A 55,455-nucleotide genomic window follows, 5' to 3' on the forward strand; every position below is an offset into this window, starting at 1 on the left:
CGCCGGCATTGACCCGCTTGACTGCCAGTTCCCTGAATTCCGCCGTGTATGAACTTCTTGAAATCTTCATTTCTTGCCTTCCCAAAGTAACGTCAATTTTACGTCACCTGTGGAAGACGAAATTTCAGGGGAAGCTCAATCCGCAGATCGATATATGCCTACAATCAGATCTATCGGACCGAAGGGGACATAAACACCTATACCTATGTCGTGGGAAACCCGATCCGCGTAACTGATACAGAATGCGTCATTTTGCGTCAAACCGTTGCAGCCGATTTTGCCGCGAACCCCGCGCAACCTGGGGGCTTAGCGTTTTTGTACACTGCGTTAGAAGCAGTGCATTTAACGAAGCCGGCAGGCGTGGGGGGGGACTGCGAATTAAAGGCCGCTGCCGGCGTCTTTTTCATGATAAGACGGCATTGTCAGACGTTAAAAAAGCCGCACAAGGCGGCTCAGATCGATGCAGGCGCCGCCGTTACGACATGGCGGCGGGGCAGGTATACCGTTAGCGTCCGGCGCGCCTCTTCGCCTCCTGTTCCTTCTGGTAGTCGTCCCGGCAATCCGTATTGCAGAACAGCGCCCCATGGGCGACATCGTCATCACAGTAATGGCAATGCCCGTCCGCCACCAGCTGGGGCGTGCGGCGCGCATGCGCCATGGCTGCTTCGATGTCCTTTGCGATGCGCCACTCGGCGCGGTCTGCTACGTCGCTCATGCTGCCTTGCCCAGGACTTACGCCGCAGCCAGGCGCAACGCATCGCCAGCCAGCAGGCGCCGGACGGCACGCCCTACGCGGCACGCAAGCAGCGCAAGAACCTGCGCGGTAAAAAGGGAAGGATCAAGCGGCAGAAAGCTGCGATGTTTCAGAAGATCCGGACACAGAAAAATCTCAAGATCGAGCAGGATGAAAACCAGCTATCGGTAGGCTTCTTTGGGCGCGTGGCGCGGATTGCCCGCGTACACCAGGAGGGATTAACGGACAAGGTCGCAAAAAAAGGGCCGGCCTATCACTATCCAGCCCGGCCTTTACTTGGTTTCAGTGCGGCCGATCAAGTACTGATTCGCGACTTACTATTTCTCCACTTAGGATAATTCAGTCTGTAAGTTGATTGTTGTAGTTGAACTATCGGTTCGATCTTTAGATAAACGACGACTAAGAGTTGAGAATCAAAGTCTCGCATCGTTGACAATGCCCGGCAGCAAGACGTACTCTGCGAGAGTTTCATTGAATATCTTTATTGCAATTCAATCGTTAAATTTAGATCAATTTTTTACTGTGATTTGTATTCTCTTATAGACGGAGTTAGATTGAAAAACCTCATTATTCTAAGCGCGTTACTCGTCTCTACAGCCGCGTTATCCGCGAATCCGGTTGTCCCACATGGCACCCAAAGTTACGCTGTTACGACTCAAAATGAGCTCCCTAGATATGTTCAACCAATGGTGGCACAAGATCTATCGATTGCCAGATCTGATCCGACTAACGATTTTTCGGTATACAAAGCGGCCGTTTTTCAACAATGGACGTCGAAACACGGTAGAACGCCGACGGGCGATTTTGAAATCGCACAAGCGGTCGTTGATTGGATAGCAAGCAATCTTCGACATCCAGCGTTTTGGCCGGAAGATCCATCACTACCTCGTTTTTATGCTCAGTACACTGGAGATCCCATGTACGCAACCTTAGCTGACGAACCGCTAAGAATTCTGAACTATACAATGTCACACGACCCCAATAACGCCAAAACTTGGCCAAGTCCGCTTTGCACATATCAAAACGAGGCTGCTGCGGGGATATTGAATTATTTGGGACTGCACGCTCGATTGGTCGATGTCGAAGGTCATACGGGCCTTGAATATTTCTCGCCTACTTTCCACAAATGGATTTGGATGGACTCTACGTTCAACGAACACTATCTCCAAACACTATCAAATGGGACCACGGTGCCATTGGGCGTACGAGAATTGAATGCACTCACTCTGGCAGGGCAATTGTCAACCGTATCAGCAGTGAAGCATGGCGTTCCAAGTGCGAAATTCCCTGTCAACACTTACATCATTGCTCATCCACATGGATTTCGGGAATATGCGGTAACTACGAATATGAATCTATTCGCAGGCGCGGGAAAGAATCGCCAAAGATGGGACACATTTGTCTTTTCGCCGGAACCACCTGCTACTTACGTACGCCTGCCGGGGGAAGTCATTCACTTTGACCAACAGGCCAGTTCGAACGGTTTTTACTACTGGCCAATAGTCGACTCTTCACGCTTACTCGACTACCCTCTCGATTCAATCGCCATTGCGACGCCACCTGTTGCCAATGGAGCAAACGGACTGACGGTAAAGATCATTTCCTTCCTTCCGTACACCACTTCTTTCGACGTAAGTAGAACAGTATCCGGTGGTGCCTGGACTCAACAACAACAAATTTCACAGCCGAGCAATCTTCCAGCAACCTCTCAAGAGATACGTTTAGACTGGGGTAGCGGTACTTGGCAGCTTCGTGGACGCGATGCGGTTGGAAACACTACACAGGTGTTGCGCATCGACATGTACTAGCCTGGTTAGTTTTTTGAGATAGGTTCAACAGCACCAACGGGATCAAACACACTTCTCATTGATGCTACCGATAGGAGGTCTACAATATACGCGGCAGCGTGGTTGATTAGTCACCACGCTGCAACGTTTTTAGGTCGGCACTTTGGAATGCCGCCTCGCAGTAAAACATCCCTTGGCAGTTAGTAACGGGGATATCAACCCGCTACCAGGTGCGCCGATTCCGGCAACCCGGCAACATGCAACGCATGACTGCTGACTACTCCGACCTGCTGCGTTTAATCCTGAATTTGATTCGATTAGGCACCATTGCCGATATCAATCACGACACCCAGCGCGTGCGCGTCAAGGTCGGCGAGAACGTCACCACATGGCGCCCCTGGATCACTTTCCGCGCCGGCGATGCGCAGACCTGGTTTCCGCCCTCCATGGGTGAACAGGTCATTGTACTGTCGCCTGAGGGGGATTTCGCCAACGCCGCTATCTTGCCGGCGATCTATTCCGATAAATACAAATCGCCGTCCACTAACCCGGCACACCACACAACCCGCTATGAGGATGGGACGGTCGTCCAGTACGACAGCGCCGCGCACACCCTGACGGCCACGCTGTCGGACGGCACCAGCGTCACCCTGGCGCCGAGCAAAGTCACCTCGAATGCCGAAGATACGGAATGCACCGGCAACCTGCTGGTGCAAAAGAATCTGGTCGTCAACCAGAACTTGATCGTCAGCCGCGCAAACATTGGCCGAGCAGGACAGGCCCAATAAACTTAAAAATCCCGACCCTGATATAGTGTCAGGTTGATCCGTTTGATATGGCATTGCCGCGCCGGGCTGACAGCGGGCTAACCAGCCCCGCCAGCGGCACCAGCAGGCCTTTCAGACGTGAAAATTGCAATTCCAACAAGCCAACACGGCCTTAAACTCACGCTGAAAGCTGTAAATGGAAGAGATCCGCATCCGAGGCGCGCGCACGCATAACCTCAAGAACATCAATCTGGATTTACCTCGCAACAAACTGATCGTGATCACCGGCTTGTCGGGTTCCGGCAAATCGTCGCTGGCGTTCGACACGCTGTATGCGGAAGGCCAGCGGCGCTATGTCGAATCGCTGTCGTCCTATGCGCGCCAGTTCCTGCAGCTGATGGAGAAGCCTGACGTCGATCTGATCGAAGGTTTGTCGCCGGCGATTTCGATCGAGCAGAAAGCCACTTCGCACAATCCGCGTTCCACCGTCGGCACCGTGACCGAGATCCACGATTACCTGCGCCTGCTGTATGCGCGCGTCGGCACGCCGTATTGCCCGGACCATCCGGAAAAGCCGCTGGCGGCACAATCGGTGTCGCAGATGGTGGACGCAGTGCTGGCCATGCCGGAAGACACCAAGCTGATGATCCTGGCGCCGGTGGTGGCCAATCGCAAGGGCGAGCACGTCGACCTGTTTGAGCAGATGCAAGCCCAGGGCTTCGTGCGCTTCCGCATCCAGAGCGGCACCGGCACCGCCAAGATCTATGAAGTCGACGATCTGCCGAAGCTGAAGAAGACCGAGAAGCACACCATCGACGTCGTAATCGACCGCCTGAAGGTCAAGGCCGACGTCAAGCAGCGCCTGGCGGAAAGTTTCGAGACCGCGCTGCGGCTGGCGGAAGGCCGTGCGGTTGCGCTGGAAATGGACAGCGGCGCCGAGCATGTGTACTCCAACAAGTTCGCCTGCCCGATCTGCGGTTATTCGCTGCAGGAACTGGAGCCGCGCCTGTTCTCTTTCAACAATCCGATGGGCGCCTGTCCGGAATGCGATGGTCTCGGCCATATCGAATTCTTCGATCCCAAACGCATCGTCGCCTTCCCTAACCTGTCGCTGGCCAGCGGTGCAGTCAAGGGCTGGGACCGCCGCAACCAGTTCTATTTCCAGATGCTGACCAGCATCGCCGCACACTACGATTTCGATATCGACGTGCCGTTTGAAAAGCTGCCGGAAAAAGCCCAGCAGGCCGTGCTGTACGGCTCTGGCAAGGAAACCATTCCGTTCAGCTACGTCAACGAACGCGGCCGCACGGTGATCAAGGAACACACCTTCGAAGGCGTGGTCAACAATCTGCAGCGCCGCTATCGCGAAACCGATTCGATGGCGGTCAAGGAAGAGCTGGCCAAGTTCATCAATGAAAAGGAATGCCCGTCCTGCCACGGCGCCCGGCTGCGCGTCGAAGCGCGCTTCGTCAAGGTCGGCAACGGCAAGCAGGAACGCGCCATTTACGAAGTCGCGGCGACACCCTTGCGCGAAACGCTGACCTTCTTTGAAAAGCTGAAGCTGACTGGCGCCAAGAAGGAAATCGCCGACCGCATCATCAAGGAAATCGTCTCGCGCCTGACCTTCCTCAACAATGTCGGCCTCGACTACCTGTCGCTGGAACGCAGCGCCGATACTTTGTCCGGCGGCGAAGCGCAGCGCATCCGCCTGGCGTCGCAAATCGGTTCCGGCCTGACCGGCGTCATGTATGTGCTGGACGAACCGTCGATCGGCTTGCATCAGCGCGACAACGACCGTCTGATTGAAACCTTGCGCCATCTGCGCGACATCGGCAACAGCGTGCTGGTGGTGGAGCATGACGAAGATGCGATCCGCACCGCCGACTATGTAGTCGACATGGGCCTGGGTGCTGGCGTGCATGGCGGCGAAGTGATCGCCGAAGGCACGCTGGAGCAGATCCTCAAAAGCAAGAAATCGCTGACCGCGAAGTACCTCAACGGCACCTTGAAAATCGCCGTGCCGGAGAAGCGCACGCCGGCCGATCCGGACCGTCAGTTCATCATTACCGGCGCCACCGGCAACAACCTGAAGAACGTCACCATGAACCTGCCGGTCGGCTTGCTGACCTGCGTCACCGGCGTGTCCGGTTCCGGCAAGTCGACGCTGGTCAACGACACCCTGTACCACGCCGCCGCGCGCCATCTGTACGGTTCGCAGGCGGAACCTGCGGCGCATGAATCGATCGGCGGGCTGGAGCATTTCGACAAGGTGATCTCGGTCGACCAGGCCCCTATCGGCCGCACGCCGCGCTCCAACCCGGCAACTTACACCGGCTTGTTCACGCCGATCCGCGATCTGTTCTCGACCGTGCCGATGGCCAAGGAACGCGGCTACAACGCCGGCCGTTTCTCGTTCAACGTCAAGGGCGGCCGCTGCGAAGCCTGCCAGGGCGACGGCGTGATAAAGGTCGAAATGCACTTCCTGCCGGATGTCTACGTGCCTTGCGACGTCTGCCACGGCAAGCGCTACAACCGCGAAACGCTGGAAGTGCACTACAAGGGCAAGAGCATCACCGAAGTGCTTGGCATGACGGTGGAAGAAGCCTATGAATTCTTCAAGCCGGTGCCGGTGATTGCGCGCAAGCTGCATACGCTGCTGGATGTCGGCCTCGGCTATATCCGCCTCGGCCAGAGCGCCACCACGCTGTCCGGCGGCGAGGCGCAGCGCGTCAAGCTGTCGCTGGAACTGTCCAAGCGCGATACCGGGCGCACCCTGTATATCCTGGATGAGCCAACCACCGGCTTGCACTTCCACGACATCGATCTACTATTAAAAGTGATCCACCGCCTGCGCAACCAGGGCAATACCGTGGTCATCATCGAACACAACCTGGATGTCATCAAGACCGCGGACTGGCTGATCGATCTTGGCCCTGAAGGCGGCGCCGGCGGCGGCCGTATCATCGCTACCGGCACGCCGGAACAGGTGGCGGCCAATCCGGCCAGCGTCACAGGCAAGTACCTGGGTCCCTTGCTGGAAAAACCTAAGAAAAAATAAAACAGGCATTCCCGGCCCGCGAAGCCGGGAGTGCAATAACGAGATAACGATGTCTACCAACACTACCCCGGCGCTGACCGCAGCGCAAATCGACGCTTTCGAAAAAGATGGTTATCTGATTTTGCCGCGCCTGGTCGCGGCTGCCGATTGCGAATTGATGGCGGCCACCACCAACGCCCACCTGGCGCAGGCAGTGGCGCCGCTGGAATACGAATCCGAAGTCGGCTATGCCGGTGCGCCGAAGTCGCTCGACAGCGTCGGCGGCCGCACCGCGCGCCGCTTGCGCAATGCCTACCAGCGCGACGACAGCTATCGCGCCTGGGCTCGCAATCCGCAGCTGGTGGCGATGCTGGAATTGCTGCTGGGCGAAGCGGTCTGCCTGACCTTGTCGCATCATAATTGCGTGATGACCAAGCATCCGCACTTCGGCACCGCCACCGGCTGGCATCGCGATATCCGCTACTGGTCGTTCCCGCGCAACGAATTGATTTCGGTCTGGCTGGCGCTGGATAGCGAAAACGCCAACAATGGCGGCCTGCGCTTCATCCCGGGTTCTCACCGTTTCGACATCAAGCCCGAGCAGATGGACGAGCTGGATTTCCTGCGCCCGGAAGTGGCGGCCAACCAGGCCTTGTTTGCACAGGGAAAATCGGTTGAACTGCAACAGGGCGACGTGGTGTTTTTCCATAGCGGCCTGTTCCACGCCGCCGGCCGCAACAATACCGAAAGCGTCAAAGAATCGGTGGTATTTGCCTATCATGGGAAAAGCAATCCGCCCGTGCCCGGCAGCCGTTCCGCCGCCTCAGAAGATATCCTGCTGAGCAGCTAATTCACTTCCGGAAATTTCCAGCATGCAGCGTATAGCCATCATCGGCGGCGGCACCGCGGGCGCCGCCAGTGCGCTGTTCCTGGCGCGCGCCGGCCATCAGGTCACGCTGTTCGAGCGCGTGGCGCAACCGAGCGCGGTCGGCGCCGGCATCCTGCTGCAGCCTACCGGCATGCATGTGCTGGATGCGCTCGGACTGCTGCAGCCTATCCTCGCGCACGGCGCCCGCAACGATCGCCTGTTCGGCACCACGGCCGGCGGCCGCACGGTGCTGGATGTGCGCTATCGCCACCATGATGCACAGTCGTTCGGCCTCGGCCTGCATCGCGGCGCCTTGTTCTCCGTATTGTGGGAAGCGCTGAAGACGGCCGCCATCAAGGTATGCAGCGGCATCAATATCGCGCGTGTCGAGCAGCGCGGCGGCCAGGTCTTGCTGTTTTCACGCGACATGGCACCCGGCGGCAGCGAGACCGCCGCCGGTGAATTCGATTGCGCCGTGATTGCCGATGGCACCCGCTCCGACTTGCGGGCGGCGCTGGCGATTCCGCACAAGGTGACGCCCTACCCCTGGGGCGCATTGTGGGCGCTGGTGCCGGACGACGGCCTGACGCAAGGCGGCTTGCGCCAGTGGTTCCATCATGCGCAGCAGATGCTGGGATTGATGCCGACCGGATTCGCCTACCAGGAAATGACGCAACCGATTCTCAGCCTGTTCTGGAGCTTGCGCGCGGACCGCCTGTCGCATTGGCAGGAACAGGGTCTGGCGGCCTGGAAGAAAACCGTGCTGACGCTGGCGCCGGCGGTAGCGCCGATTCTGGAACATATACACAGGCCTGAGCAGCTCACCTTCGCACGCTACGCCGATGTGCAGATGCGTCACTGGCACGACGGCCGCGTGGTCTGTATCGGCGACTGCGCCCATGCCACCAGCCCGCAACTGGGGCAAGGCGCCAACCTGGCGCTGGTCGACGCCATGACGCTGGCGCAATGTTTTGCCGACAGCTCGCAGGTAGAGCCGGCGCTGGCGCTGTACTCGCAGCGGCGCCGTCCCCATTTACGTTACTACCAGGGTGCCAGCAAGCTGCTGACGCCCTTCTTTCAATCCGACTCGCGCATCGCCAGCAGCTTGCGCGACATCGCCCTCGGTCCGGTCTGCCGCCTGCCTGTGGCGCGCCAGCAGATGGCGCTGACGCTCAGCGGCAGCAAGACTGGCTGGCTCTATGGCCGGCTGCGGCAAAAAAAATAGTTCGGCGCCGCTCAGGCCTTGTGCAAATGGCGGGCGCGCACAATCGTTTCCGATTTGCGTTTTTTCAGCCAGATGGCGATGCCGGTAATCGTAAACAACAGCGGCAGCAAACCCAGGAAAGCAACCAGTATCTTGCCCGGCAAGCCTAGCAGCTGGCCGGTATGCAAACCGTACTGGACGCCGATGAAGGCGTCGCCGGCCGAGCCCTTGAGAGGATCAAGCGCGCGCAGCACCTGGCCGTCGACGGCGTCGACGAAGACCCGCACGCTGCCGCTGTCCTGGATATCGTCGCGCTTGAGCATGCGGATCTGATACAGGCTGTGCTTGTCATCGCGCGCAATGCGCACCGGCACCGCCAGCGGCATGCTGGCCTGGGCCGAGGCCAGCGCCTGCTGCCAGCTGATCTGCGGCTTGCCTTCATGCGCCGAGGATTTCGGCGGTTTGGTCAGCGGCGACAGGCTGGAAACCATGGGTCGCGCCACATCCGGCAGATTCATCACGGCGCCGGTAAACGCGGTTATCACCAGCAGCACGCCGGCCACCAGGCCGACCGAGCGGTGCAAGTCATACATCAGGCGGAAACCGCCGGCGCCGCGCTTGATCGAGAGCGCCTTGCGCCAGCCGCTGCGGTGCTTGGGCCAGGCCAGCGCAAAGCCGATCAGCAGCGTCGCCAGCCACAGCAGGCCGAGGCTGCCGGAAATGATGGCGCCGGGCTTGTCCAGCAACAGATAGCGATGCAGGCGGAACAGGAAGGGCATCAGGTTTTGCGGCCCCAGGCCGACTGCCTTGGTATTGCGCTCGCCAATCACCGCGGCGGTGACCGGATCGATGAACACCGTGTCGACTGCCAGTGCCTCATCTTCATGGCGCGCGCGCAGCCTTGCTTGCAGCGGGGCGTCGGCATCCGCCTCCATTGAAAAGAAGGCCAGACGGGCCTGCGGATAATCCTGCGCGACCTTGGCCGCCAGCGCATCGATAGGCTGGTGCGGTCCGCTAGCTGCAAGGTGGTAGAACTGGGGATTGAGCCAGGCGTCGATTTCATCGTTGAAAGCCAGCGCAGCGCCGGTCAGGCCGGCCATGACGATGAACAGGGATAGCAGCAAGCCGCTGTAGCGGTGCAATTTGACCAACCAGTGACGTAGCGCCTTTTTCACAATCCCACACCTGCCCTTAAAAGATGGGTATTGTAATTGCCGATTGAATGAGAATGGGTATTATTTAAAATATTTTACAAAGGCGCAAACCAGACTGGCATTTTGTGTTGTCTTCCCGGAAATTCCGGCAATCTCGGATTTCCCGGCTTATTTCAAAGATCTTCGTCGCTGTGCTGGCTGGCGCTGCTCCACGCCTGCAGCAAACGTCCCTCGGCGCGTGAGATCGCTTCCGCAGCGCCGCGCAGGACAACAATGTCTCCAGCCTGCAACACCGCCTCCGGCGTAATGGCGATGCCGCTGCGTCCGCGCCGCAATGCGGTAATTTCCGCCCCCATTTCCGGCAACCCCAGCCAGGCCAGGCTACGGCCGATCGCCCGGGCGCCGTCCGGCAGCGCCACCGTATGCAGGCGCACCTGCAAGTGATCGGCAGCGTCGGGGGCATCGTCGACACCGTGGAAAAAGCCGCGCAGGGAGGCATAGCGCTCATCGCGCGAGGCTTGCACCCGGTGCACCACTCGCCGCAGCGGCACGCCCAGCATGACCAGCGCATGCGAGGCCAGCATCAGGCTGCCTTCCAGCGCTTCCGGCACCACTTCGGTGGCGCCGGCGGCGCGCAGCTTGTCGAGATCGGTATCGTCATAGCTGCGCACGATCACCGGCAAAGTCGGCGCCAGTTCGCTGACGTGATGCAGTACCTTCAAGGCCGACGGCGTACTGGCGTAAGTGATGACCAGGGCGGCGGCGCGGTGCACCCCGGCCGCTACCAGGCTTTCGCGGCGCGAGGCGTCGCCGTAGGAAACGTGGGCGCCGGCGGCACGCGCATCGCGCACGCGGTCCGGATCCAGATCGAGGGCGTGATAACCGATGCCCTCCTCTTCCAGCAGCTTGGCCAGGCTCTGCCCGCTGCGGCCGAAGCCGGCGATGATCACATGCTTCTTGGTCGACATGGTGCGGGTGGCGATCTGGGTCAGCGCCAGCGACTGCATCATCCATTCATTGGCAGACAGCTTCATGACGATGACGTCGGACTTGGCCAGGATAAAGGGCGCGGCCAGCATCGACAGCACCATCGACGCCAGGATCAGCTGCACCAGCAAAGGATCGACCAGCTGCAGGCCGCCGGCCTGGTTCAGCAGCACGAAGCCGAATTCGCCCGCCTGCGCCAGCGCCAGCCCGGTGCGCAGGGCCACGCCGGTGGACGAACGGAACAGCTTGGCAAGGCCGGCGATCAGCGCGAACTTAAGCAATACCGGGCCGATCAGCAGCAGCAATACCAGCCACCAGTGTTCCATCACCAGGCGCAGGTTGAGCAGCATGCCGATGGTGATGAAGAACAAGCCCAGCAGCACGTCGCGGAAGGATTTGATGTCTTCTTCCACCTGATGCTTGTATTCGGTTTCCGAGATCAGCATGCCGGCGATGAAGGCGCCCAGCGCCAGCGACAGGCCAGCGCGCTCGGTAATCCAGGCGGCGGCCAGGGTGATCAGCAGCAGGTTCAGCATGAACAGTTCCTGCGAGCGGCGCCGCACCACGATCTGGAACCAGCGCCGCATCAGCTTCTGGCCGAAGAACAGCAGCAGGGCCAGCACCAGCACCGCCTTGCCGCTGGCCCAGGCCAGCGTCGCCAGCAGGTTGCCGCTATGCTCGGCCAGCGCCGGCACCACAATCAGCAACGGCACCAGCGCCAAGTCCTGGAACAGCAGGATGCCGATGATGCGGCGTCCATGTTCGCTCTCCAGCTCCATTCTTTCCGTCAGCAGCTTGGAGACGATGGCGGTGGACGACATGGTGAGTGCGCCACCCAGGGCGAACGCCCCCTGCCAACTGATATTGACATATTGCGGCAGGATCAGCGCCGTCATCCAGCTGAACAGCATGGTGGCGCCGATGGTCAGCAGCACCTGCGCCATGCCGAGGCCAAACACGATGTGGCGCATCGCCGTCAGTTTCGGCAGGGAAAATTCAAGGCCGATCGAGAACATCAGGAACACGACGCCGAATTCCGCCAGCGCGTGGGTGGTGGCGTTGTCTTCGGCAAACCCGAGCGCGTGCGGACCGATCAGGATCCCCACCACCAGATAGCCTAGCATCGGCGGCAAGTGGAAACTGCGGAAAGCCACTACGCCCAGCACTGCCGAGCCTAGCAGCAAAATTGTCAGTTCAAGTCCGGAAAGCATGCGCGCCTAAATTTTAAATTAACTTAATGCCAATATTATGTTGCAGCAAGAGCGAAAAGGGAAAGGCTGAACACAGATTAATTGAAGCCGAACAAGACTGGCAAGTTTTTTGCTTTAGGATTTCGTTTATACTTTCGGGATGACTCTACCCGACACCCCAAATTCACCCAAAAGCTTGCCCGCGGCATTCGATGCCGGACGTGCGCTGGAGCTTGCCCGCAGCACCCTGCAAATCGAAGCCGATGCCATCATTGCATTGAAAAACCGGATTTCCGACGCCCACGACGATCCTTTCGCCCAGACCATCGCCCTGCTGCTCGGCTGCAGCGGCCGGGTGGTGGTGTCCGGCATAGGAAAATCCGGCCACATCGCGCGCAAGATCGCCGCCACGCTGTCGTCCACCGGCACGCCGGCCCTGTTCATCCATCCGGCCGAAGCGGCCCATGGCGACCTCGGCATGGTGACCGAGCACGATACCTTCATCGCCATTTCCAATTCCGGCGAAACCGCCGAGCTGATGGCCATTGTCCCTATCATCAAGCGCATGGGCGCCACCCTGATCGCCATGACCGGCAAGCCGGAGTCGGCGCTGGCGCAACTCGCCAATGTGCACCTGAACGTGGCAGTGGCGCAGGAAGCCTGTCCTTTGAACCTGGCGCCGACCGCCAGCACTACCGCCACCCTGGCCATGGGCGACGCCCTGGCGGTGGCGCTGCTGGACGCGCGCGGCTTCCGCGAAGAAGACTTCGCCCGCTCGCATCCGGGCGGCGCGCTGGGACGGCGCCTGCTGACCCATGTGCGCGACGTCATGCGCAGCGGCGATGCGATTCCTGCGGTGACGGCGGAGGTCTCGCTATCAGTGGCGCTGCTGGAAATCACCCGCAAGGGTATCGCCATGACTGCCGTGGTCGACGAGAACTTCCATGCCGTCGGCGTGTTTACCGACGGCGACCTGCGGCGCCTGATCGAGCAGGTGCAAGACTTCACCAAGCTCACCATCGCCGACGTCATGCACGCCAATCCGCGCACCATAGGCGCCGATCAGCTGGCGGTGGACGCCGTGCAAATGATGGAGCAGTACCGCATCAACCAGCTGCTGGTGACCGACGCCGGCGGCAAGCTGGTCGGCGCATTGCATATCCACGACCTGACCCGCGCCAAGGTGATCTGATGACAGCCGACTTGCCGCGCAACGGCGCCGACGTGACTGCCGATTTGTTGAGCGCCGATGTGAAAGCGCGCGCGGCGCGCGTGCGCCTGATGATTTTCGATGTCGACGGCATCCTGACCGACGGCGGCCTGCTGTACGGCGCCGACGGCGAGCAGCTCAAGCGCTTCAATGCGCTGGACGGCCACGGCATCAAGCAGTTGCAGCAAAGCGGCGTCGCCACCGCTATCATCAGCGCACGGCAGTCGGCCATCGTCAGCCGCCGCGCCAGCGACCTCGGCATCGCCCATGTCCAGCAAGGCGTGCACGACAAGTACGCCGCGTTTGTCAAACTGCTGGAACAACTGCAGCTGAGCGCCGCCGATTGCGGCTTCATCGGCGACGATGTGATCGACTTGCCTATCCTGTCGCAGGCCGGCTTCGCGGTCAGCGTGCCGAACGGCCATCGCGACGTCCGCTCACGCGTGCATTACGTGACGCAGGCCAGCGGCGGCCACGGCGCGGCGCGCGAGATCTGCGACCTGATCATGCAGGTGCAGAATACCTACGACGCCACGCTGGCAGCCTATCTGCGCAACAACCGGACGGGCGAAACCCAGGCATGAAAAATCTCCGCACCACTTACCGCTTTCGCTTCATGCTGCTGCTGGTATTGTTCATCCTGCTGGCCCTGGGCAGCTTCTGGCTGCTGCAAGTCATGCACAAGAATACCGAAGACTCGCTGCCGAAACCGGCGCGCACCGAACCCGACTATTACGTCGAGCATTTCAACTATGTGCAGATGGCGCCCAATGGCCAGCCGCGCTACAACATCTCGGGCGACCTGCTGACGCACAATCCGGTCAACGATTCCTTCGATGTGCAAAAGCCGGTGATCCACAGCCTGGACAAGGAAAAGCCGCCAATGAACCTGGTCGCCAACCGCGCCATGATCGAAGACAATAACAGCAAGGTGCATCTGTACGAGAATGTCAACGCCGACCGGCCGAAGACGCCGCTGGCCGACAATTTTCATCTGAAATCCGAATATCTGCTGCTGTTGCCGGACGACGACATCATGGAAACCGACAAGCCGGTGGAACTCACCTTGGGCTTGTCGACCCTGAACGGCACCGGCATGCATTTCAATAACTCCACACGCGAACTGAAGCTATTCAGCAAGGTGCACGGCGTCTTGCGCAGTGCACCGCGTGCAGCAGCAAAATAGCAGGCAGGCAAGACCATGCAGTTCCCGATTCATTACCCAGGATTTTTCATGAAACGAATATTTTTTCTCTCTCTGTTGCTGCTTGGCGCCATCGGCGTCGCCCGTGCAGAAAAAGCCGATTCCGAGAAGCCGACGCTGATTGACTCCGATACCCTGACCTACGACGACGTCAAGCAAGTCAACGTCGCTACCGGCAATGTCGTGCTGACCCGCGGCACGCTGATCATGAAAGCCGACCGCGTGGTGGTGACCACCGATCCTTCCGGCTATCAGTTCGCCACCTTGTATGCGGATCCGGGCAAGCTAGCCACTTTCAAGCAAAAGCGCGACGGCGGCCCGGACCTGTGGATCGACGGCCACGCCGAACGCATCGAATACGATGGCAAGACTGAAATCACCAAGCTGTTCTCCAAGGCGCAGATGCGCCGCCTGCAAGGCGACAAGCCGACCGACGAAGTCAACGGCGAGTTCATTTCCTACGACAGCCGCACCGAATTCTATTCCGTCAACAACACCGTCAACGGCGTCAGCCAGCCCGGCGCCGGCCGCATTCGCGCCGTCATCCAGCCACGGCCAAAGGCGCCGCAATGAGCGCCCCTAGCACGCTGATTGTCAGGGGCTTGCAGAAGAGCTATGGCGCGCGCCAGGTAGTCCATGACGTCTCGCTCGAAGTGCATTGCGGCGAAGTGGTTGGTCTGCTGGGGCCGAACGGCGCCGGCAAGACCACCTCGTTCTACATGATCGTCGGCCTGGTGCCTTCGGATGGCGGCGAGATCGACCTCGACGGCGTCGATATTTCACGCCTGCCGATCCATCGCCGCGCGGTGCTGGGCTTGTCCTACCTGCCGCAGGAAGCATCGGTGTTCCGCAAGCTGACGGTGGAAGACAATATCCGCGCCGTGCTGGAACTGCAGCGTCCCAATGGCAAGGCGCTCAGCAAGGCAGAGATCGAAGAACAGCTCAACAAGCTGCTGCACGAACTGCAGATCGAAAAGCTGCGCGAAAACCAGGCCTTGTCGCTCTCCGGCGGCGAACGGCGGCGCGTCGAAATCGCCCGCGCGCTCGCCACCAATCCGCGCTTCGTGCTGCTGGACGAACCGTTCGCCGGCATCGATCCGATCGCCGTGATCGAGATCCAGCGCATCGTCCGCTTCCTCAAGGAACGCGGCATCGGCGTCCTGATCACCGATCACAATGTGCGCGAAACGCTGGGCATCTGCGACCGCGCCTATATCATCAACCAGGGCGCCGTGCTGGCCAGCGGCAGTCCGGACGACATCATCGCCGACGAATCGGTGCGGCGGGTTTACCTGGGCGAGCATTTCCGCATGTAATTCCATGGCTTGAGAACGATGTCATTGCAGGCAGATTAATTCGCCGCGCCAGCGCGGCTCTTAAACTCCGTACAACAAATAACAGAAGTGAATTGTCCGCACGGAAGCCATGAAACAATCACTCCAGCTACGCACCTCTCAACATCTTGCGCTGACGCCCCAGCTGCAGCAGTCGATCCGTCTGCTGCAGCTGTCCACGCTTGAGTTGCATCAGGAACTGGAACAGATCCTGTCGGACAATCCGATGCTGGAACGGGTCGACGATCCGCTCGACAACTCGGTGCGGCTGCTGGCCGACGGCGCCATCAGCGGCACGGCCTCGACCATGGAGGCGCCGACCGGCGACAGCGAAGTCAGCAGCTCGCCGACCGAAAGCGAAGCCAGCCTGGAGGCGCCGGCGGCCGCCGACAGCAGCCCTGACAATGCCGACAGCGACTGGAGTTTCGACGATATCTCGCGCAGTGCGAAAAGCTCGGACGACGAAGACGCGCGGCCGCAGCTGGAAGCGCATGAATCGACGCTGCGCGAACATCTGCTGCAGCAGATGCGCGAAGCCATGCGCGACTTGCGCGACCGCGCGCTGGTCGAGCTGGTGATCGATGCGCTGGACGACAACGGCTACCTGGAAGAGTCGCTGGAAGAAATCCTGGAGCGCTTGCCGCCCGAATTGGAGATCGCCCTCGAAGAGCTGTCGATGGCGCTGAAGATGGTGCAGAGCTTCGATCCGGCCGGAGTCGGCGCGCGCAACGCGCCGGAATGCCTGGGCTTGCAGATCAAGCGTTTTGTCAAAGTGCCATTCGTCACGCGCCGCCTGGCGTTGGCGATTGTGCAAGAACACCTGGCGCTGTTTGCCCAGCGCGATTTCAATAAAATCAAGAAAGCCCTGGATTGCGACGACGAGGACCTGCGCGAAGCGCAAACCGTCATCAAGCAGTGCAATCCCCATCCTGGCGCACCGTTCGCTGCCAATGCCTCCGACTATGTGGTGCCGGACGTGATCGTCAGGCGCAGCAAGCAAGGCTGGCAGGTGATGCTGAACAATGACGTCATGCCAAGACTGAGGGTAAATGTCTTGTATGCCAACATCCTGAAGCAAAGCAAGGGCGATGGCGCACTCACTTCACAGCTGCAGGAAGCCAAGTGGCTGATCAAGAATATGCGGCAGCGCTTCGACACCATTTTGCGCGTTGCACAAGCCATTGTGGAGCGTCAAAGGAACTTCTTTTCCCATGGCGCGGTCGCCATGCGTCCGCTTGTGTTGCGCGAAATAGCTGATACACTGGGTCTACACGAGAGTACTATTTCACGTGTGACCACTCAGAAATACATGCTCACTCCCCACGGGATGTTTGAACTGAAGTATTTCTTCGGCAGCCATGTTGCTACTGAGGCAGGTGGAGAGGCTTCCTCAACAGCAATCAGGGCACTCATTAAGCAACTCATAGGAGCGGAAGATTCAAGAAATCCTTTCTCTGACAGCAAGATTGCCGACATGCTTGCGGAACAAGGTATGGTGGTCGCCCGCCGCACCGTCGCAAAATATCGCGAAGCACTAAAAATTCCGTCTGTTAATCTGCGCAAGGCCTTGTAGTTTTTTCTGGTTTGATTGTTAAGCTTACCCTTGCTATGTTCCGACATCACGGCTGTTTGTAGTTTAAAGATTCTTGCCAGGACGATCCCTCGCGGATTGTTCGCCTAAAGATTCAATGCAGTCTGTTCAGAACCGCCAGCAATATTCTTGATAGGAGCGCTGTATGAACTTCACCATCAGTGGGCATCACCTCGAGGTAACCCCTGCCATTCGCGAATATGTACAAAGCAAACTAGAGCGTATCAAACGCCATTTCGACCAGGTCATCGATATCAGCGTGATCCTGAGCGTCGACAAAATCACTGAAAAAGAAAAGCGCCAAAAAGCCGACATTACGCTGCGCGTAAAGGGAAAAGATTTGCATGCCGAAAGCATTGCTCACGATCTTTATGCCGCCATTGATACCCTGGTCGACAAGCTCGACCGCCAGGTCATCAAGTACAAGGACAAGATGCAGGATCACCAGCACGATGCGATCAAGCATCTGCCGGAAGAACTCCCCGCCACGACCTGAACCGGCCGCCAATCCGGGCGCTGCAGCTGACTAGCTGGCGCCAATAGAATGAACAAGGGCGCAGTTAATGCGCCCTTTGTTATTTTCAAACCATATTACTGTTTATCGCTATAGGGTGCGCTTATTTCAGTGCGCCGAACACCTTGCCTATAATCGCGCTGCCGGCGCCGACCGGATCCTGGCGTATGGCCTTCTCTTCATCGCCGATGATGGTGTACAAGCCATCCAGCGCGCGCTGCGTGACATAACCTTCCACCGTGCTTTGCTGGGCCGGCACCATGCCGGTCTTGCCGACTTGTCCCATGACCGAATTGTATTGCGCCGACAGGCCGTTGCGATCGGTCACGCCCTTGACGATAGGCAGGAATTTCTCGCCCAGCTGCGCCGATGTTTTCTGCTTGAAGAAATCGGTCACCGAAGTATCGCCGCCGGTCAAGATGTTCTTGGCGTCGGTCACCGACATCGATTTGACTGCATTCAGCAGCAAGGGCTTGGCCAACGGCACCGCCTGTTCCGCGGCATGGTTCATCGACACCACCAGGTCGTCCAGTTTCTGGCCCTGGCCAGTCATGCGCAGCAGAGGCATGGCTTTGTCCAGCACGCTAGGCAAGCCGATCTTGACCTTGTCGTTGTTCAGGAAGCCGTTCTCGACACCCAGCTTGGACACCGCGACGTCGGCGCCTTTCTGCAGAGCGGCTTTCAAGCCGCTGCTGGCGTCCTGGTTGCTGAGGTCGCTCAATGACAGCGCAAACGCCGCCGATGCCGTGACCGCCAGGCTCAATGTGATTGCTGTTTTATATAGAGGTCGCATGATGATCCTTGAAGTAGTGAAATGAACAATAAGCAGATGACGCCAAAGTCTAACCCAACTCGTTTGTTAAGCAGATTTGTTAATCAATCAAGAAACAAAAGTACTACGTCGTGCGGTGCTTAGAGATGCCCTTCATCCACCAGGAACAGACGCCGGTGTTCGCGGATTGCATAACGGTCAGTCATGCCGGCGATATAGTCGGCAATTTCGCGCGCCTGCGGCTGCGGTTCCGATCCGCGCTGGTCCAGCTGATAGTCCGGCGGCAGCAATGACGGTTCGGCGCTGAAGCAGGCATACAGTTCGGCGACGATACGGCGCGCCTTGGCCGTCATGCGGTTGACCAGGTAATGGCGATACAGGTTTTCGCGCAGGAAGCGCTTCAGTAAGGCGGCTTGCTGCGCCATGCCGTCGGAGAAGGCAATCAGCGGCGCTGCATTGCGCACATCGTCGACCGTCTGCAGCCTGGCGTCCAGGATACGCTGCTGCGAAGTCTGGATCAGGTCGCTGATCAAGGCATTGATCATGCGCCGGATGGTTTCATTGATCGCCCTGCGTCCGCCTAGGCCCGGGAACAGCTGTTCGACCTGGCGGCTGTGCTGCGCATAGAAATCGATCTGGTTCATCTGCTCCAGGGTCAGCAAACCCGAGCGCAAGCCATCGTCGATATCGTGGTTGTTGTAGGCGATCTCATCGGCCAGGTTGGCCACCTGCGCTTCCAGCGTCGGCTGCTTGCGGAGGATGAAGCGCTGGCCGATATCGCCCAGTTTCTTGGCATTGGCCAGCGAGCAATGCTTGAGGATGCCCTCGCGCGTCTCGAACATCAGGTTCAAGCCGTCAAACGCGCCGTAGCGCTGTTCCAGCTTGTCCACCACCCGCAGGCTCTGCAGATTGTGTTCGAAGCCGCCATGGGCCTCCATGCAGTCATTCAAGGCATCCTGGCCGGCGTGGCCGAACGGGGTGTGGCCGAGATCGTGGGCCAGCGAGATGGCTTCCACCAGGTCTTCGTTCAATTGCAGGTTGCGGGCGATGGAGCGGGCGATCTGCGCGACTTCGATGCTGTGCGTCAGGCGCGTGCGGAACAGGTCGCCTTCGTGGTTGACGAATACCTGAGTCTTGTATTCCAGCCGGCGAAAGGCGGTGCAATGGATGATGCGGTCGCGGTCGCGCTGGAATTCAGTACGCGAGCCGGGCGATTCTTCGACAACCAAACGTCCTCGCGACTGCGCAGAATGTGCGGCGTAGGGAGCAAGCGACGTTTCTTGATTCATCGCGGCAGGTCTCCGGAAGCGAGTTGCTGAAGGGTCGCCAGCAGCGCCTCTGGCGGCGCGCCAGTGATCAGATGGCTGCCCAGCGGCTTCATCAGGATGAACTTGATCTGGCCATCTTCGTTCTTCTTGTCGATCTGCATCAGCTCCAGCCAGCGCTGGGCGCCCAGGTTGGGCGCCTCGGTCGGCAAGCCGGCGGCGCGCACCAGTGCGCACACTCTTTCCTTGTCGATAGCATCGATATGACCGAGCCGGTGCGACAGATCGGCCGCCATCACCATGCCGCAGCCGACCGCTTCGCCGTGCAGCCACTTGCCGTAGCCCAGGCCGGATTCGATCGCGTGGCCAAAGGTATGGCCGAAATTCAGGATCGCGCGCAAGCCCCCCTCGCGCTCATCCTGGCGCACGACGTCGGCTTTCAGTTCGCAGGAACGGCGGATCGCGTAAGCCAGCGCGGCGTTGTCGCGCGCCATCAGCTTATCGATATTGTTTTCTATCCATTTGAAAAATTCGGCGTCGATCACGGCGCCGTATTTGATCACCTCGGCGAGACCGGCGGACAGCTCGCGTTCCGGCAAGGTATGCAGGGTCATGGTATCGGCGATCACCGCCTGCGGCTGGTAAAAGGCGCCGATCATGTTCTTGCCGAGCGGATGGTTGATCCCGGTCTTGCCGCCAACCGAGGAATCGACTTGCGCCAGCAAGGTGGTCGGGATCTGCACGAAGGGCACGCCACGCATGTAGGCGGATGCGGCAAAACCGGTGAGGTCGCCGATCACGCCGCCGCCAAGGGCGATCAGGGTGGTCTTGCGATCGCATTTGGCGGCCAGCAGGCGATCGAAGATCTGCATCAGGCTGGCCCAGTTCTTTTCTTCCTCGCCATCCGGCAGGACGATTTCCAGCACGCTCTTGCCGGCATCGCGCAGGGTCTGACTGACGCGCTCAAGATAGAGCGGCGCGACCACGGTGTTGGTCACCACCACTACCTGCTTGCCACTGATCAGGCGGGCAATGCGCTCACGGTCAGCCAGCAGGGACGGTCCGATTTCAATCGGATAGCTGCGCTCGCCCAGTTCTACCTGGAGCGTGATGGCCGGGGCCGATACTGGGGCCGAAGGGGTCGACTGCTGGTTCATAAGAAAATGTGATGTCTGGTGGGCTGGGCCACTGGCCTGCCCGAGGTTGCCGGCGCCGGCCGGCGGTGTCTGCCCGCTCCCTGGTTCAAGGTCGTCGGGCTGCACATCCAGCTGGCTCAAGATACTGTGTACCAGGAATTGTACGTTAGGTCGGCCGGTATCGATGACTATGTCCGCAACTTCACGATAATACGGCTCGCGCTGGCGCGACAGCTCTTCCAGACGGCGGCGCGGATCGGCGGTCTGCAGCAGGGGACGGTTCTTGTCGCGGCTGGTGCGCTGGAGGATGTTGTGGATGCTGGCACGCAGGTAGATCACAGTGCCGCGGGTCTTCAGGTATTCGCGGTTTTCGGCACGCATGATGGCGCCGCCGCCGGTCGCCAGCACGATGCCGCTGCGGGCGCTCAGGTCACGGATGACTTCAGTCTCGCGCTGACGAAAGCTTTCTTCCCCTTCGATTTCGAAAATCAAAGGAATCGAGACGCCGGTACGCGCCTCGATTTCGTGGTCGGAATCAATGAAAAGCTTGTTGAGTTTTCTTGCCAGGGCACGGCCAACCGTAGTCTTGCCCGCGCCCATCAGGCCTACCAGAAAGATATTGCCTGTGTACCTTACCATTTCACTACTTAACCTTTTGCTCATGTGCGGACACCGGCATCAAGCCGGTGTCCCTGTGCAATTGGATCAGTGCGCAGCGATACGGTCGATGACAACTTTCGGTGTCAGGAAAATCAATAATTCAGTTCGTTTGTTAGTAACTGCGGAGTTTTTGAAAAGATAACCCAGAACTGGAATATCTCCAAGTAGTGGCACTTTACTAACGGCGTTTGTAACCTGCTGTGTATAGATACCGCCAATCACCACGGTACCGCCGTTTTCAACCTGGACCTGGGTCTGGACATGCTTGGTATTGATTGAAACGCCGCCCGGCACCACATCGCCAACGCTGTCATTGGTGACGTCAACGGTCAGGATAACATTACCGTCCGGCGTGATTTGCGGGGTGACTTCCAGTTTCAGGTTGGCTTTCTTGAACTCAACCGAAGTGGCGCCACTGCTGGTAGCGTTTTGATAAGGAATTTCTACCCCTTGCTCAATCAAGGCTTTTTGCTGGTCAGCGGTAACTACACGCGGGCTGGAAATGATCTTGCCGTCGCCGTCGGCTTCCAATGCAGACAATTCAAGACTGATGAATTTCGAGGCAGCGGAGTTGAACAAGGTCAAGGCAACAGAGCCTGCGGTGCCAGTCGCCGGAGCTGCCGGTAAATTCACCGAATTTCCGCCGGTGCCCGGAATCGCGCCGTTGGTTGCCGTAGTTGGAGTGAGTTGAGTACCGCCGGAGCTCACATTGCGGCTGTTGAAACCAAAACCCAGCTTGGCGCCCAGATTGCGGCTGAAGCCGTCGTTCGCTTCAACCATGCGCGCTTCGATCAATACCTGGCGCGAGGCAACGTCGACCTTTTGCACCAGATTGCGGATGTTTTGCAAGATGGTCGGCGTATCGGTCACGAACAGCTGGTTGGTGCGCGGATCGATCACTGCGCTGCCGCGCGATGACAAAATGCTGTTTTTCTTGCCTCCGCCGGCTCCGCCGCCAGCATCGTCGACGCCTAAGATCTTCTTGAAGGCATCGGCTTTTTGATAGTTCAACTGGAATGACTCGGTACGCAATGGCTCCAGTTCGGCAATCTGCGAGCGCTGCTCGAGTTCCAGCTTCTCTTTGGTCAGCAGCTCATCCTTGGGTGCAATCCAGATGACCGTGCCGTTCTTGCGCATGTCCAGGCCCTTGGCCTGCATTACGATATCCAGAGCCTGGTCCCAAGGCACATCTTTCAAGCGCAAGGTGAGGTTGCCGCCAACGGTATCGCTGGTAATGATGTTCAAACCGGTAAAATCGGCAATCACTTGCAGCACCGAACGTACTTCAACGTTCTGGAAATTCAGGGACAGCTTGTCGCCGCGGTAACCCTGGGCGCCTTGCGCCAGCTTGTTCGGATCTTCCTTGAGTGGCTTGACTTCGATCACCAGTTGGCTGTCGCTTTGATAAGCGCTTTGCTCCCACAGCCCTTTCGGCTCGATGATCATGCGCACATTTTCACCCTGGGTCACGGTGCTGATGGTCTTGACCGGTGTGCCGAAATCGCCCACGTCCAGCTTGCGGCGCAGGACGTCAGGCAAACTTGTCTTGAGGAAATCAACCACAATTGTCTGGCCTTGTTGACGAACATCGACGCCGACCTGCGCGTTCGGCAAGTCAATCACGACCCGGCCTTCGCCTGCAGTACCACGACGGAAATCAATGTCGCGCAGCGCCGGTTTGCCATTCAACAAAGGTGCCACAGCAGGCGCAGCAGCCATGGCCGTCTTGGCTGCAGGCTGCACCGGCATGCCGGCAGCATTTACCGGAGATGCCAGGCTGCCCGAACCATCGATCGTGACAACCAAGGCATTACCATCCATCGCCGTCGCATAGGACAAAGAGCGCTTCAGATTGAATACCAAGCGCGAGCGATCATCGGCTTGCGCCACCAATACATTGCGCACATCGCCCAGGCTGATGTCCTGCGAGGTTTTGCCGGTAGCATTGCCGACGCCGACAAAGTCGAAGGCAATCCGTGCCGGACTCAAAATGGAGAACGCTGTCGGCTGTGCGCTCAGCGGGCGCTTGAAGTTGATCTTGACGATCACATTGGCGCCTTGCTGATTGGCGCTGATCGACGTGATGGCATTGCTTTCGGCTGCCGTTGCGGAAACGCCAAACCCGACCATGCATAGCAACGTGCCCAGCATCAGCGCTTTCTGTCGAATCCTGCTCAGCCGACTCACGCCCAGGCCAACTAATTTTTTTCCTGCTGCAATCATTTTGTGCTCTCCTGCAACGCCAACTTGGCTTCGCGCTCGACCCATTCGCCGGACGCGTCTTGTACGATTTCTTTCAGATTGATTTCAGATTCGGTGATGCTGGTGACCATGCCGAAATTCTGTCCAATGTAATTACCCACTTTGGCCTGGAATACCGTCTTGTCGACTTGCAGCAAGGCGTAGCTCAATCCCACCTTTTGCAGGGTGCCGACCATCTTGATGGTATCCAGGGGATAGTTCTCCAGCGTTTCGCGACGCCGGTCCATATTCGGCTTCAAGCCGTTGGACTTGCCCTGCAGCTTGGCAAACGCCACCAGCAGCTTGTTGGGGTTATAAGGATCGACGCTGGTCGCGCTCGCATAGATGAACGGAATGAACTTCTTCGGCTCGGTCAGTTTCGGAATCCCCACCTTGGTATGGCTCTTGACGTCGGCCATCCAGTCTTTCAGTTCCTGCACGCCGCTGTCGCCGCAACCTGACAAAGTTGAGATGAATACGACAAAAAATGTCACCCGGGTCAGACGCCCAATACGAAAAAACGTCATTTTTGACCTTTCTGTTTAGCTGCGTTCGCAGTCTTGCGCTGCTCAGCGACTTCGTCCTTATCCAGGTAGCGGAAGGTCTTGGCAATCGCATCCAGGCTCAGGACGCCGTCCTTGCCAGTCACCAGATTCATGTTATTCAAGGTCACGATACGCGGCAGGTTGGCAATGTCGCTGGCGAACGAACCGACGTCGTGATAACTGCCGGTAACCTTGATGTTGATCGGCAGCTCGGCGTAGTAATCCTTCACCACCACCTGGCCGGGCTTGAACAGCTCAAACTGCAAGCCACGTCCCAGGCCAGCCTGGTTGATATCGGACAGCAGCGCATCCATCTCCGCCTTGCTCGGCAGTTGCTTCTCCAGGGTCGCAACATAGTCGGCGACCTGCAGCTTTTGCTTCTGCAGGGCGTCCAGGTTGATGGCTTGCTGGATCTTCGACTTGTACTGTTCTTTCAGCTGGACTTCCTGTTGCTCGCCGGCGTTGAGCGTATCCTGCTGGTCGCTCCAGTAAAAAAACCAGCCGACCACCAGCACCAGCAGGAATACGCCGATGCCAGACAAGATGCGCGGCGCGATCGGCCATTGGCCGGGATGGCGGCCATTCAGTCCGCGAAACTGCGCGCCCAGCGACGCGCCCAAATTATTCAGATCGGTCATTGCGCGTCTCTCATTTCAAGGTTGCGGCTGGAGCGCCGGTGCCGGCCACAGCTGCAACTGCATTTTTCGGGGTCGCCGCACCATCTTTGGCATCCTTGTCAGACGGCCGCTTGATCCCGACATTGACGGTAAACGCGAAGACGTGCTTGCTGTCGCGCCCGGTGCCGATCACCGCGGCACGGATTTCGACCAGGTCGGGACGTTCCAGCCAGGCCGAGTTGTTGCTCAGGTTGCGCAGCAGCTCCGACACCCGTTCGTTCGATTGCGCATAGCCGTTCAGCGCCACGCGCTGGCCTTCCTGCTTGAGGGAGTTCAGATAGACGCCTTCCGGCACCTGCTTGACCAGTTCGTCCATCAGATAGACCGGCTGGTTGCGGTCGCTCTGCAAGTCTTCAACGGCTTGCTGGCGTGCCTTCAGCGCATCGATTTCCTGCTTGAGCGTAGCGACTTCCTTGATTTCACCGTCGAGACGGGTGTTTTCAGCCGTGATGAAACGATTGCGTTCGGTCTGGTTGGCGATCTGGCTGGCGAAAAAGGCGCCGACCAGCAGCACCGTGATCAAGCCGATCATGGCGGACAAGGCCAGCATGGCGAAGTAAGCGTTCTTGCGCTGCTTACGCTTGGCTTCGCGGTGCGGTAGTAGATTAATTTTGATCATCAGCCAAATCTCCGCATGGCCAGGCCGCAAGCAACCAGATAGGAGGGCGCATCCATGCGCAATTGTTTTTCACGTACGTTCGGGCCTAGCTGCATGCCGGTGAACGGGCTCACCACCGAAGTGGAAATCTTGGCGCGGCCCGCCACCACCTCGACCAGGCCGGGAATCGTGGCGCAACCGCCAGCCAGGAACAGCTGGTCGATCCGGGTATACGGCGTCGAGGTAAAGAAGAACTGGATCGCCCGCGTGACTTCCAGCGCGGCGCTTTCCAGGAACGGATTGAGGATTTCCTGCTCGTAGCCTTCAGGCAGGTCGCCATTGCGCTTCTTGGTATCCGCCTCTTCATACGACAGGCCATAGGCGCGCACGATATCCTGGGTCAGCTGGTTGCCGCCAAACGGCTGTTCGCGTTCATAGATCAGTTGCCCGTCAAGCAAGGCCGAGACATGCGTGGTCTGGGTGCCGATCTGGAACAGGCCGACGATCTGGCCCTGCCCGGCTTTCGGCAATTGCCCGATGATGCGGTTGATCGCCGCACGCGCCGCGTACGACTCGATATCCATCACGGTCGGCTTGAGGCCGGCGGCTTCCGCCACCGCCACCCGGTCCTCGACCTTTTCCTTGCGGGTCGCCGCCAGCAGCACTTCGACGTCTTCCGGCGAATGCTGGGCCGGACCGATCACGTCGAAATCAAGACTGACTTCGTCCAGCGCAAACGGAATGTATTGGCTGGCCTCGGATTCGACCTGCATCTCCAGCTCTTCTTCCAGCATGCCGCTGGCCAGAATGATTTTCTTGGTGATGACAGACGCCGGCGGCATGCCCAGCGCCACCAGCTTGGTGTTCGAGCCGCTCTTTTTCCACAGCCGGCGGATGACTTCCGTGACTTGTTCGATGTTTTCAATATTGCCATCCACTACCGCTCCCCGCGGCAATGGTTCAGAGGCGTAGCGGTCAAGACGCAGCTGGTCCTTGCCGGTTTCCGACAATTCAACCAACCTGACGCCTGACGTGCTGATATCAATCCCCACCAGCGGCGGGTTCTTTTTACCGATCAGCGATCCTAGATCTAATGCCAAGAGCATTTCTCCCGAGTATCTAATATTTGGGGAACATTCTGCCTGCAAGGCGGTCGCATTAGCGGTATACCGTCTCGAAGTTAGGAAAAACCTGTAAAACAGGGCTTACAGCAATGTTAAATTTTATAAGGTGAAATCGTAGCAACAAGAGGGCACTGCTGTAAAGAAATTTTCCTGAGGGCAATTGTTTAACTGTTACGGAATATTGCTTCACAGCGACTCCATTCATACTATTTTGGTTTTGTCGGACAATTTTTGTCTGAATTTCGCAACGTAATTTGCGCTCAAGCAAGAACGCATGATGCAGAGCAAGTTTTGAGCCATGGGCGCGCCACCGCTCTTGCCAGGGTCTGGATCGACCCTGCATGCTTGACATTCCCTTATCGAACGCAGGCACTGTGCCGCTATAATGCGTGGCATCCTCTTTCATAAAACGCATCGCATGACGCCTCCAGATACAGCCAGCGACACCCCTCAAAATCCTCCAGTGCGCCGTCGCATGCCGCTCGCGCTGCGCCTCGTGCTTGGTTTTTTCGGGCTAATTGCCGGCCTGGTCGCGATCGGCTGCCTGACGTTCTTCCTGATGCTGGCGATGGCCTATCCGAATCTGCCGGAGCTGGATTCGCTGACCGACTACAAGCCGAAGATCCCTTTGCGTATTTTTTCAGCAGATGGCGTGCTGATCGGCGAATTCGGCGAAGAGCGGCGCAGCCTGGTGCATATCAACGAAATTCCGGATGTCATGAAGAAGGCCGTGCTGGCGATCGAAGACGACCGCTTCTACCAGCACGGCGGCGTAGATTACCAAGGCATCCTGCGCGCCAGCTTTTCCAATCTGACCGGCGGCGGCGGCGGCGCCAGCACCATCACCCAGCAGGTCGCCCGGAATTTTTTCCTGACCAGCAATGAGCCGACTTTCTTCCAGAAGGCATCGCGCAAATTCCTGTATGAAATCCCGCTGGCATGGAAGATTGAACGCAACCTGAGCAAGGACCAGATTCTCGAGGTCTACATGAACCAGATTTATCTGGGGCAGCGCGCCTATGGCTTCGCCTCGGCGGCGCAAATCTATTTCGGCAAGCGGCTGCAGGACATCACCACCGCCGAAGCGGCGATGCTGGCCGGCCTGCCCAAGGCGCCGTCAGCCAACAACCCGGTGGTCAATCCGAAGCGGGCCACGGTGCGCCAGCAATACATCTTGTTGCGCATGCTGCAGCTCGGCTACATCACGGAAGCGCAGTACGAACAGGCTAAGAACGAAACGCTGCATATCAAGACCGGCGCCAGCGAATTCGGCATCCATGCGGAATTCGTCTCGGAAATGGCGCGCCAGCTGGTGTACGAGCAGTTCAAGGAAAACACCTACACGCGCGGCCTCAACGTCTTCACTACCATCACCAAGGCCGACCAGGATGCCGCCTATATCGCGCTGCGCCGCGGCGTCATGGATTACGAGAAGCGGCGCGGCTATCGCGGCCCCGAGGGTTTCATGGAGATCCCGGACACCACCAAGGAAGCTGCCGAAGACGCTATCGAAGTGGAACTGGCCGACCATCCGGACAGCGATGAAATCGTCGCCGCCGTGGTGCTGGAAGCGAGCCCGAAGCTGGTGCGCGCAGTACTCTCCTCCGGCCAGGAAATCAGCATCAGCGGCGCCGGCCTCAGCATCGCCACCAACCTGCTGAGCGACAAGGCGCCGCCGCAGCGCAAGGTCAAGCGCGGCGCCATCATCCGCGTCATGCTGGAAGGGAAAAACTGGAGCATTACCCAGATGCCGGCGGTGGAATCCGCCTTCATTGCGGCCGACACCAAGGATGGCGCCATTCGCGCCCTGATCGGCGGCTTCGACTTCAACCGCAACAAATTCAATCACGTGACCCAGGCCTGGCGCCAGCCGGGATCGTCGTTCAAGCCCTTCATTTATTCCGCCTCGCTGGAAAAGGGCCTGTCGCCGGCGACCATCATCAACGACGCGCCGCTGACCTATGGCGGCGGCCAGACCGGCGGCCAGATCTGGCAGCCGAAGAATTACGGTAACAAGTACGAAGGACCGATGAGCATGCGCAAGGCCCTGACCAAGTCGAAGAACGTGGTTTCGGTACGCATTCTTGACAAGATCGGTGCCAAGTATGGGCAGGAGTATGTGACGCGTTTTGGCTTTGATGCTGACAAAAATCCGCCATACCTGACACTGGCCCTCGGCGCCGGTGCAGTCACGCCGCTGCAAATGGTGGGTGGCTACGCGGTTTTTGCCAATGGCGGCTATAAAGTCAGCCCCTACATCATCAGCAAGATTACCGATGCCAACGGCAATGTGTTGTCACAAGTGCATCCCGACACCGCCGGCAACGAGGCCAACCGCATCATCGATCCGCGCAATGCCTACCTGATGGACAGCATGATGCGCGACGTCGTCCGTTACGGCACTGCCGCCAAGGCGATGTCGCTCAACCGCACCGACCTGGCCGGCAAGACCGGCACTACCAATGATTCGCTGGATGCCTGGTTTGCCGGTTACCAGCCGTCGCTGGTAGCGGTAGGCTGGATGGGCTACGACCAGCCGCGCAGCCTGGGCGACAAGGAAACCGGCGGCGGCCTGGCGCTGCCGATCTGGATCAGTTTCATGCAGCAGGCCCTGAAAGGCGTGCCGATGGAAGACCGCGTGGTGCCGGATGGCCTGATTCATTCCGGCGGCGAGTACTATTACGCAGAATACCCGCCGGGGGTCGCTACCCAGAACCTGGGCGGCGGCACTACGGCGCCGACGGAAGAAGAAAAAGCCAGGGACGAGGTCAAGAACGAATTATTCTGACAGAAAACGCCGGGCGGGCGCATTGGCCCGCCCTGGCGGCGTCAATTCGCATACAGGTCGAGCAGGCGCCGGGTGTAGATCTCGATATTCTCCGGCGAGCTGACATCCAGCGTGCGTAGCAAGGTCTGCGCATGGCGGCGGTAATCCTCCAGCTGCGCATCATGCGTGGCAAACGCCCGCAATACCGCCTGACCGCCTTCGAAGGAATCGAATTCCGGATAGTAATAACCGTAGTCTTTGATGAATTCCGAGTTGTGGATCAAGGGATAGCCGCCGTACAGGGCTTCGTAGTACAGATAATTCTGGCCGTTTTCCCAGTGGTGGGAAATGATGCAGTCGCCATAGTTCGCCATGAACTCATACACGGCAAAGCGCCCTTCGAACGAAGCCAGGCCATGGTTGACGACATCCAGCGAGCGGGCGAAATGCGAGAACTTGAGATGTTCTTTCAGGTGCAAGGTATTGCAGACGCGCAGATATTCGAGGAAGGCCGGCTGCGCGCGGTACGCTTCCTCGCAGGCCAGCATCGGCAGCAGCGAGGTTTTCACCATGCAGACATTCGGCTCGAAACTGCAGACCCGCCAGCGCGGCTTGCCCGGCTGGTAGCCATAACTGAGATGCGCCGGCAAGGTAGCGATGCCCTTGGCAAAAAACAGCGGCGTCCACAGATGCGGCACGATATGCACCGGCGCGCGCGCCGTCAGGCCGAAGTAATCCTTGCAGCTGCGCTCGTACTCCGGCAGCGTCCACACGGCGTCGTAGGGCTTGTCGCTGCACAGGCCGCCGTGCGGCTTGTTGAACATGGCCCGTTCGATATCAATCACATAGTCATTGCCGACCCGCATCCAGGCATAGCGGCCGCCGCGCTCGCGGAACTTGCGTACCCACTCTTCACTCAGCTGGGCGCTCATTTCGATCACCACGTCCAGGGTATTCAGCGCTTCTTCCAGGCCGACCATCTGGATCCCCAGGTCGCCCAGCATCATGGCGTCGCTGACCTGTTCGGTGGAACCGTCCAGCACCAGCACTGCCTGCTCGACCGCGGGCGACTGATTGAACAGCTGCACCAGGAAGGCGCAGTTCTGGAAAATGCCGTTTTCCCAAATCGATTGCTGCCCGGAACGCACGTACAGGGTGACGCCTACGCGCAGTTTACGTTGCGGCAGAGGGTGGCTCAAGAGATGACTCAAAGGATGACTCATACCGGGCCCTCCACGCTGAATTGAAGTCTTTTCACAAATGCATCCACGTTATCGGGGTGGCTGGGGGATAGCCTGCGCAGGTAGGCCGCGCCGGTCTTCTTGTAGTCGTCCCAGAATTCCGGTTCCTGGCGCCAGGCTTCAAGCAAGACGCGGCCGCCGGTGCTGGCTTCGAAATGCGGGTAGTAAATGCCGATGCCGTCGGCTGCCAGGTACTCCGAATTATGGATCAGCGGATAACCGCCGTACAAGGTATCGTAATAGAGGTAATTCAAACCGCATTCCCACTGGTGCGACACCACGGCATTCATCTTTTGCTGCGCCATGCATTCGACAAAGGCCACGCGCGGTTCGTAAGTCGCCTTGTGGTGGCGCGTGAGGTCGAGATTGATGGCAAAGCGGTTGAAGGTTGGATGCTCTTTCATCTGCACCGTATTCATCACCATCATCATGCTCACTGAACGCTGGTCCAGGCGGTAAGCCTGTTCGCAGACCAGCATCGGGATGAAACCGCTTTTGACGACCGAGATGTTCGGTTCGAAAATTGCCGTGCGCCAGCCCGGCCGGTCCACGCCACCGGTGCTGACATGAGGCTGATAGCCGAAATGGTGGCCGTCCCGTTCAACCACGTCGATCTGCTTCTGGATGAACAGCGGCGACCAGATGTGCGGCACCGCGAACACCGGCACCCGCGACACCGTGCGCAACAGCGGCCCGCTGGCTTTCATGTGGTGCGGCAAAGTCCAGATTTCATGCCAGGGCGTACCGTTGAAGATCTGGCCGCTAGGGCCGTCGAACATCGGCGCTTCGGCATTGTCGGCAAAGGTATGGCCAACGAAAAACGTGATGATCTTGACGCCCAGGGCACGCACATGGTGCAGCCACGGCAACGGCAGCTGCGCCCCCATTTCGATGACCACGTCCAGCTCGTGGGTGACATCGGACGGCTTGACCAGCGGCGCGCCGAAGCCGTCCAGCCCCATATCCGCCGGCAGGTGCTCAAGATCGCCGCCGTTCAGCAAGAACACCTTGCCGACCTGCGGACTCTGCTGCAGCAGCATCACCAGGAATGCCAGGTTCTGATTGAGGCCGTTCGACCAGAGCTGCGCTCCCTGGACGACGAAGACGGAAATGCCTACATTGATTTTTTTCATGGATAAGAAATAGTTAAAAGCACTTCGTCATGCAATCACGTAGGGTGGGCACGGCTTTGTGCCCACGCGGATAGCGCTACAGCGTGGGAAAAAAACGTGCCCACCCTACACTATTGCTTGTTGCAGCAAAGCCGTCAGCAAGCGTTCATATTCGGCCGTCACTTGCGGGCAGCCCGGCAGGTAGCGGCCGAGCACCTGCCGCTGGCGCGCCAGATAATCCTGCCAGCCCTGATCGTGCGCGGTCAAGACCTCGAGCAGCTGGCGGCAGCCGTTTTGCACATTGTTGCCCTCATAGTAGTAGCCGAGATCGCTGCACATGTAGGCGTTATGCACCAGCGGATAACCTTGCCAGCAGACGTCGAAGTAAAAATAATTCAGGGCGTTCTCGATCTGGTGGGAAATCACCACATCGGTCATTTCGCTGAGGAATTGCGGGGTATCGTAGCGCCCGAGGAATACCGCCTTGTGCTGGCGCACGATATCCAGCTGGTTCATCACCGCGATGAACTCCTTGCTTTCCCGCGCCAGCCGCTCGGCGTTGGTCACCTGCATGATCTCGATGTCCTGCGGCCGCCGGCGGTAGGCTTCTTCCGCGATGAATATCGGGTACATGCAGAATTTCACGATATCGTTATTCGGCTCCATCACGGTCAGGCGCTTGGCGCCGGCGGCGCGCGGACGGTATTCGCCGTGGTTGTCAAACCCCTGGCTGCGCTGGTTGACGAAAATCGGATCCCAGACGAAGGGCACTACCTGCGCCGGCCGGCGGCGCAGGGTTTCGAAATAGGACTGGCTGTTGGTGGCGACCTGCGGCACCATCCAGATGGCGTCGTAGCGCTGGTTGACGAACAGGTCGTAACCCCATAGCGGCCGGTTGAACAGGATCGATTGCATCACGTGCACGTACTCGAAACCGCAGCAATAAGATATCAGACGGCAGTCCTGGGTCTTCAGGTAAGCGGTCTGGTCGGCGCTGACCTGGCCGCCGAGTTCGATCAGCACATCCAGGTTGTCCTTGGCCTGCTCAAAGGTCACCGTCGGCCAGCGCACCTGGTCCCACGGCAAGGCCGCGGTAATGGCCACTGCCGTGGTATTCACCAGATGCACTGACGCCACGCTTGGACAATGCTTCAATGCTTCGGCCAGGTACACGGCATTCTGCTTGATGCCATTGTTCCACAAGGATTCATTTTCCTGATGCAAGCCGATGGTGATGCCGATCCGCACAGTGCGAGATGAAGAAGTCATAGCGTTGATTCAAATAAAAAGAAATACACACAGAAAGCAAGGGCGTTACTTGCGCGCCGGCACCGACATTTTTGTCTGTTCGGTCCAGTTGTACTGGACATAGCGGCGGATGATCAGGCAGCCCGGCGGTGAATCCACCAGCGATACAGAACCGCCAGGCTCGGTAGGCGATACGTATACTGTGAAGGTCGGCAGCAATGGCGTGGCGCTGTAACCCTTCAGCTCGGTTTCGGCAATGCTCTTGCAGGAATACGGCGCGATCGAAATACGTTCGGCAGATACCGAACAGGCGCCGCCATCCTGCGGCACGGCCGTGATCGATACCGCTGCCGAAGCACCGGCATATTCAATCCCGGTCAGTGAAAAAAACGGCCCCTTGTCAGGATGCGCGCGATCCCAATCAACCAGCACATCATGGGCGCCAGTGCCGCTGATGGCCAGCGCCGACAAACGGTTGATCGCCGGCTGGCACTGTTTTATGCCGACACTGCGGGCGGCTTCCGCCAACAGGTTTTTCGGTCCGGCGGCAGCGGCCTTGTTGCCTGGTAAATCTGCTTTCATTTGCGCATTGGCCAATGTGCTCAGCAACAGCAGGCCGATCGCTGCCAGCCATGGCTTGCGCCCTGTGCCGGCAACGGACATGTTCCTTGAATCAGTGGTCAAAAAAATACGTGGTGCATGCGTCATCAGCTGGATCCGTTTGAAATTGAAGTTGCTTCGCCGCCTAGCGCGGCGTCGGTGCTGCCGGGGGCGGGTGTCAGCGCCTTGGGGCTTGCGGCGGGTTCTGGCTCAGGCGTCGCCGGAGTCGCAGGTGCACTGGCCGGCTCGGGAACGACTGGCGTGGTTTCAAGCGGCACGACCGGCGCCGGTTCGACGGCCGGCGCCACCGGTTCGGGCACGATGACCGGCGCCATGTCAGTGGCCGGAGCCACGCCTGCCGGCATGGCGGCAGCTGGTTCCTGCGGCGCTTCAACCGCTGCCGGCTGCGGCGCGATGGCGGCCGGGTCGATGACCGGGGTTTCGGGCGCCGGCGCTATCGGCGCCGGCATGACCACCGGTTCGGGAGCAGGTGTCGCCCCTGCCGGAACGGCGGCGGCCGGTAGCTGCGCCGGCTCGGTAACTGCGGGCGCGACAGCGGCCGGTTCCACGGCTGGCGCCGACGGCGTCACGGGCGCTGCTGCCGGCGTCGCCTGTGCTGCAGCGCCGGCCTTGGCCGCGGCGGCATCCTGGTCAAGTTTCATCAGCACCACGACAGCCTTTTCGCATTCTTCTTCACTGTTGCAGGCTGTGATAAAGTTTTTACCCTCCCACCAGCCGCGCAGCACATACATGCCATTCTCGATCCTGCTACCCCTGCCGTTTTTCAGCATTTCCTGGTACTGTGGATGCGATGGCGGAAAGGTCATGATTCCATAGCCCAGCTGGTGGCCGCGATGCCACTGGCCGTCATACACCGAGCCATCGGCAAACACCGCCTTGCCGGGCCCTTCCGGCAGAGAGTCGATATACATGCCGTCGAACCGGTTGCCAGGTTCCTCGACGCCGGTGACATGACCGCGCAGCTTGCCCTGCTCCATGGTGCCGCTCAGTTCCGCCACCTGCTTGCCGCTGCTCAGCCAGCGCACCGTTCCCGGGCCCTGCGCCAGGTCATTCAGGCAGCGTCCGCTCCACAGTACGGCGATGCTGCTGGCCAGGGGCTCGGCGCTCCACACCTTGCAGCCGTTGTTGACATCAAAAGCCCAGCGCCGCGGGGGCTCGTCAGTTTTCTGGGGAGCGCCGGCAACGGCTGGATTGACGGTAGCGGCAACCGCCGGGATATTGGTAGCCTGGCTGGCGCCGGTAAACTGCGCCGCGGCCAGCGCCATGCCTACGAAAAACAGCCGACCCGCTGCCGGCCGTCCCATCGGGGACGCTCGGCAGACGACATTCTCGCTGCAGATAACGCCATCACGCCAATCATTCGGTTCTTCCGAATCCCTGATCATTATCGTGTTCATAGGTGGCTATCGATAGTTGAGAAGCGTTGGACAAACTCCCTGATGCCGTTCTTGTGCGATCTGCTGCGAACCCAGAAATCAAAAGCGCGGAACAAGGCAAGCGTATCAAAACAACATTGCCTTACTCGCATCTTACGACAAATACCTGCCAGAAATCGGCGACCCACCGTCTCGACAAGAAAATTTACAATATTATCGGCACCCCGCCCTGGCTGCTGATCATTGTCGACAAGGCGCTAAAGAACTCGGAGCCGTCGCGCGTATTGATCCATGCGTCCCCTTTGCGCTTATAGTGGAAACCGCCGGATTTCGCCGCGATCCACAACTCCTGCATCGGCGCCTGGCTGTTGACGATGATCTTGCTGCCGTTGTCGATGAACTCGATCTCCAGCACATTGCCGCTGCGCTTGCACTCGACATCCAGGTCGGTATCGTCTGCAGCCCGTTCCAGCGCCATCTCGATCTTGCCCAGGGCTGACTCCGCCGCTGCCAGGAATTCTGATTCTGTCATGCTACACTCCAATCCGTTTCGTTAAACTGTGATTCTAATCCGTGAAGCCCATTTTTGATTTGTCGCGCACTACCACGCTGGCGCTGATCGCCATTCCGCTCACCCTGACGGCGTGCGGCCAAAAAGGCCCGCTGTTCATGCCGGCGGCGCTGCCGCCGCCGATCGTGCGGCCGGCGCCGGCGCAGCCAAACGTTAGTCCGAAGACAATTCCCGCGCCGGTGGTTCCGGCTCCGCAGGAAACACCGGATACGCCAACCGCGCCTGCCACCGAATAGGCACAGCCCGCCATGCCGTATTTTTCATATAAAAATAGCATCCTGCACGCCGAAAACGTCGCCCTGGACGCAATTGCCCGGCAATTCGGCAGCCCGACCTATGTCTATTCGAGGGCTGCGCTGGCGGCGAATTTTTCCGCCTACGCAGATGCCTGCAGGCAACACAGCCCTGCGCCAGACAGCAGCCTGATCTGTTATTCGGTGAAATCCAACTCCAGCCTGGCGGTGCTGCAACTGCTGAGTCGTCTCGGTTCCGGTTTCGATATCGTCTCTGGTGGCGAATTATTGCGCGTAATTGCCGCCGGCGGCGATCCTTCCAAGATAATTTTCTCCGGCGTCGGCAAATCGCGCGAAGAAATGCGCCTGGCGCTGTCGCATGACATCTTGTGCTTCAACGTCGAATCGATCCCGGAACTGCACCGCCTGAATGAAGTGGCTGCGGTCATGGGCAAGCGCGCCGCCATTTCGCTGCGCGTCAATCCTAACGTCGACGCCAAGACCCATCCCTACATCTCCACCGGCCTCAAGGAAAACAAGTTCGGCGTGGCTTACGAGGATGCGCTGGCCTGCTATCGCACGGCCGCTGCCTTGCCAAATATTGAGGTAACAGGAATCGATTGCCATATCGGCTCGCAGCTGCTGGACGATGCGCCCTTGCTGGAAGCGCTCGACAAGCTGATCGAGCTGGTCGACCAGCTGGCCGGCGAAGGCATCCAGCTGCACCACCTGGACATCGGCGGCGGCATCGGCATCACCTACGATGAGGAAAAGCCGGTCGCCATCGGCGACTACCTGGGTCGCCTGTTTGCCCGCATCGATGCCTGGCGCCAGGAAAAATACCAGGGCGCGACGATCAAGGTGCTGTTTGAGCCGGGCCGCTCGATTGCCGGCAACGCCGGCATCCTGCTGACAGAAGTCCAGTACCTGAAGCACTCCGAGGCCAAGAATTTTGCCATCGTCGATGCCGCCATGAACGATTTGATGCGGCCGGCCATGTATGAAGCCTGGCACGGCGTACAGACGGTCGTCCAGCGCAGCGATGCGGCACAGGTATATGACGTGGTCGGTCCGGTGTGCGAATCCGGCGACTGGCTGGCGCGCTCGCGCTCGCTGGCAATCGAAGCCGGCGACCTGCTGGCGCTGATGTCGGCCGGCGCCTACGGCATGACCATGTCTTCCAACTACAACACACGCGGCCGCGCGGCCGAAGTGATGGTCGATGGCGGACAGGCGCACCTGATACGGCAACGCGAGAATCCCGCCGATCTGTTTGCGCTGGAAAACCTGCTGGCTTGAACTTGCGCCCCGCCCAGCACAGGAAGACCATGCGCAAGCTGACGCTGGCCGCCGTCTCTTCCTGCTTTCTGCTGCAGTCCGCCCATGCCAATCATCCGCTGGTGACCGATGACACCGGCACCCAGGACAAGGGCAATACGCAGCTTGAGCTGAACACCGACTGGCTGCGCCAGAACGACGTCCACACGCACGTCGCCAACTTTACCGCCAGCTATGGCTTGCTTAAAAATCTCGACATCTATGTCAATCCGCCGGCAACGCTGTCGCAGCCGTCGGGTCTCAATGACATTGCCGTCGGGGTGAAATGGCGTCTGCTGGAGCGTGGCGACTTCAGCCTCGGCGTCAAGCCTGAGATCACGTTTCCCAGCGGCGATCCCAATCGGGGCCTGGGGCGTGGCGCCACCAGCATGTCGCTGACGCTGATCGGCAGCTATCAAAGCGGCGACTGGGCTTTCAGCGGCAACCTGGCCGCCTATTACAACCGCTATCGCCTGGTCAGCGATCAGCAAGCGAACCGCACCATGCAGTGGCGTTTATCGGCCTATGCGCTGTACGAACTGAATCCCAAGTGGAGCCTGGCGCTGGATGGCGGCATCCTGAGCAATACGGAACGCGCCAGCGACACCAGCGGCGACCTGCATTCGAGCAGCAATCCGGGCTACATCCTGACCGGGACCGTCTATTCGCCAACGCCGAACCTGGACCTCGACATCGGGCTCAAATTCGGCATCGGCTGCGGCGCTTGCGCCGCCCAGACCCACCGTCAGGTCGGCGTCGGCGTGACCTGGCGTTTCTGAGTCGCGGCAGCGCCGGCACTGCGGTTGCGCCAGGAAAAATAGACACGCACCAGCAGCAACCCGGCGACGATAGTGCCGAACAGGATCGGCTTTTCGAAGTTATGCTTGCCGGCGCGCATCCACCAGAAATGCAGAATTCCCAGCAGCGCAACCGCATACACGCTGCGATGCAGCCACTGCCAGCGCTTGCCGCCGAGGCGACGGATCATGCCATTAGTGCTGGTCAGCGCCAGCGGCAGCAACAGCACGAAGGCGATGAAGCCGACCGTGATGAACGGCCGCTTGACGACATCCTTGAACATCTCGCCCAGATCGAAGAAATGATCGAACCAGAGGAAGGTGGTGAAATGCAGGCTGGCGTAGAAGAAGGCAAACAAACCCAGCATACGGCGCAGCTTGACCAGCCAGTTCCAGCCGCTAAAGCGCCGCAACGGGGTTACCGCTAACGCGATGCACAGAAAATAGAGTGTCCAGTCGCCGCTGCTGCGGGTGATGAATTCGATCGGATTGGCGCCCAGCTGGCCGGCAAAGCCTGCCACCAGCAAGCGCAGCGCGGGCAGCAAAGCCAGCGCAAACAGCGCGACCTTGATGTATTTGAATTGACGAGGAGTGGGGTTGAACATGCCTTAGCTTCCCAAACTTAAAAAAACTTCTTCAGGTCCATGCCCGAATATAGCGAAGCAACCTCGTTATAACCGTTGAACATCAGCGTCTTGCGCTTCTTGGTGAAGAAGCCATCCTCACCGATGCGGCGCTCGGTGGCTTGCGACCAGCGCGGATGATCGACCTCCGGATTGACGTTGGAATAGAAGCCATATTCGCGCGCCGCGGCGATATTCCATGCGGTTCTCGGCTGGTCTTTGAGGAAGCGGATCTTGACGATAGACTTGGCCGACTTGAAACCGTATTTCCATGGCAGCACCATGCGCACCGGCGCCCCGCTCTGGTTCGGCAGGACCTGGCCGTACATGCCAAAAGTCAGCAAGGCCAGCGGATGCATCGCTTCATCCATGCGCAAGCCTTCCACATAGGGCCACTCCAGCACCGGGGCACGCAAACCCGGCATCTGACGATTATCGGCCAAGGTGGTGAACTCGACATACCGGGCATTCGAGTTCGGTTCGACTTTCTTGATCAGCGCCGACAGCGAATAGCCGATCCACGGAATGACCATCGACCAGCCCTCGACGCAACGCAGCCGGTAGATGCGCTCTTCCAGCGGCGCCAGCTTCAGCAGGCTGTCGATATCCAGCGTCAGCGGCTTCTTGACCTCGCCTTCGATCGCGATCGTCCACGGCCGTGTCTTGAGGCTGCCGGCGTTCTCGGCAGGATCGGATTTGTCGGTGCCGAATTCGTAGAAATTATTATAGGTAGTGGCGTCTTTGTATGAGGTCGCCTTGTCCGTCACGACATAAGCAGGATTGGCCTTGGCCGCCAGCTTCTGGCCGTCTCCGGTTTGCGCCCAGGCCTCGCCGCCAGTCAAATGCAGCAGCGAACCGGCGCCGGCGGCGCCTATGGCAATCCGCTTGATAAAGCTGCGGCGCGATTCGAATATTTCCTGCGGCGTGATTTCAGAAGCAAACGGCAGGTCGATTCCGTTGGGGCGACGATATAGCGGCATGGGATGTTCCGGCAAGGTAGATGGGACTTAGTCAGAGAAAATGCCGATTCCTTACAAACCTGCCGGAAAACCGCTTATCCGGCAATGCTGATATGGTCGTGCAGCTCCGCCAGCCGGGAAATGACGGTTGCCTGTTTCGGCAGCAATGCTTCCACCTGTTCCGGCTGCAGGGCGAATACCTGCATGCCGGCGGCAACCCCTGCCTGGACGCCCGGCAAGCTATCTTCGACCACGGCACAGCGGGACGGTTCGACGCCCATGGTCCTGGCGGCGTGCAGGAACAAGTCCGGCGCCGGCTTCCAGGAACCGACGTCGTAGGCGCTGAAGATGCGTCCCTCGAAATACGACCATAGGCCAGTGACGCTGAGCGACACCTTGATCTGATGCAAGGGACCATTGGAGGCCATGCAGAACGGCACCTTGAGCGACTGCACCAGTTCCAGCGCACCTTCGATCGGCTGCAGGCGCTGGTGCAGCACCGGGGCGATGCGGTCGCGCAAGACCTTGGTGAAATCGGCCGGCAGGGAACGACCGAACATCTGTTCCAGCTCGGCCACGCAATCGGCCATGCGGCCGCCCTTGAAGCGGGCCAGCGCCACTTCGGCCGACAGCTGCATGCCGAGCTCCGCCAGGTATTCCACCATCACATCGGTTGCCACCGTTTCACTGTCGACCAGTGTGCCGTCGCAATCGAAAATCACCAGTTCTACCGGCGCATTGCTTTCATCTGTAGCAGACTTCGTCATCCGTTCACAGCTCTCCGTAAGAATGCAGGCCCGACAGGAACATGTTCACGCCGAGGAAGGCAAAGGTAGTCACCAGCAAGCCAATCAGCGCCCACCAGGCCGCGACCTGGCCGCGCAGGCCTTTCATCAGGCGCATGTGCAGCCAGGCTGCGTAATTCAGCCAGACGATCAGCGCCCAGGTTTCTTTCGGATCCCAGGACCAGTAACCGCCCCAGGCTTCCGCCGCCCACAGGGCGCCGAGGATGGTGGCGATGGTAAAGAAGGTGAAGCCGACTGCGATCGCCTTGTACATGACATCGTCCAGCACTTCCAGCGCCGGCAGGCGGTCGACCAGGTAGCCATGCGATTTCAGCAGGTAGGCCACCGCCACCATCGCCGACAGCGCGAAGGTGCCGTAGCCGATGAAGTTGGCCGGCACATGGATTTTCATCCACCAGCTTTGCAGCGCAGGCACCAGCGGCTGGATTTCCGCGGCGTCGCGCGACACCATGTACCACAGCAGGAAACCGACCGCGGCCGAGATCACCAGCAAGACAAAAGCGCCCAGCTGGCGGGTGCGGTAATGCTGTTCGTAGTAGAGATAGAACAGCGCGGTGATCAGGCTGAACAGGACGAACACTTCGTACAGGTTGGAGATCGGGATGTGGCCGATATCGGCGCCGATCAGGTAGGACTCGTACCAGCGCACCAGCATGCCGGTGAATCCCATCACCACTGCCGCCCAGCACAGCTTGGAGCCGATCGAGGCGCCGAAATCCGAACGCGTGATCAGGCCGCCCCAGAAGAACAGGGTGGAGAGGAAAAACAGGGTGCTCATCCACAGGATCGCCGACTGGCTGGAGAGCATGTATTTGAGGAAGAATTTCTGGTTGGCCATGTCCAGCACGCCGCCGTACATGGCAATGGCCGACAGCGCCAGCACCGCCAGCAGCGCCATCAGCCAGCGCACAGATTTCCAGTGCCAGCCGAGCCACGCGAAAGTCGGGCCGGCCAGCACCAGCACGCCCTTCTCGTAGTAATCCATGTGGCTGCCGTAGCGGTTCAGGGCGAACAGCGAAGCCGCCACCAGTGCGATGGCGAACAGCCAGTCGATCGCGGACAGGCGCTTGAAAAAGCTGCCGGGCGGGGAATACGTTTGCGTCAGTTCCATCATTTTCTCCATATCGTTCCGCTCCTGCGGGGGAAACGCAGCGGAACGTCCATCTTTTCAGCGACAGGACAGCGTACAGCCTCGGGGGCAATGCGACTAGGCCTTGGGCGCCGCTTCTGCCTGCATCAATTGTGTTTTCAATACTTCAAATTCTTTTTCAAAATCCAGCGTCTTGCGCTGCGAACTCAAGGCCATCAGCGCATGCGACTGTCCTGCCGCATCCTTGTCGGGACGGATCCAGACCCACAGTCTGCGCTCGCGCACGTACAGCATCGAGAACACGCCCAGCACCAGCAGCAGGCAGCCCAGGTAGACCACCTTCTTGCCTGGCGAGCGGGTAACCTGGAATACCGATGCCTTGATTTCGTCAAAGCCTGTCATCTGCAGGTACACAGGCGCATTATAGAAGCTTGCATCCGACAGTGCATTGGTGCTCAGCTGCAGGAAGCGCGCATGCTTTTCGTCTGCCGGCATTTCCTTCAAACCGTCTTTCTCACGCGCAACCTGCCACAGATCCCACATGCTGCCGTTGAGAATCTTCATGAAGATATCCGCGGCCTTTTCCTGCTCCTGCTGCGGCACCTGCTCCAGGAACCTGGAAATAGCCATGTAGCCGGCCTCTTTACCGTCGCCGGCAAACAGCGACAGGCCGCGCAATGCCGATTGTTCCAGTTGTACCCGCAAGGTGGCGATGCCTTCGCGGCTCTCCGGGATCGCGCGCTGCGCGTAGCGATGTGCCGCCGCGCTGCGCAATTCCGGATTCATCAGGGCGGCGCGCAGGCGCATCCACTCTTGCAGGCTATCCTCGTCGTCGGCAGGAATGCGCAGGTAGCGGAACGCTTCGTCCGGCGTGTCGCGCACGCCGGCCAGGAAGACATAGGCATCGTCGACCTTGATCGACTGCATGTAGTTGCTGAATTCGCGCGCCTGGCCAGTCTTGTCGCGCAACTTGTACTGCACGCTCGGGCCGACATTGCGCAGGTCCTTCTTGACGGCGCTTTTTGCGGCATTGCCAAGATGGTTGCTTAAATCGTCGCTCAAGCGCTGGTTGAGGCTCTTGGACTTGGTCACGGCACGCAGATCGTCGCCCGACTGAGCCATATTCTCTACGTTAAACGGGCGGAAACCAGACCATTCAATCGTATAGTCGTTATTACCGTTGTGCGCTAAAGGTGTCGTGCCGTTGACTTCGCCGCTGACCGGGAAGGTGGTCTCGGCAGCGCCGCTCATCGGATAAGCCGTCAGCCTGAGCTTGCTGCCGCCATCCTCGAAACTTGACTGGTACACCGCGATGCCCTTGTAGATCAGCGGCTGGTTGACCTTGATGGTGGCCGGGAAAGTATGGCCGTCGGCGTTATCGCGGATCACGACTTCGCTGGCGAACAGCTTGGGCATGCCGGTGCTGTAGAAATCGATGATGAATTTCTTTAGCTGGATGGTGAACGGCAGGTCCTGGATCATCACGCCATCCTTCTGCGGAATGATGGCGGTGCTGCTGGCGGAGCCTTCCGGTATCAGGGTATTGCCGCGGAAAGTCGGGTTGCCCAGCCCCAGCCGATGTTCCGCGGGAATATCCGCGATGATGCCGCTGCCGTTGAACGGCGTCTTGCCGTAGATCCATTGCTGCACGCGTATCGGCAGGTCGGAATCGAGCAAGCCGCCTATGCAGATGATCACGATGGCGCTGTGAGCAAAGATATAACCCCATTTGTTGGCGGCGCCTTGCTTGGCGGTGATCAGGGTGGCGTTGTCCTTGGCCACCAGCTTGGTCTTGTAGCCCTTGGCGGCAATCCGCGCCACCAGTTGCCCAGTCAGTACCGCCGGCGCCGTCGCCGAAGTCCACTCCGCCTTGTGATGGAAGTTGCGCAGTGATTGCTCGCGGACGTTTTCACGCCAGCTGCGCATGTCTTTCAGCATCTTTGGCGCATTGCGGGCGATGCACAGCGAGGTCGAGATCACCAAAAAGGTCATGATCAGCAAGAACCACCACGATGAATACACCGCATACAGGCCCAGTTTGCCGAACACTTCAAACCAGAACGGTCCGAACTGGTTGACATAGTTCGGCATCGGCTCGTTTTGCTTGAGCACGGTGCCGATCACCGATGCCACCGCGATAATCGTCAGCAAGCTGATGGCGAAGCGCATCGATGACAATAATTCAACGGCATCCGCCAGCCAGCGGCGGCTGGTTTTCAGCTGTATTCCGGCGGTGTTGATGTCGTTACCTGCGATCTCGTTGTTGCTTGTGCTCATAGCCTGTTTGTCTTTTGAAAAGAAAAAGGGGTGGCCTAGGCCACCCCTGAATGCATTTTTATTATTATTTTATTACTTCAGGCCGGCGATATAGTCGGCGACTGCCTTGATTTCATCATCCGACATGCGTTTTGCAATCGTCGTCATCATCGGCCCGTTCTTGCGTGCGCCGCTGCGGAAATTGGTCAGCTCGGTCACTGTATAATCCTGGTGCTGGCCGCCGATGCGCGGGAACTGGGCCGGAATGCCGGCGCCGTTCGGGCTGTGACAGCCGGCGCAGGCCGGTACGCTCTTTTCAGCGATGCCGCCGCGATAGATCTTTTTGCCCAGGGCCAGCGTATCCTTGTCCTTGGCAGCGCCCGGCTTGGCCGGCTGCGCATTCAAGTAAGCGGCGATGTTTTTCATTTCATCGTCAGTCAGCATCTTGGCCAGCGGCGACATGATCGGATTATTACGGTCCGCGCCCTGGAAATTCGTCAGCTGCTTATGGATGTATGCCTCATGCTGGCCGCCCAGTTTCGGGTTGGCGCTGATGGTCGAGGCGCCGGCGGCGCCGTGGCAAGAGATACAGGCGGTGATGTTGCGGGCCGGGTCGCCATTCGTATAGAGTGCTTCGCCCTTGGCTGGATCGGCTTTGGCGGGCGCCGCTTTTGGTTCGTCTGCTGCATGAGCAGCAGTGGAAAGCGCGACGACTGCAATGAAGAAAGCTTTCACTACTGGAAAAAACGCACGGTTCATTCAAACACCCTGACTTGATTTTAGAATTCTGCCCTGATGGGTACCATGCTGGGGCGACCCCAGCCAACTCAATCGATTGCCCGACTCCCAAAAACCTTCACGTACATCAATCACGCTAAGCGAAACAGCAGTACATAACCCCTTATTGTACAATAGCTTTCCGGCATTTTTGCCTCCCCTTACCGCATTTTCTGCTCATTCCATGTCCCTACTTTGGCAAGCCCGCTTCTTTACCACGGTCAATCATCTTCGTGACTTGCCAACCTTGCAAGTACCCGAAATCGCTTTTGCCGGCCGTTCCAACGCCGGCAAGTCGACCGCCATCAATCTTTTGTGCAACCAGAAAAAACTGGCATTTGCCTCCAAGACCCCGGGCCGCACCCAGCACATCAACTATTTTTCCATAGGCGGCGCCCACGTCGCCCAGCACCGCAAGGATGAAACCAAGACCGACGAGATCCGCACCCTGCTGGTCGACCTGCCCGGCTACGGCTATGCCGAAGTGTCCGGTTCCGCCAAGCTGCACTGGCAGCAATTGCTGGGCGACTACGTGCGCCGCCGCCAGCAGCTGGCCGCGCTGGTGCTGATCGTCGACTCGCGCCGTCCATTCACCGAACTCGACGTCCAGATGGTGGAATGGTTTGCGCCTACCGGCAAGCCCATCCATTGCATATTGAGCAAGTCGGATAAACTCAACCGCAACGATGCCACCAACGCCTTGCGTCAAGCGCGCACTTTCCTGGCAAGCTATGTTAACGAGAACAATGAGCAGCTGCCGTTCACCGTGCAATTGTTTTCGGCGCTCAACCGCAGCGGCCTGGAAGAAGCGAACGACAAGATCGTGGAACTGGCCGGCCTGAACAAGCTGGCCGAAGTGGATAGTCAGGAAGATGATGCCGACGACGCTGCCGGAGAACAAGACAGCTCTGTTTAGTCCGGACGCTAAACATAAAAAAGCCCTGGAGAAAGGGGAATATCTCCAGGGCACAATGCCTTATCACCAAAAGCGATACGGCCCCGCTCAGGGAGGGAAGCGGGAGGCGAATGATGCACCTATTGCTAGGAGCCAGTAGAGGCCGAAAAAGTTCACGAATTTTTTTAATTTCGACGAAAATATTAGCGATGCCTGTATGCAAGGCCGCTCCCACCCACCCGACATCTCAGAAACCGCCATGCCACACTCACATAAAACCGCCCAGTTCCCCGCCATCCGCATGCGCCGCATGCGCAAAGACGCATTTTCACGCGCCATGATGCGGGAAAATGTAATCACCACTGCAGACCTGATTTATCCGGTCTTCATTCTGGACGGCAAAAACCAGCGCGAGAAAATCAATTCGATGCCGGGTGTTGAACGGCTGTCAATTGACTTGCTGTTAAATGTGGCGGAAGAATGTGTAGCGCTGGGCATTCCGGTCATCGCCTTGTTCCCGGTGATCAATCCATCCCTGAAAACACCGGACGGCATCGAAGCCACCAACCCGCAAGGATTGATCCCACGCGCGGTACGTGAACTGAAGCAACGCTTCCCCGAACTCGGCATCCTCACCGACGTCGCCCTCGACCCCTACACCAGCCACGGCCAGGACGGCGTGCTGAATGCGGACGGCTATGTCTTGAACGACGAAACCTGCGCCATCCTGGTCAAGCAGGCGCTGACCCAGGCCGACGCCGGCGTCGACATCGTGGCGCCGTCCGACATGATGGATGGCCGCATCGGCGCGGTGCGCAACGCGCTGGAAGCGCATCATCATATCTACACCCGCATCATGGCGTATTCGGCCAAGTATGCATCGGCGTTCTATGGTCCGTTCCGCGATGCCGTCGGTTCTTCCGCGACGCTCGGCAAGAGCAACAAGAACACCTACCAGATGGATCCGGCCAACAGCAACGAAGCCTTGCATGAAGTCGCGCTGGACCTGGCGGAAGGCGCCGACATGGTGATGGTCAAGCCGGGCATGCCTTACCTGGATATCGTCCGTCGCGTAAAAGACGAATTCAAGGTGCCTACCTTCGCCTACCAGGTCAGCGGCGAGTACGCCATGATCAAGGCCGCCGCGCAGAATGGCTGGCTGGACCACGACAAGACCATGATGGAAGCCATGCTGGCATTCAAGCGCGCCGGCGCGGACGGCGTGCTGACTTATTTTGCGTTGGATATTGCGCGCCACTTACGCAAAAATTAAGGTAAAACTCAAGGCATACTAGGCATATTGTCCCCGCGAAGCGGGAACAATATACCTTTTTCCATCTTCGACTATGCATTGGTGACGGGACATGAACGTCACCTATTTTGCTGCGGTTTAATCCGCGTTCCCCGCTCCCGAACGCACGCCGCGTCCCGGGAATGCTGTTGCCACGATCGCGCCGTGGTCGACCACCGGCACGCCTGCGACCAGCACGTATGGGATTCCATATGAAGGTTTCGCGGGATTCCGATAAGTTGCCTTGTCGATTACAGTCGCTGGATCAAACAGAGTCAGGTCCGCATCGGCGCCAACCTTCACACGGCCTTTGCGACGCATGGACGGTGCGATGTTCTCAAGGCGCTGAGCAGGCAACAGTGTCATCTTCCCAATCGCGTCCATCAAGGTCAGCGCCTGCTTCTCGCGTACATAAACGCCCAGCACGCGGGCAAAGGTTCCCGTGCCACGGGGGTGCCCCGCGCCATTGACGAGCGGTATTGCGTCCGAAGCGATCATGACTCCACGATGCGCCACCGCTGCAACAATCGACGCTTCGGGAATATGATGCAAGATAGCAGCGGTGCCTGGACTCTCACGCCGAAAGCGCGCGAAACTTTCCGCCGTCATTCGTTCGCCGGTCGGGGGCCATTCGAAGTCTTCGAATTTTGCACCCAGACGCTCTTGCCAACCGGGATTGTAGACTGCACTGCCAATGGCCGTACTGCCGGCGTCATAGGGATAAACCTCGGTGCTAACGTCCACGCCGTGCTTGCGTGCGCTGTCGATCAGATCGAGTAACAAGCTCACCGATCCCAGTCCCTTGCTACCGATGTGGCAAATGTGGATCGGGGCACCCGTGGCGGCCGAGTCTGCGATCAGCTCCTGTATTGGCGCCATCAAGTGGTCGGGGTCGGCTCGCTCTACCGCCCGCGCATGCACAAATACAGGCGCCTTAAGGCGTCCGGCAACTTTCAATACTCCATACAGCTCGTCTCGCCCCATGCCAGGCAGGTATTCATATAGCACGCCTAGTCCGAGACCACCGTCGGCAAAGCCTTGTTCGAACAGGCGATCCTCGTCTTCACGTTCCGCCGGCGATAGTCCGGATTCGGCCCACTCCGCCTTGCGCGGAAGGATGTCAGCCCAATGCGAGAAAGGCGCCAGCGGAGATTGCGGGTCTTCGATGCCAGTTTTAATTTTCACGCGGATGCTCTGCAGACCGACGCTGGCGCCGAAATTGATCCGGGTGCGCCCCTCCCTTTGTTTATAGAAGGGCTTTACCGGATAAACACCAGCTTCCAACTCAAGAGCAGTAGTAACGCCATCCAGCGCCTGAAGATCGTAACCAAGGGCATATTGTGCGTGAGAGTGCAGATCGATGAAACCCGGCGCTACGACCAGGCCTTTAGCATCTATCGTTCTCATTCCTGTCATGGATCTCGCGGAGATCTCTGCAATGCGCCCGTCACGAATACCAATATTGGCGATCCGATCGGTCATGCTTTCTGGATCCATTACGCGCCCCGACAATATGACTACATCAAAGGCAGGCTCAGCAGCAGTTGATTGCAAGGTTGCAAAGCAAGAAAAGAATACCAACATTACGGCTGCAGACAATTTTCGGCTCATCGACCCTCCGTGTGTCATTCAGGTTATTTGTGCAGTTTTAAAATTTAAAAATAGTCTGCGTTTGTTACATCAAACCAGTCAAACCGATTTCAGGCTGAAGTAGCCCTTCTGGGACGGCTTTTCACAGCCAACTTTCAAGGCGGCTTTATTGCGACATTCACTGATATCTTGCGATCCGCATCGGCAATGTTGGGGAAACTGGGGTGTACTGTCAATGGTGGACATTCCCGTCTCAAGCAGCCAGCGCAGTTCTTCTGAAATACGTCCTTGATGCCCGCCAGGTAAAGCCCCCCACCGGTGGACACGTGGATGATGTAGTTACCCAAGCCTCGTTAGGCCACAGCGACGTGATCCGCGTCGCGCTGGAAGCGCACGTCACTTGAGGCCGCCATAAATTGATCGAGCGCGCTTATCTATATTGTTGTCTGCGGCAGCATCTGCAACTAAGCCGCGCGGCGCAGCTCTATTTCCTGCCATAATTCATCATCCGGCTGCCGGCCACGACCTGCGCAAGCCACCATCATCATGCCATCGCTGATTTCGACGATGGCGTTCCGGCTCATATTTAAACGCTCATCGACAATGCATGGACATCTTTCTCATCAGTGACAACCAGGTCAGCCAGAGCCTGGAAATTCCGGACGCTGTCCCGCTCAAGGGCTTTCTCTGGATCGACGCCACCCACGAAGAAGTAGGGGCCGACCCGGAAGCCTGGCGCAGCGCTATCGAGCGCGCTACCGGCGTGCAGATCTACGATCCGCACATGACCGATACGCTCAATCCGAATCATCCTTCGTATTTCGATTCAACCCAGGATTACGGCATGGTGGTGTTCCGCAAGCTGATGCTGAACGGCGCTGGCGGCAATGGTAATTCTCAAGCAGCGGCAAGCAGCGGCGACAAGCCTGCGGCGGCGCCGGCAGCTACCATCGACAGCGAGGGCAGCAAGCGCAAGATTCCAGCCGCCCTGAGCAAACTGGCGACCCAGCCGGTGACTTTCCTGATCATGGATCATGCCCTGGTTACCGTCCACGAGCGCTACAGCCGCACCATCGACGCCACGCGCACGCGCCTGCTGGACCTGTGCAACAAGACCGAGAAAACGCCGCACGCGATACGCCTGCCGGCCTCGCCGGAGGATTTGCTGCTGCGCCTGATCAATGCCATGGTCGACCAGTACCTGGACCTGCGGCAGCCGCTGACCACGCAGCTGGACCGCTGGCAGCGCGCCCTGCTGGATCCGCGCCGGCCGTTCAAGGACTGGATGGCGCTGCTGGATGCGCGCATCGAATTGCGCAAGCTGGAGAACCTGTGCGAAGAGCAGCACGACGCCATGCAGGAGCTGCGCGACTACTTCGTCGACATCGACGACGGCATCGAGATCAGCCGTGCCAAAGACTTGCTGCTGGTGCGCATCAATGATGTGATGGAGCATATTACGCGGGTGCTGAACCACGCGCGCCGCCTGGAATCGTCGATCGAATCGGCGGTGCAGATTCATTTTTCCGCAGTCGCCCACCGCACCAACGAAATCATGCGTACGCTGACCGTCATCACTGCATTATTCATGCCGCTGACCTTGATCACCGGGATCTTCGGCATGAATTTCGAAGTCATGCCTTTGCTCAAAAATGCGCTCGGCTTCTGGCTGACGATGGGCAGCATGGCGCTGGTGATCGTTGTCATGCTGGTCTTCTTCCAGCGCCGGCGCTACCTGGAAAGCCAGGCGCTGGACCGGCGCTAGCGCTTTCCGGCGTATCAAGAAAAAGCCCCGCAGGGAAACCGGCGGGGCTTTTTTTCGAGATGCTGCAAAAAACTGCAGCAGGCAATCAGTCGCGATTAGGCTGCGGCGTCAGGCGCAGGTAAGGACGGATCGCCTTGAAACCCTTGGGGAATTTCTGCTTGAGCACCTCGGGGTCCTGCAGCGACGGCACGATCACCACATCCTCGCCGTCTTTCCAGTTGCCGGGCGTGGCCACCGAATAATTGTCGGTCAGCTGCAGGGAATCGATGACGCGCAGGATCTCGTCGAAGTTGCGGCCGGTACTGGCCGGATAAGTGATGATCAGGCGTACTTTCTTGGCCGGATCGATCACGAACAGCGAGCGCACGGTCGCGGTAGCGCTGGCATTCGGGTGGATCAGGTCGTACAGCTCCGACACCTTGCGGTCAGCGTCCGCAATGATCGGGAAACCGACCACGGTGTTTTGCGTTTCGTTGATATCCTTGATCCATTCCTGGTGCTTGTCGGCAGGATCGACAGACAGGGCAATCACTTTGACGCCGCGCTGTTCGAACTGCGATTTCAGTTTCGAGGTCAAGCCGAGCTCTGTCGTGCAGACAGGCGTGAAATCGGCAGGATGCGAAAACAGCACCACCCAGGAAGTCCCGGCCCAATCGTAGAAATTGATCTTGCCGAGCGAAGAGTCCTGCTCAAAATCGGGGGCGACATCGCCAAGGCGTAAAGTCATTTCAGTCTCCTTTGGATTGCATGGTGATTGCGGAACGCATCGAACTAAAACTATAGCCTTGCGACGGCCACAGCCTAAAGAATTTTATCGACTATCTACATAACCCCAGGTTGGATAGAAGATGGGCCGATTAGTTTAGAAATTTCCGCTTGAAAGCGAACGGTATAGCAATCAGCTATCCAGCAGCGATAACGATTGCAGGAACTTATCGGCATTCTGGTAACCGATCACGCGCCCATGTGGCGCTTCCTGGCCCTTGCCGTCAAAGAGGATGATGCCTGGCGGCCCAAACAGATTGAAGCGCTTGAGCATGGCCTTATCGTCCGCATTGTTGGCGGTGACGTCAATCTGCAGCAAGACCATCTGGCCGAAGCGCGCCTGCACGCGTGGATCGGTGAAGGTGAATTTTTCCATCTCCTTGCAGGAAACGCACCAGTCGGCATAGAAATCCAGCAAGGCGGTCTTGCCATTGGTCTGGGCCAGCGCCGCATCCAGTTCCGCCACCGACTTGACGCGGATGAACTGGGCCTGGGCGCTTTCCTGCTTGCCGCCTCCCAGCTGCGCCAGCGGCGCCAGCACGTCGCGGCCGCCGGTCATGGCGCCGGCCAGCTGCACCACGCCGCACACCATGAATGCCACGCCAAAGGCCTTGGCGAACCAGGCGGTCGATGATTTATCCCACAGCAGGTAGGCGCCGTAGCCGATGCCTATAGCCGCCCAGCACAGCATCTGCGCCAGAGCAGGAATCACCGGCGACACCATCCACACCGCCACTGCCAGCATCAGCACGCCGAAGAAGCGCTTGACCGACTCCATCCAGGCGCCCGCGCGCGGCAGCAGCGAACCGGCGGAGATCCCCACCAGTATCAAGGGCACGCTCATGCCGACCGCCATCGCAAACAGGGCGCTGCCGCCGATCACGACGTCGCGTGTCTGACTGATGTACACCAGCGCCCCGGCCAGCGGCGCCGCTACGCAAGGGCCAACGATCAGCGCCGAGATCGCACCCATCACAAACACGCCGAGCAGCTTGCCCGCGGATTGCTGGTCGGAAGCCTTGCTCAGTCTGGTCTGGAATGCGGCCGGCAGCTGCAGCTGGTAAAAGCCGAACATCGAGAACGACATCAGCACCATCAGCAGCGCAAACGCCGACAATACCCAGGGATTCTGCAAAGTCGCGGCCAGACCTTCGCCGGCCAGGCCTGCGGCGACGCCCAGCGCGGTGTAGACCAGCGCCATGCCAAGCGCATAAGTAACCGAGAGCAGGAAGCCGCGGCGGCGGCTGACTTGCGTGCCTTCGCCGACGATGATCGACGACAGGATAGGCACCATCGGCAGCACGCAAGGCGTGAACGCCAAGCCCAGGCCCAGCAGCAGGAACAGCGGCATGATAACCAGCAGCTTGCCGCCCTTCAGCGACGATTCGATGCGGCCGCTTTCCGAGTCAGGCGCAGCGGATGGCGGCACGCTGGCCGCAGCCTGGGCGACGTCCGCGGCATTGCTGGCTGCCGGCGCTTGCGGCGTATCCATCGCGGCGCTGCCGCCTTTGGCGATACCCATGGCGCTCAGCAGCCCGCCAGCTGCGCTGCCGCCGGTAGGGGAGAGACTGATGCGGGAATCCATGGGCGGGTAGCACAAGCCCTTGTCGGCGCATCCCTGGCCGGTGGAAATCAGCGTGAAGCTGCCGCTAGCCTCGACCGGCAGGCGGATGGTGACCGTGTGATGATAGGTTTCGACATTCTTGTTGAAGGTCTGGTCGAACTTGACGGTGCCGGCCGGGATCTGCGGCTCGCCCAGCGTAGCGCCTTCGGCCTTGAAGTGGAAGCGCTCGCGGTACATGTAGTAGCCGTCGGCGATGGCGTAGGTCACCTCCGCGGTCTTGGCGTCGGCCATGCGGGCGGAAAACTTGAAGGCCACTTCCGGCGCCAGGTAATCGTCTTCATCGGCATGCGCCAGGGTAAATGCGAACAGCATGGCGAACAGCACAGACAATTGCTTGAGAGACTTAAACATTCACGTCCTTTTGGGTTTCTGCAGTAATCCAGTTCAGGTAGGCCGGCAAGCCGGCCACGATCGGTAACGCAATTATTTCCGGCACCGCATACGGATGGGCGGCCGTGATAGCACCTTCCAGTTCCGCGTAGCGATGTGCGGCAGTCTTGATCAGCAAGGTCGTTTCGACCGCTTGTTCAACCTGGCCTTGCCAGCGATATACGGATTGCACCGCCGGCAGGATATTGACACAGGCCGCCAGCTTGCGCTCCACCAGTTGCCGCGCCAATGCCTGCGCGCTGGCGAGATCGGGCAAGCTGGTGAGTATAAGCAAGGCTTCTGACATAGTCGAACTCTTTGATTTATCCTTACAGTGCGCCGCATGACTGTACATCAGCGCGCAGAACGCAAAAAAGCCAGGCTAGGCCTGGCTTTTGATTTTAACGCAGCTTGGATACTTAAGCTTAGTCAGCTGTCGGTACTTCAGCGTCGTCGCTGATTTCCGGACGGTCCATCAGTTCGATGTAAGCCATTGGCGCGTTATCGCCAACGCGGAAACCCATTTTCAGGATGCGCAGGTAACCGCCGTTACGGTTAGCGTAGCGTGGGCCCAGTTCAGCGAACAGCTTCAGGACCATTTCGCGGTCGCGCAGGCGAGCGAATGCCAGGCGCTTGTTGGCCAGGGTGTCGGTCTTGCCCAGTGTCAGGATCGGTTCGATCACGCGACGCAGTTCCTTTGCCTTAGGCAAAGTGGTCTTGATTGCTTCGTGACGCAGCAGCGAAACAGTCATGTTGCGCAACATGGCCAGACGGTGGGAAGAGGTACGATTTAATTTACGAAGGCCGTGACGGTGACGCATGGTAATTCCTTTCAGTTTTTGAGTTTACATCCAGCTCTTCGATCGACTTTGGCATTGCCAGGTCGCGGGCCGGTTGAAATTAGTACAACAATAAATACAGCAATGGATACAACAAGAGCAAAACAAGCTCAGGGGCAGGATTCTATCCCACCCCCAGGCTAACTACAAATATTACTTTTCCAGGCCTGCAGGCGGCCAGTTTTCCAGCTTCATGCCCAGTGTCAAACCACGGGATGCCAGAACTTCCTTGATTTCGTTCAAGGACTTGCGGCCCAGGTTTGGCGTCTTCAGCAGTTCATTTTCGCTACGCTGGATCAGATCGCCAATGTAGTAAATGTTTTCTGCTTTCAGGCAGTTGGCCGAACGTACTGTCAGCTCCAGGTCGTCGACCGGACGCAACAGGATTGGATCGACTTGCGGTGCGCGGGATGGCGCTTCAGCAGCAGCTTCAGTGCCTTCCAGTGCAGCGAACACGTTCAACTGGTCAACCAGCACGCGCGCCGATTGACGAATCGCTTCTTCCGGTGTGATCACGCCATTGGTTTCAATGTTGATGACCAGCTTGTCCAGGTCGGTACGCTGTTCCACACGCGCCGATTCAACAGCGTAGGAAACACGGCGTACTGGCGAGAACGATGCGTCCAGAATGATGCGGCCGATAGTCTTGTTGGCATCTTCAGTCAGGCGGCGAACGTTGCCCGGCACATAGCCACGGCCTTTTTCAACCTTGATCTGCATGTCGAGTGCGCCACCGGCAGTCAGGTGAGCAATCACGTGATCCGGATTGACCAGCTCTACGTCATGCGGCAGATCGATGTCGGAAGCCAGCACAGCGCCTTCGCCATCTTTTTTCAATGTCAGTGTTACTTCGTCGCGGTTATGCAGCTTGAACACGACGCCCTTCAGGTTCAACAGGATATCGACTACGTCTTCCTGCACGCCGTCGAGCGACGAGTATTCATGAACCACACCGGCGATAGTCACTTCAGTCGGCGCGTAGCCAACCATCGATGACAGCAGGACGCGGCGCAGTGCGTTGCCCAGCGTGTGGCCGTAGCCACGTTCAAACGGTTCCATCACGACTTTAGCGTGGCCGGCACCCAGTGCTTCTACTTCGATAATACGTGGCTTCAACAAGCTGTTTTGCATGAAATGTCCTCTTCAATACCCTCGGCTCGTTACACCGATAAGGCTGATGGCATTAAGGGCGCCGCCGACCATCGCTAGGATAGTCAGAGGCACCCTGATGAAACGGCCGCAGCTGCTTCCAGCTGCGGCCGAAAAACTAAAATTAACGCGAATACAGTTCGACGATCAGCGATTCGTTGACGTCGTTAGCGATTTCGTTACGGTCTGGCAGGGACTTGAAAGTACCTTCCATCTTCTTCGCATCAACCGAAACCCACGATGGCATGCCGCCTTGTTCGGCCAGTTGCAGCGCTTCAACGATACGCACTTGCTTCTTGGCTTTTTCACGAACAGCGATCACGTCGCCGGTCTTGACTTGGTACGAAGCGATGTTGACAACGTTGCCGTTGACGGTGAATGCTTTGTGCGAAACCAGCTGACGGCTCTCAGCGCGGGTCGAACCGAAACCCATGCGATAGACGACGTTGTCCAGACGCGCTTCCAGCAAACGCAGCAGCGTTTCGCCAGTGTTGCCCTTGCGACGGTCGGCTTCTGCGAAATAACGACGGAACTGACGTTCCAGAATGCCGTACATACGCTTGACCTTTTGCTTTTCGCGCAATTGGTTACCGTAGTCGGAGGTACGTGCACCGGATGTGCGGCCATGTTGACCTGGCTTGGAATCCAGTTTGCACTTGGAATCCAGCGAGCGGCGTGCGCTCTTCAGGAACAGGTCCGTACCTTCACGGCGGGAAAGTTTTGCTTTAGGTCCGATATAACGTGCCACGATGCTT

General features: G+C 58.8%; 50 protein-coding genes. 20 read left to right on the forward strand and 30 right to left on the reverse strand.

The features are described 5' to 3' along the window. Positions 1–505: 505 nt before the first annotated feature. The gene (locus tag VNZ65_RS20435) at positions 506–715 is read right to left on the reverse strand and encodes a hypothetical protein (RefSeq protein WP_325672301.1); all 210 of its coding nucleotides are present in this window, start codon (positions 713–715) and stop codon (positions 506–508) included. On the opposite strand from VNZ65_RS20435, the gene VNZ65_RS20440 reads away from it, so the two are divergent. The 6 genes from VNZ65_RS20440 (at position 676) to VNZ65_RS20465 (ending at position 8,438) form a co-directional block, all read left to right on the forward strand. Next, entirely contained in the window at positions 676–1,092 is a 417-nt protein-coding gene (locus VNZ65_RS20440) for a phage virion morphogenesis protein (RefSeq protein ID WP_325672303.1), read from the forward strand. The two genes, VNZ65_RS20435 and VNZ65_RS20440, sit on opposite strands and share 40 nt — an antisense overlap. A 216-nt stretch (positions 1,093–1,308) precedes the next feature. After that, a complete protein-coding gene (locus VNZ65_RS20445; RefSeq protein WP_325672305.1) occupies positions 1,309–2,562 on the forward strand; it encodes a hypothetical protein in 1,254 nt (417 codons plus the stop codon). Between the two features lie 236 nt (positions 2,563–2,798). Next, positions 2,799–3,329, forward strand: a complete 531-nt coding sequence (locus VNZ65_RS20450) for a phage baseplate assembly protein V (protein WP_325672307.1) — start codon at positions 2,799–2,801, stop codon at positions 3,327–3,329. 175 nt (positions 3,330–3,504) lie between these two features. Beyond that, positions 3,505–6,366 (forward strand): excinuclease ABC subunit UvrA, encoded by a 2,862-nt coding sequence (uvrA, locus tag VNZ65_RS20455; protein ID WP_062111722.1) that lies wholly within the window; start codon positions 3,505–3,507, stop codon positions 6,364–6,366. Between the two features lie 49 nt (positions 6,367–6,415). Next, positions 6,416–7,195, forward strand: a complete 780-nt coding sequence (locus VNZ65_RS20460; protein WP_325672311.1) for a phytanoyl-CoA dioxygenase family protein — start codon at positions 6,416–6,418, stop codon at positions 7,193–7,195. 22 nt (positions 7,196–7,217) lie between these two features. Beyond that, on the forward strand, positions 7,218–8,438 hold the full coding sequence (locus VNZ65_RS20465) for an NAD(P)/FAD-dependent oxidoreductase (protein WP_325672313.1): 1,221 nt from the start codon (positions 7,218–7,220) through the stop codon (positions 8,436–8,438). An 11-nt stretch (positions 8,439–8,449) separates the two neighbouring features. Here VNZ65_RS20465 and VNZ65_RS20470 read toward each other — a convergent pair whose 3' ends face one another. Together VNZ65_RS20470 and VNZ65_RS20475 are read right to left on the reverse strand one after the other, a co-directional pair. Further along, the gene (locus tag VNZ65_RS20470) at positions 8,450–9,592 is read right to left on the reverse strand and encodes a PepSY-associated TM helix domain-containing protein (RefSeq protein ID WP_325672315.1); all 1,143 of its coding nucleotides are present in this window, start codon (positions 9,590–9,592) and stop codon (positions 8,450–8,452) included. A gap of 152 nt (positions 9,593–9,744) precedes the next feature. Then, entirely contained in the window at positions 9,745–11,769 is a 2,025-nt protein-coding gene (locus VNZ65_RS20475) for a cation:proton antiporter (RefSeq protein ID WP_325672317.1), read from the reverse strand. A 139-nt stretch (positions 11,770–11,908) separates the two neighbouring features. Between VNZ65_RS20475 and VNZ65_RS20480 the strand changes: the two genes are divergently transcribed. The 7 genes from VNZ65_RS20480 (at position 11,909) to hpf (ending at position 17,583) form a co-directional block, all read left to right on the forward strand. Continuing rightward, on the forward strand, positions 11,909–12,940 hold the full coding sequence (locus VNZ65_RS20480; protein ID WP_325672319.1) for a KpsF/GutQ family sugar-phosphate isomerase: 1,032 nt from the start codon (positions 11,909–11,911) through the stop codon (positions 12,938–12,940). Beyond that, complete coding sequence (locus VNZ65_RS20485) at positions 12,940–13,542, forward strand: KdsC family phosphatase (RefSeq protein WP_414649189.1); 603 nt, start codon at positions 12,940–12,942, stop codon at positions 13,540–13,542. Before VNZ65_RS20480 ends, VNZ65_RS20485 begins: the two co-directional genes overlap by 1 nt. Further along, positions 13,539–14,144 (forward strand): LPS export ABC transporter periplasmic protein LptC, encoded by a 606-nt coding sequence (lptC, locus tag VNZ65_RS20490; RefSeq protein ID WP_325672321.1) that lies wholly within the window; start codon positions 13,539–13,541, stop codon positions 14,142–14,144. The genes VNZ65_RS20485 and lptC overlap by 4 nt, the downstream gene beginning before the upstream one ends. A gap of 48 nt (positions 14,145–14,192) precedes the next feature. Beyond that, on the forward strand, positions 14,193–14,735 hold the full coding sequence (lptA, locus tag VNZ65_RS20495) for a lipopolysaccharide transport periplasmic protein LptA (protein WP_325672323.1): 543 nt from the start codon (positions 14,193–14,195) through the stop codon (positions 14,733–14,735). After that, complete coding sequence (gene lptB, locus VNZ65_RS20500; protein ID WP_325672325.1) at positions 14,732–15,478, forward strand: LPS export ABC transporter ATP-binding protein; 747 nt, start codon at positions 14,732–14,734, stop codon at positions 15,476–15,478. The genes lptA and lptB overlap by 4 nt, the downstream gene beginning before the upstream one ends. Before the next feature lie 109 nt (positions 15,479–15,587). Continuing rightward, a complete protein-coding gene (locus tag VNZ65_RS20505) occupies positions 15,588–17,069 on the forward strand; it encodes an RNA polymerase factor sigma-54 (protein WP_325672327.1) in 1,482 nt (493 codons plus the stop codon). A 163-nt stretch (positions 17,070–17,232) separates the two neighbouring features. Next, positions 17,233–17,583 (forward strand): ribosome hibernation-promoting factor, HPF/YfiA family, encoded by a 351-nt coding sequence (hpf, locus tag VNZ65_RS20510; protein ID WP_061936480.1) that lies wholly within the window; start codon positions 17,233–17,235, stop codon positions 17,581–17,583. 121 nt (positions 17,584–17,704) lie between these two features. Here hpf and VNZ65_RS20515 read toward each other — a convergent pair whose 3' ends face one another. From VNZ65_RS20515 to VNZ65_RS20550, 8 genes are all read right to left on the reverse strand, one after another. Further along, positions 17,705–18,394 carry a DUF4197 domain-containing protein gene (locus VNZ65_RS20515; protein ID WP_168231264.1) on the reverse strand — a complete coding sequence of 230 codons (690 nt, stop codon included), beginning with the start codon at positions 18,392–18,394 and terminating at the stop codon, positions 17,705–17,707. A gap of 119 nt (positions 18,395–18,513) precedes the next feature. Beyond that, the gene (locus VNZ65_RS20520; protein ID WP_325672332.1) at positions 18,514–19,662 is read right to left on the reverse strand and encodes a deoxyguanosinetriphosphate triphosphohydrolase; all 1,149 of its coding nucleotides are present in this window, start codon (positions 19,660–19,662) and stop codon (positions 18,514–18,516) included. After that, positions 19,659–21,413 (reverse strand): bifunctional shikimate kinase/3-dehydroquinate synthase AroKB, encoded by a 1,755-nt coding sequence (gene aroKB / locus VNZ65_RS20525; RefSeq protein WP_325672334.1) that lies wholly within the window; start codon positions 21,411–21,413, stop codon positions 19,659–19,661. The genes VNZ65_RS20520 and aroKB overlap by 4 nt, the downstream gene beginning before the upstream one ends. A gap of 66 nt (positions 21,414–21,479) precedes the next feature. Then, the gene (locus VNZ65_RS20530; protein ID WP_325672388.1) at positions 21,480–23,585 is read right to left on the reverse strand and encodes a type IV pilus secretin PilQ family protein; all 2,106 of its coding nucleotides are present in this window, start codon (positions 23,583–23,585) and stop codon (positions 21,480–21,482) included. Positions 23,586–23,653: 68 nt separating this feature from the next. Next, a complete protein-coding gene (locus VNZ65_RS20535) occupies positions 23,654–24,202 on the reverse strand; it encodes a pilus assembly protein PilP (protein WP_325672336.1) in 549 nt (182 codons plus the stop codon). Continuing rightward, on the reverse strand, positions 24,199–24,858 hold the full coding sequence (locus tag VNZ65_RS20540) for a type 4a pilus biogenesis protein PilO (RefSeq protein ID WP_325672338.1): 660 nt from the start codon (positions 24,856–24,858) through the stop codon (positions 24,199–24,201). Before VNZ65_RS20540 ends, VNZ65_RS20535 begins: the two co-directional genes overlap by 4 nt. Positions 24,859–24,868: 10 nt before the next feature. Further along, entirely contained in the window at positions 24,869–25,516 is a 648-nt protein-coding gene (locus tag VNZ65_RS20545) for a PilN domain-containing protein (RefSeq protein ID WP_325672340.1), read from the reverse strand. Next, complete coding sequence (locus tag VNZ65_RS20550) at positions 25,516–26,595, reverse strand: pilus assembly protein PilM (protein ID WP_231880029.1); 1,080 nt, start codon at positions 26,593–26,595, stop codon at positions 25,516–25,518. The genes VNZ65_RS20545 and VNZ65_RS20550 overlap by 1 nt, the downstream gene beginning before the upstream one ends. A 499-nt stretch (positions 26,596–27,094) precedes the next feature. Between VNZ65_RS20550 and VNZ65_RS20555 the strand changes: the two genes are divergently transcribed. Beyond that, positions 27,095–29,407, forward strand: a complete 2,313-nt coding sequence (locus tag VNZ65_RS20555; protein WP_156480195.1) for a penicillin-binding protein 1A — start codon at positions 27,095–27,097, stop codon at positions 29,405–29,407. A gap of 41 nt (positions 29,408–29,448) precedes the next feature. Here VNZ65_RS20555 and VNZ65_RS20560 read toward each other — a convergent pair whose 3' ends face one another. The 6 genes from VNZ65_RS20560 to cyaY form a co-directional block, all read right to left on the reverse strand. Beyond that, a complete protein-coding gene (locus VNZ65_RS20560; protein ID WP_414649190.1) occupies positions 29,449–30,609 on the reverse strand; it encodes a DUF2827 domain-containing protein in 1,161 nt (386 codons plus the stop codon). Beyond that, the gene (locus tag VNZ65_RS20565; protein WP_325672346.1) at positions 30,606–31,760 is read right to left on the reverse strand and encodes a DUF2827 domain-containing protein; all 1,155 of its coding nucleotides are present in this window, start codon (positions 31,758–31,760) and stop codon (positions 30,606–30,608) included. Before VNZ65_RS20565 ends, VNZ65_RS20560 begins: the two co-directional genes overlap by 4 nt. 105 nt (positions 31,761–31,865) lie before the next feature. Continuing rightward, positions 31,866–33,008, reverse strand: a complete 1,143-nt coding sequence (locus VNZ65_RS20570) for a DUF2827 domain-containing protein (protein WP_325672348.1) — start codon at positions 33,006–33,008, stop codon at positions 31,866–31,868. A gap of 45 nt (positions 33,009–33,053) precedes the next feature. Then, positions 33,054–33,650: a hypothetical protein gene (locus VNZ65_RS20575; RefSeq protein ID WP_325672350.1), complete on the reverse strand. Its 597-nt coding sequence runs from the start codon at positions 33,648–33,650 to the stop codon at positions 33,054–33,056. Positions 33,651–33,694: 44 nt separating this feature from the next. After that, on the reverse strand, positions 33,695–35,005 hold the full coding sequence (locus VNZ65_RS20580; protein ID WP_325672352.1) for a hypothetical protein: 1,311 nt from the start codon (positions 35,003–35,005) through the stop codon (positions 33,695–33,697). Between the two features lie 184 nt (positions 35,006–35,189). Continuing rightward, positions 35,190–35,516 (reverse strand): iron donor protein CyaY, encoded by a 327-nt coding sequence (gene cyaY / locus VNZ65_RS20585; protein ID WP_325672354.1) that lies wholly within the window; start codon positions 35,514–35,516, stop codon positions 35,190–35,192. A 41-nt stretch (positions 35,517–35,557) separates the two neighbouring features. Between cyaY and lptM the strand changes: the two genes are divergently transcribed. Genes lptM through VNZ65_RS20600 form a run of 3 tightly spaced genes read left to right on the forward strand, consistent with a single transcriptional unit; the run spans position 35,558 to position 37,884 of the window. Continuing rightward, positions 35,558–35,791: an LPS translocon maturation chaperone LptM gene (lptM, locus tag VNZ65_RS20590; RefSeq protein WP_325672356.1), complete on the forward strand. Its 234-nt coding sequence runs from the start codon at positions 35,558–35,560 to the stop codon at positions 35,789–35,791. Positions 35,792–35,803: 12 nt separating this feature from the next. Continuing rightward, on the forward strand, positions 35,804–37,087 hold the full coding sequence (lysA, locus tag VNZ65_RS20595) for a diaminopimelate decarboxylase (protein ID WP_325672358.1): 1,284 nt from the start codon (positions 35,804–35,806) through the stop codon (positions 37,085–37,087). Continuing rightward, the gene (locus VNZ65_RS20600; protein ID WP_325672360.1) at positions 37,084–37,884 is read left to right on the forward strand and encodes a transporter; all 801 of its coding nucleotides are present in this window, start codon (positions 37,084–37,086) and stop codon (positions 37,882–37,884) included. Before lysA ends, VNZ65_RS20600 begins: the two co-directional genes overlap by 4 nt. Here VNZ65_RS20600 and VNZ65_RS20605 read toward each other — a convergent pair. The 6 genes from VNZ65_RS20605 to VNZ65_RS20630 form a co-directional block, all read right to left on the reverse strand. Then, on the reverse strand, positions 37,851–38,507 hold the full coding sequence (locus VNZ65_RS20605) for a protein-methionine-sulfoxide reductase heme-binding subunit MsrQ (protein WP_325672362.1): 657 nt from the start codon (positions 38,505–38,507) through the stop codon (positions 37,851–37,853). The genes VNZ65_RS20600 and VNZ65_RS20605 overlap by 34 nt on opposite strands. Before the next feature lie 17 nt (positions 38,508–38,524). Further along, the gene (msrP, locus tag VNZ65_RS20610; protein WP_325672364.1) at positions 38,525–39,505 is read right to left on the reverse strand and encodes a protein-methionine-sulfoxide reductase catalytic subunit MsrP; all 981 of its coding nucleotides are present in this window, start codon (positions 39,503–39,505) and stop codon (positions 38,525–38,527) included. 74 nt (positions 39,506–39,579) lie between these two features. Continuing rightward, on the reverse strand, positions 39,580–40,251 hold the full coding sequence (locus tag VNZ65_RS20615; RefSeq protein ID WP_325672366.1) for an HAD family hydrolase: 672 nt from the start codon (positions 40,249–40,251) through the stop codon (positions 39,580–39,582). Positions 40,252–40,255: 4 nt separating this feature from the next. Further along, the gene (ccsB, locus tag VNZ65_RS20620) at positions 40,256–41,401 is read right to left on the reverse strand and encodes a c-type cytochrome biogenesis protein CcsB (RefSeq protein ID WP_325672390.1); all 1,146 of its coding nucleotides are present in this window, start codon (positions 41,399–41,401) and stop codon (positions 40,256–40,258) included. Positions 41,402–41,497: 96 nt separating this feature from the next. Continuing rightward, positions 41,498–43,657 (reverse strand): cytochrome c biogenesis protein ResB, encoded by a 2,160-nt coding sequence (locus VNZ65_RS20625; protein ID WP_325672368.1) that lies wholly within the window; start codon positions 43,655–43,657, stop codon positions 41,498–41,500. 72 nt (positions 43,658–43,729) lie between these two features. Further along, positions 43,730–44,395: a c-type cytochrome gene (locus VNZ65_RS20630; RefSeq protein WP_325672370.1), complete on the reverse strand. Its 666-nt coding sequence runs from the start codon at positions 44,393–44,395 to the stop codon at positions 43,730–43,732. Positions 44,396–44,597: 202 nt separating this feature from the next. On the opposite strand from VNZ65_RS20630, the gene yihA reads away from it, so the two are divergent. Then, positions 44,598–45,329: a ribosome biogenesis GTP-binding protein YihA/YsxC gene (gene yihA, locus VNZ65_RS20635; RefSeq protein ID WP_325672372.1), complete on the forward strand. Its 732-nt coding sequence runs from the start codon at positions 44,598–44,600 to the stop codon at positions 45,327–45,329. A 238-nt stretch (positions 45,330–45,567) separates the two neighbouring features. Then, the gene (hemB, locus tag VNZ65_RS20640) at positions 45,568–46,581 is read left to right on the forward strand and encodes a porphobilinogen synthase (RefSeq protein WP_325672374.1); all 1,014 of its coding nucleotides are present in this window, start codon (positions 45,568–45,570) and stop codon (positions 46,579–46,581) included. Between the two features lie 117 nt (positions 46,582–46,698). Here hemB and VNZ65_RS20645 read toward each other — a convergent pair whose 3' ends face one another. Beyond that, positions 46,699–48,210 (reverse strand): amidohydrolase family protein, encoded by a 1,512-nt coding sequence (locus VNZ65_RS20645; protein ID WP_325672375.1) that lies wholly within the window; start codon positions 48,208–48,210, stop codon positions 46,699–46,701. Between the two features lie 586 nt (positions 48,211–48,796). Here VNZ65_RS20645 and VNZ65_RS20650 point away from each other — a divergent pair. Continuing rightward, positions 48,797–49,954, forward strand: coding sequence for a magnesium transporter CorA family protein (locus VNZ65_RS20650; RefSeq protein ID WP_325672378.1), 1,158 nt, complete (start codon positions 48,797–48,799; stop codon positions 49,952–49,954). A gap of 85 nt (positions 49,955–50,039) precedes the next feature. Here VNZ65_RS20650 and VNZ65_RS20655 read toward each other — a convergent pair whose 3' ends face one another. From VNZ65_RS20655 to rpsD, 6 genes are all read right to left on the reverse strand, one after another. Further along, positions 50,040–50,681 (reverse strand): peroxiredoxin, encoded by a 642-nt coding sequence (locus VNZ65_RS20655; protein ID WP_325672380.1) that lies wholly within the window; start codon positions 50,679–50,681, stop codon positions 50,040–50,042. A 171-nt stretch (positions 50,682–50,852) separates the two neighbouring features. Then, positions 50,853–52,694: a protein-disulfide reductase DsbD gene (dsbD, locus tag VNZ65_RS20660; protein ID WP_325672382.1), complete on the reverse strand. Its 1,842-nt coding sequence runs from the start codon at positions 52,692–52,694 to the stop codon at positions 50,853–50,855. Continuing rightward, positions 52,687–53,019 (reverse strand): divalent-cation tolerance protein CutA, encoded by a 333-nt coding sequence (gene cutA / locus VNZ65_RS20665; protein WP_325672383.1) that lies wholly within the window; start codon positions 53,017–53,019, stop codon positions 52,687–52,689. Before cutA ends, dsbD begins: the two co-directional genes overlap by 8 nt. 118 nt (positions 53,020–53,137) lie before the next feature. After that, positions 53,138–53,533: a 50S ribosomal protein L17 gene (gene rplQ, locus VNZ65_RS20670; protein WP_038484690.1), complete on the reverse strand. Its 396-nt coding sequence runs from the start codon at positions 53,531–53,533 to the stop codon at positions 53,138–53,140. A gap of 171 nt (positions 53,534–53,704) precedes the next feature. After that, entirely contained in the window at positions 53,705–54,682 is a 978-nt protein-coding gene (locus VNZ65_RS20675; RefSeq protein ID WP_014004419.1) for a DNA-directed RNA polymerase subunit alpha, read from the reverse strand. A gap of 142 nt (positions 54,683–54,824) precedes the next feature. Then, the gene (gene rpsD, locus VNZ65_RS20680; RefSeq protein WP_061936397.1) at positions 54,825–55,448 is read right to left on the reverse strand and encodes a 30S ribosomal protein S4; all 624 of its coding nucleotides are present in this window, start codon (positions 55,446–55,448) and stop codon (positions 54,825–54,827) included. Positions 55,449–55,455: the final 7 nt, after the last annotated feature.

It is taken from the genome of Collimonas sp. (genome assembly GCF_035566555.1).
In the GTDB taxonomy this organism is placed as follows: Bacteria; Pseudomonadota; Gammaproteobacteria; order Burkholderiales; family Burkholderiaceae_D; genus Collimonas.

Bases quoted from the DNA above. Each gene is read 5' to 3' on its own strand.
- VNZ65_RS20435 (WP_325672301.1), bottom strand. From the start codon at position 715: ATGAGCGACGTAGCAGACCGCGCCGAGTGGCGCATCGCAAAGGACATC.
- VNZ65_RS20450 (WP_325672307.1), top strand. From the start codon at position 2,799: ATGCAACGCATGACTGCTGACTACTCCGACCTGCTGCGTTTAATCCTG.
- uvrA (WP_062111722.1), top strand. From the start codon at position 3,505: ATGGAAGAGATCCGCATCCGAGGCGCGCGCACGCATAACCTCAAGAAC.
- VNZ65_RS20460 (WP_325672311.1), top strand. From the start codon at position 6,416: ATGTCTACCAACACTACCCCGGCGCTGACCGCAGCGCAAATCGACGCT.
- VNZ65_RS20465 (WP_325672313.1), top strand. From the start codon at position 7,218: ATGCAGCGTATAGCCATCATCGGCGGCGGCACCGCGGGCGCCGCCAGT.
- VNZ65_RS20475 (WP_325672317.1), bottom strand. From the start codon at position 11,769: ATGCTTTCCGGACTTGAACTGACAATTTTGCTGCTAGGCTCGGCAGTG.
- VNZ65_RS20480 (WP_325672319.1), top strand. From the start codon at position 11,909: ATGACTCTACCCGACACCCCAAATTCACCCAAAAGCTTGCCCGCGGCA.
- VNZ65_RS20485 (WP_414649189.1), top strand. From the start codon at position 12,940: ATGACAGCCGACTTGCCGCGCAACGGCGCCGACGTGACTGCCGATTTG.
- lptC (WP_325672321.1), top strand. From the start codon at position 13,539: ATGAAAAATCTCCGCACCACTTACCGCTTTCGCTTCATGCTGCTGCTG.
- lptA (WP_325672323.1), top strand. From the start codon at position 14,193: ATGAAACGAATATTTTTTCTCTCTCTGTTGCTGCTTGGCGCCATCGGC.
- lptB (WP_325672325.1), top strand. From the start codon at position 14,732: ATGAGCGCCCCTAGCACGCTGATTGTCAGGGGCTTGCAGAAGAGCTAT.
- VNZ65_RS20505 (WP_325672327.1), top strand. From the start codon at position 15,588: ATGAAACAATCACTCCAGCTACGCACCTCTCAACATCTTGCGCTGACG.
- hpf (WP_061936480.1), top strand. From the start codon at position 17,233: ATGAACTTCACCATCAGTGGGCATCACCTCGAGGTAACCCCTGCCATT.
- VNZ65_RS20515 (WP_168231264.1), bottom strand. From the start codon at position 18,394: ATGCGACCTCTATATAAAACAGCAATCACATTGAGCCTGGCGGTCACG.
- VNZ65_RS20520 (WP_325672332.1), bottom strand. From the start codon at position 19,662: ATGAATCAAGAAACGTCGCTTGCTCCCTACGCCGCACATTCTGCGCAG.
- aroKB (WP_325672334.1), bottom strand. From the start codon at position 21,413: ATGGTAAGGTACACAGGCAATATCTTTCTGGTAGGCCTGATGGGCGCG.
- VNZ65_RS20530 (WP_325672388.1), bottom strand. From the start codon at position 23,585: ATGCTGGGCACGTTGCTATGCATGGTCGGGTTTGGCGTTTCCGCAACG.
- VNZ65_RS20535 (WP_325672336.1), bottom strand. From the start codon at position 24,202: ATGACGTTTTTTCGTATTGGGCGTCTGACCCGGGTGACATTTTTTGTC.
- VNZ65_RS20540 (WP_325672338.1), bottom strand. From the start codon at position 24,858: ATGACCGATCTGAATAATTTGGGCGCGTCGCTGGGCGCGCAGTTTCGC.
- VNZ65_RS20545 (WP_325672340.1), bottom strand. From the start codon at position 25,516: ATGATCAAAATTAATCTACTACCGCACCGCGAAGCCAAGCGTAAGCAG.
- VNZ65_RS20555 (WP_156480195.1), top strand. From the start codon at position 27,095: ATGCCGCTCGCGCTGCGCCTCGTGCTTGGTTTTTTCGGGCTAATTGCC.
- VNZ65_RS20560 (WP_414649190.1), bottom strand. From the start codon at position 30,609: ATGAGTCATCCTTTGAGTCATCTCTTGAGCCACCCTCTGCCGCAACGT.
- VNZ65_RS20565 (WP_325672346.1), bottom strand. From the start codon at position 31,760: ATGAAAAAAATCAATGTAGGCATTTCCGTCTTCGTCGTCCAGGGAGCG.
- VNZ65_RS20570 (WP_325672348.1), bottom strand. From the start codon at position 33,008: ATGACTTCTTCATCTCGCACTGTGCGGATCGGCATCACCATCGGCTTG.
- VNZ65_RS20575 (WP_325672350.1), bottom strand. From the start codon at position 33,650: ATGTCCGTTGCCGGCACAGGGCGCAAGCCATGGCTGGCAGCGATCGGC.
- VNZ65_RS20580 (WP_325672352.1), bottom strand. From the start codon at position 35,005: ATGAACACGATAATGATCAGGGATTCGGAAGAACCGAATGATTGGCGT.
- cyaY (WP_325672354.1), bottom strand. From the start codon at position 35,516: ATGACAGAATCAGAATTCCTGGCAGCGGCGGAGTCAGCCCTGGGCAAG.
- lysA (WP_325672358.1), top strand. From the start codon at position 35,804: ATGCCGTATTTTTCATATAAAAATAGCATCCTGCACGCCGAAAACGTC.
- VNZ65_RS20605 (WP_325672362.1), bottom strand. From the start codon at position 38,507: ATGTTCAACCCCACTCCTCGTCAATTCAAATACATCAAGGTCGCGCTG.
- msrP (WP_325672364.1), bottom strand. From the start codon at position 39,505: ATGCCGCTATATCGTCGCCCCAACGGAATCGACCTGCCGTTTGCTTCT.
- VNZ65_RS20615 (WP_325672366.1), bottom strand. From the start codon at position 40,251: ATGACGAAGTCTGCTACAGATGAAAGCAATGCGCCGGTAGAACTGGTG.
- ccsB (WP_325672390.1), bottom strand. From the start codon at position 41,401: ATGGAACTGACGCAAACGTATTCCCCGCCCGGCAGCTTTTTCAAGCGC.
- VNZ65_RS20625 (WP_325672368.1), bottom strand. From the start codon at position 43,657: ATGAGCACAAGCAACAACGAGATCGCAGGTAACGACATCAACACCGCC.
- VNZ65_RS20630 (WP_325672370.1), bottom strand. From the start codon at position 44,395: ATGAACCGTGCGTTTTTTCCAGTAGTGAAAGCTTTCTTCATTGCAGTC.
- yihA (WP_325672372.1), top strand. From the start codon at position 44,598: ATGTCCCTACTTTGGCAAGCCCGCTTCTTTACCACGGTCAATCATCTT.
- hemB (WP_325672374.1), top strand. From the start codon at position 45,568: ATGCCACACTCACATAAAACCGCCCAGTTCCCCGCCATCCGCATGCGC.
- VNZ65_RS20645 (WP_325672375.1), bottom strand. From the start codon at position 48,210: ATGAGCCGAAAATTGTCTGCAGCCGTAATGTTGGTATTCTTTTCTTGC.
- VNZ65_RS20650 (WP_325672378.1), top strand. From the start codon at position 48,797: ATGGACATCTTTCTCATCAGTGACAACCAGGTCAGCCAGAGCCTGGAA.
- VNZ65_RS20655 (WP_325672380.1), bottom strand. From the start codon at position 50,681: ATGACTTTACGCCTTGGCGATGTCGCCCCCGATTTTGAGCAGGACTCT.
- dsbD (WP_325672382.1), bottom strand. From the start codon at position 52,694: ATGTTTAAGTCTCTCAAGCAATTGTCTGTGCTGTTCGCCATGCTGTTC.
- cutA (WP_325672383.1), bottom strand. From the start codon at position 53,019: ATGTCAGAAGCCTTGCTTATACTCACCAGCTTGCCCGATCTCGCCAGC.
- rplQ (WP_038484690.1), bottom strand. From the start codon at position 53,533: ATGCGTCACCGTCACGGCCTTCGTAAATTAAATCGTACCTCTTCCCAC.
- VNZ65_RS20675 (WP_014004419.1), bottom strand. From the start codon at position 54,682: ATGCAAAACAGCTTGTTGAAGCCACGTATTATCGAAGTAGAAGCACTG.